The sequence below is a fragment of the Mycoplasma sp. 4013 genome (assembly GCF_054353875.1).
In genome coordinates this window covers 1-42,655 of record NZ_JBTHHK010000008.1, presented here as the reverse complement: position 1 = coordinate 42,655, position 42,655 = coordinate 1, and the positions used below count along the sequence as shown (strand labels likewise).

Annotated in this window: 36 protein-coding genes; 20 read left to right on the top strand and 16 right to left on the bottom strand. The window is 27.3% G+C overall.

The window, feature by feature from the left end; all coding sequences use genetic code 4:
- A partial coding sequence (locus tag ACXYRO_RS03105; RefSeq protein WP_458614287.1) for a restriction endonuclease subunit S occupies nt 1-706 on the bottom strand: 706 nt, incomplete at its 3' end.
- Between the two features lie 215 nt (nt 707-921).
- On the opposite strand from ACXYRO_RS03105, the gene ACXYRO_RS03100 reads away from it, so the two are divergent.
- The 3 genes from ACXYRO_RS03100 (at nt 922) to rpmE (ending at nt 2,530) form a co-directional block, all read left to right on the top strand.
- Nucleotides 922-1,515, top strand: coding sequence for an FMN-dependent NADH-azoreductase (locus ACXYRO_RS03100; RefSeq protein WP_458614286.1), 594 nt, complete (start codon nt 922-924; stop codon nt 1,513-1,515).
- A gap of 190 nt (nt 1,516-1,705) precedes the next feature.
- On the top strand, nt 1,706-2,305 hold the full coding sequence (rpsD, locus tag ACXYRO_RS03095; protein WP_458614285.1) for a 30S ribosomal protein S4: 600 nt from the start codon (nt 1,706-1,708) through the stop codon (nt 2,303-2,305).
- A gap of 12 nt (nt 2,306-2,317) precedes the next feature.
- Nucleotides 2,318-2,530 (top strand): 50S ribosomal protein L31, encoded by a 213-nt coding sequence (gene rpmE / locus ACXYRO_RS03090; RefSeq protein WP_435130593.1) that lies wholly within the window; start codon nt 2,318-2,320, stop codon nt 2,528-2,530.
- A gap of 59 nt (nt 2,531-2,589) precedes the next feature.
- Here the strand turns inward: rpmE and ACXYRO_RS03085 are convergent, their stop codons facing one another.
- From ACXYRO_RS03085 to ACXYRO_RS03060, 6 genes are all read right to left on the bottom strand, one after another.
- Nucleotides 2,590-3,726: a YhjD/YihY/BrkB family envelope integrity protein gene (locus tag ACXYRO_RS03085; protein WP_458614283.1), complete on the bottom strand. Its 1,137-nt coding sequence runs from the start codon at nt 3,724-3,726 to the stop codon at nt 2,590-2,592.
- Nucleotides 3,707-5,131, bottom strand: a complete 1,425-nt coding sequence (gene gatB / locus ACXYRO_RS03080) for an Asp-tRNA(Asn)/Glu-tRNA(Gln) amidotransferase subunit GatB (protein WP_458614282.1) — start codon at nt 5,129-5,131, stop codon at nt 3,707-3,709. Before gatB ends, ACXYRO_RS03085 begins: the two co-directional genes overlap by 20 nt.
- The gene (locus ACXYRO_RS03075) at nt 5,124-6,449 is read right to left on the bottom strand and encodes an amidase family protein (RefSeq protein WP_458607495.1); all 1,326 of its coding nucleotides are present in this window, start codon (nt 6,447-6,449) and stop codon (nt 5,124-5,126) included. The genes gatB and ACXYRO_RS03075 overlap by 8 nt, the downstream gene beginning before the upstream one ends.
- Nucleotides 6,449-6,751, bottom strand: coding sequence for an Asp-tRNA(Asn)/Glu-tRNA(Gln) amidotransferase subunit GatC (locus ACXYRO_RS03070; RefSeq protein WP_458614281.1), 303 nt, complete (start codon nt 6,749-6,751; stop codon nt 6,449-6,451). The genes ACXYRO_RS03075 and ACXYRO_RS03070 overlap by 1 nt, the downstream gene beginning before the upstream one ends.
- 7 nt (nt 6,752-6,758) lie before the next feature.
- Nucleotides 6,759-7,592: a pseudouridine synthase gene (locus ACXYRO_RS03065; RefSeq protein WP_458614280.1), complete on the bottom strand. Its 834-nt coding sequence runs from the start codon at nt 7,590-7,592 to the stop codon at nt 6,759-6,761.
- 125 nt (nt 7,593-7,717) lie between these two features.
- Nucleotides 7,718-8,953: an MFS transporter gene (locus ACXYRO_RS03060; protein WP_458614279.1), complete on the bottom strand. Its 1,236-nt coding sequence runs from the start codon at nt 8,951-8,953 to the stop codon at nt 7,718-7,720.
- Nucleotides 8,954-9,035: 82 nt separating this feature from the next.
- Between ACXYRO_RS03060 and ACXYRO_RS03055 the strand changes: the two genes are divergently transcribed.
- On the top strand, nt 9,036-9,707 hold the full coding sequence (locus tag ACXYRO_RS03055; RefSeq protein ID WP_458614278.1) for a hypothetical protein: 672 nt from the start codon (nt 9,036-9,038) through the stop codon (nt 9,705-9,707).
- Here ACXYRO_RS03055 and ACXYRO_RS03050 read toward each other — a convergent pair.
- From ACXYRO_RS03050 to ACXYRO_RS03040, 3 genes are all read right to left on the bottom strand, one after another.
- Nucleotides 9,697-10,725 carry an Eco57I restriction-modification methylase domain-containing protein gene (locus ACXYRO_RS03050; RefSeq protein ID WP_458597388.1) on the bottom strand — a complete coding sequence of 343 codons (1,029 nt, stop codon included), beginning with the start codon at nt 10,723-10,725 and terminating at the stop codon, nt 9,697-9,699. The genes ACXYRO_RS03055 and ACXYRO_RS03050 overlap by 11 nt on opposite strands.
- 99 nt (nt 10,726-10,824) lie before the next feature.
- Complete coding sequence (locus tag ACXYRO_RS03045; protein ID WP_435130575.1) at nt 10,825-10,962, bottom strand: hypothetical protein; 138 nt, start codon at nt 10,960-10,962, stop codon at nt 10,825-10,827.
- A 9-nt stretch (nt 10,963-10,971) separates the two neighbouring features.
- Nucleotides 10,972-13,965 carry a hypothetical protein gene (locus tag ACXYRO_RS03040; protein WP_458614277.1) on the bottom strand — a complete coding sequence of 998 codons (2,994 nt, stop codon included), beginning with the start codon at nt 13,963-13,965 and terminating at the stop codon, nt 10,972-10,974.
- Nucleotides 13,966-14,189: 224 nt separating this feature from the next.
- Between ACXYRO_RS03040 and ACXYRO_RS03035 the strand changes: the two genes are divergently transcribed.
- The 4 genes from ACXYRO_RS03035 to pfkA all read left to right on the top strand — a co-directional run bounded on the left by ACXYRO_RS03035 (nt 14,190) and on the right by pfkA (nt 20,144).
- Nucleotides 14,190-15,680 (top strand): APC family permease, encoded by a 1,491-nt coding sequence (locus ACXYRO_RS03035; RefSeq protein ID WP_458614276.1) that lies wholly within the window; start codon nt 14,190-14,192, stop codon nt 15,678-15,680.
- A gap of 174 nt (nt 15,681-15,854) precedes the next feature.
- Entirely contained in the window at nt 15,855-18,344 is a 2,490-nt protein-coding gene (locus ACXYRO_RS03030; protein ID WP_458614275.1) for a valine--tRNA ligase, read from the top strand.
- A complete protein-coding gene (locus ACXYRO_RS03025; protein WP_458614274.1) occupies nt 18,332-19,162 on the top strand; it encodes a bifunctional 5,10-methylenetetrahydrofolate dehydrogenase/5,10-methenyltetrahydrofolate cyclohydrolase in 831 nt (276 codons plus the stop codon). Before ACXYRO_RS03030 ends, ACXYRO_RS03025 begins: the two co-directional genes overlap by 13 nt.
- A 7-nt stretch (nt 19,163-19,169) precedes the next feature.
- Nucleotides 19,170-20,144 (top strand): 6-phosphofructokinase, encoded by a 975-nt coding sequence (gene pfkA / locus ACXYRO_RS03020; protein WP_458597383.1) that lies wholly within the window; start codon nt 19,170-19,172, stop codon nt 20,142-20,144.
- A gap of 21 nt (nt 20,145-20,165) precedes the next feature.
- On the opposite strand, the gene ACXYRO_RS03015 is transcribed toward pfkA, so the two are convergent.
- Nucleotides 20,166-21,866: a hypothetical protein gene (locus ACXYRO_RS03015; protein ID WP_458614273.1), complete on the bottom strand. Its 1,701-nt coding sequence runs from the start codon at nt 21,864-21,866 to the stop codon at nt 20,166-20,168.
- Nucleotides 21,867-22,017: 151 nt separating this feature from the next.
- Between ACXYRO_RS03015 and secG the strand changes: the two genes are divergently transcribed.
- The 12 genes from secG to ACXYRO_RS02955 all read left to right on the top strand — a co-directional run bounded on the left by secG (nt 22,018) and on the right by ACXYRO_RS02955 (nt 37,522).
- Entirely contained in the window at nt 22,018-22,251 is a 234-nt protein-coding gene (gene secG / locus ACXYRO_RS03010; protein ID WP_458614272.1) for a preprotein translocase subunit SecG, read from the top strand.
- 3 nt (nt 22,252-22,254) lie between these two features.
- Nucleotides 22,255-24,435, top strand: a complete 2,181-nt coding sequence (rnr, locus tag ACXYRO_RS03005) for a ribonuclease R (protein ID WP_458614271.1) — start codon at nt 22,255-22,257, stop codon at nt 24,433-24,435.
- Nucleotides 24,416-25,216 carry a tRNA1(Val) (adenine(37)-N6)-methyltransferase gene (locus ACXYRO_RS03000; protein WP_458614270.1) on the top strand — a complete coding sequence of 267 codons (801 nt, stop codon included), beginning with the start codon at nt 24,416-24,418 and terminating at the stop codon, nt 25,214-25,216. Before rnr ends, ACXYRO_RS03000 begins: the two co-directional genes overlap by 20 nt.
- A gap of 1 nt (nt 25,217) precedes the next feature.
- On the top strand, nt 25,218-26,768 hold the full coding sequence (gene metG, locus ACXYRO_RS02995) for a methionine--tRNA ligase (protein ID WP_458614269.1): 1,551 nt from the start codon (nt 25,218-25,220) through the stop codon (nt 26,766-26,768).
- Nucleotides 26,769-27,053, top strand: a complete 285-nt coding sequence (locus ACXYRO_RS02990; protein ID WP_458597377.1) for an antibiotic biosynthesis monooxygenase — start codon at nt 26,769-26,771, stop codon at nt 27,051-27,053.
- A 192-nt stretch (nt 27,054-27,245) separates the two neighbouring features.
- Nucleotides 27,246-29,792, top strand: coding sequence for a P68 family surface lipoprotein (locus ACXYRO_RS02985; RefSeq protein ID WP_458614268.1), 2,547 nt, complete (start codon nt 27,246-27,248; stop codon nt 29,790-29,792).
- Nucleotides 29,793-29,843: 51 nt separating this feature from the next.
- Nucleotides 29,844-31,217 (top strand): thermonuclease family protein, encoded by a 1,374-nt coding sequence (locus tag ACXYRO_RS02980; protein ID WP_458614267.1) that lies wholly within the window; start codon nt 29,844-29,846, stop codon nt 31,215-31,217.
- Nucleotides 31,218-31,229: 12 nt separating this feature from the next.
- Nucleotides 31,230-33,314: an ATP-binding cassette domain-containing protein gene (locus ACXYRO_RS02975; protein WP_458614266.1), complete on the top strand. Its 2,085-nt coding sequence runs from the start codon at nt 31,230-31,232 to the stop codon at nt 33,312-33,314.
- Entirely contained in the window at nt 33,295-34,332 is a 1,038-nt protein-coding gene (locus ACXYRO_RS02970) for a carbohydrate ABC transporter permease (RefSeq protein WP_435130539.1), read from the top strand. Before ACXYRO_RS02975 ends, ACXYRO_RS02970 begins: the two co-directional genes overlap by 20 nt.
- On the top strand, nt 34,289-35,317 hold the full coding sequence (locus ACXYRO_RS02965) for a carbohydrate ABC transporter permease (protein ID WP_458614265.1): 1,029 nt from the start codon (nt 34,289-34,291) through the stop codon (nt 35,315-35,317). Before ACXYRO_RS02970 ends, ACXYRO_RS02965 begins: the two co-directional genes overlap by 44 nt.
- A gap of 2 nt (nt 35,318-35,319) precedes the next feature.
- Nucleotides 35,320-35,595: a hypothetical protein gene (locus ACXYRO_RS02960; RefSeq protein WP_458614264.1), complete on the top strand. Its 276-nt coding sequence runs from the start codon at nt 35,320-35,322 to the stop codon at nt 35,593-35,595.
- 1 nt (nt 35,596) lies between these two features.
- On the top strand, nt 35,597-37,522 hold the full coding sequence (locus ACXYRO_RS02955) for a hypothetical protein (RefSeq protein WP_458614263.1): 1,926 nt from the start codon (nt 35,597-35,599) through the stop codon (nt 37,520-37,522).
- A 135-nt stretch (nt 37,523-37,657) separates the two neighbouring features.
- Here ACXYRO_RS02955 and ACXYRO_RS02950 read toward each other — a convergent pair whose 3' ends face one another.
- From ACXYRO_RS02950 to ACXYRO_RS02930, 5 genes are all read right to left on the bottom strand, one after another.
- Nucleotides 37,658-39,199 (bottom strand): Mbov_0400 family ICE element protein, encoded by a 1,542-nt coding sequence (locus ACXYRO_RS02950; protein WP_458614262.1) that lies wholly within the window; start codon nt 39,197-39,199, stop codon nt 37,658-37,660.
- Nucleotides 39,200-39,211: 12 nt separating this feature from the next.
- Nucleotides 39,212-39,667 (bottom strand): hypothetical protein, encoded by a 456-nt coding sequence (locus tag ACXYRO_RS02945; protein WP_458614261.1) that lies wholly within the window; start codon nt 39,665-39,667, stop codon nt 39,212-39,214.
- A gap of 303 nt (nt 39,668-39,970) precedes the next feature.
- Nucleotides 39,971-40,468 carry a hypothetical protein gene (locus ACXYRO_RS02940; protein WP_458614260.1) on the bottom strand — a complete coding sequence of 166 codons (498 nt, stop codon included), beginning with the start codon at nt 40,466-40,468 and terminating at the stop codon, nt 39,971-39,973.
- Entirely contained in the window at nt 40,469-41,812 is a 1,344-nt protein-coding gene (locus ACXYRO_RS02935; protein ID WP_458614259.1) for an Eco57I restriction-modification methylase domain-containing protein, read from the bottom strand.
- The gene (locus ACXYRO_RS02930; RefSeq protein WP_458614288.1) at nt 41,793-42,587 is read right to left on the bottom strand and encodes a DNA cytosine methyltransferase; all 795 of its coding nucleotides are present in this window, start codon (nt 42,585-42,587) and stop codon (nt 41,793-41,795) included. The genes ACXYRO_RS02935 and ACXYRO_RS02930 overlap by 20 nt, the downstream gene beginning before the upstream one ends.
- Nucleotides 42,588-42,655: the final 68 nt, after the last annotated feature.

The following is a 42,655-nucleotide window of genomic DNA, read 5'->3' as shown; positions in this document are numbered from 1 at the left end:
TGTAAGGACTTAAAATTTCTCCCAAAAGATCCTGTTCTCAAGCGTGAGTAAATTCCGAAAAACTAATATTAGGAAATTTTGAATTTTGATCAGGGAACATTTTAGATAGCAATGTAGACTTAATATTCATTAAAAAGTCATATTTTTGCTGATGAAGTGTAAGGTAAGAATCTAAGGAAGTTAAAAGTTGGGAGATTTTTTGTTGTTCAGTTGTGTTTTTAGGTTTTTTAAAAGTAATATTACTAAAATTTCCTAGTGTAATTGTTGGTATTGTACCAACAGTAACATTTTTAAGCGTTTGAGAATGAACATTTCATGTTTTTAGTAAATAATATACAAATTCCAGGTTAAATTTATTTCTTATTTCTATCCCTAAAATACCTTGTTTTGTGCAAAGGGGTATTTTATTGATAGAAACATTTCCAATAGTAGCTCCATTTGTAAAAATTATGCTATCTTTTTTAATCATTCATGCAGAAGAATTTTTTAAACCTTCTTCAGTAATAAAATTATTTGTTTGATAAACATATTTGCTTGATGTATCTTCTATTTTTAAAAAAGGAATTTTTCCATTTTTATAATAATTCTCTATGTTTGTATTTGGGGTTCCGCCCTCAGAAGCATAATCGTAAATGTTTCCCAAGAGATCCTCTTCTCAATCACCAGTAAATTCCTTAAATCTTATTTCAGGTATTTTTTTGTTCATCTCTACCACCTTTGAATATATATTATAAATTATTTTATATAACTTGTTTGTTATTTATAAAATTCGATACAAAATATAAATATATCTAGTAATTAAAACTCCACTCTTAATCAACTACAAAACAAAAAACAAAAAATAACCTATAAAAATGCAAGTTTTTTTATACTTTTTAGAAAAATAGTATAATAATATCCTAAATAAATAAAGGAGAATTAATGCAAAAAATATTACTTTTAGACGGTAATTTAATTAACAAGGATCATTCATCATATACCGGTGATACTATGGATTATCTTGAAACAAAATTTAAAAGTGAAGGTAAAGATGTTAAAAGATTTGATCTAAATGAAACTCATGGAGACATCTTTTTAACCAAAAAAACATATCCTGATTATTGAAAACAAATTGATTCGGATAAGTGAATTAATTTATTAAAAGAAACTGATTTAGTAGTTATTTCTACATCAATGATTAACTTTGCTGCTTCAGTTGTAGTTAAAAACTTTATTGACAGTGTTTCGTTAGCTGATAAAACTTTTTCATATAAATATTCTAAAAAAGGTGAAGCAATTGGATTATTAGATCACCTTAATGTTTTAATTATTGCTTCACAAGGAGCGCCACAAGATTGGTATCAATGAGGTTCACATGTTTCATGACTTGAAGGAACATGAAAATTCCTAGGTGCTAAAAATGTACAAATCTACCGAATTAACGGAACTAAGGTAAAACCTATTTCTGATGAAAAAGCTACAGTTTATGTAGATAACCACAAACATGAACTTGATCATATTCTTGCAAAATTCTAATCATTTAATTTTTATAAAAACAAAATTGTGATAGAATTAAGAAGCATAAATTAGCAGCAGTTTGTTATTGTTTTATATAAATTTAACGCACATAACTTGTTAGTAGATAAAGCTGAATTTTGAAAGCATTAAGTTAAAGTTATTAAACAAGAAATAAACCCTCTTCTATATGCAGAAAAGAGGATAATAAATGTCAAGATATACTGGACCAGTATTTAAAAAATCACGTCGTCTTGGTTTTTCAATTTTAGAAACTGGAAAAGAGTTTTCTAAAGGTAGAAAAAGAACATATGCACCAGGACAACATGGAAATAAAAAAGTTAAACTATCTGATTACGGATTACACTTATATGAAAAGCAAAAAGTAAAACACCTATTTGGACTTAACGAAAAACAACTTCGTAGAACTTTTGAAAGAGCAACCAAATTAAAAGGTGTTACAGGTACCAACTTCCTACAATTATTAGAATTACGTTTAGATAACCTTGTTTATCGTGCCGGATTCGCTTCAACACGTAGACAAGCTCGTCAATTAGTTAACCATAATCATTTCACCTTAAATGGTAAAAAAGCTAATATTCCTTCAATAACTGTATCAGTAGGAGATGTTATTGAATTAAAAGAAAAATTAAGAGCAAATGTACAAATTACTGAAAGTTTAGCAAATAAAGTAGCATCTGCTTGATTAACCAGAAAAGACTTTAGTGTGAAATTGGATCGCTTACCTGAAAGAACAGAAATTCACCCAGAAATTAAAGATTCATTAGTAGTTGAGTTCTACTCAAAATAATAAGGAATAAATATGAAAAAAGATTTACACCCAGATTACCATCAAGTTAAAGTAACTTGCTCAACATGTCAAAGTGAATTTCAATTCAATTCAACTAAAAAACATTTTACAGTTGATGTTTGTTCAGGATGTCATGCTGTATATACTGGAAACAGAACACAAGCAAAAGCAACTGGAAGAATTGATAGATTTAACAAACGTCTTGAAAAGAAGGCATCTAAATAATATTATAGATACCAATATTTGTGATTAATAAAAAACTTATCCATATCGATAAGTTTTTTTTAAAACCATCATGCCAAGGTTTTTTTTGGTATCGTCCTTGTATTAATATAACTTTTATAATATGCATTATTAAATGTAATTCCTAAAAACATAAAATACACAAACCAGTTCACAAAGAATCCGATACTAAAAAAGAATCCTACTGCTGCTCCATAGTTATTATTAGTAAATAATCTACTTAAATATGTATAAGCGATAACTAAAATAACCGATGGAAGAGCAGAAATAATAACACCTTTGTAAATGCCTTTAAAATTTATTTTAAAGGAAGGAACAAATTTAAATAAATATAAAAATATTATGATAAAAAATATTATAGTAAAAATAATATATAACAAGTCGTTAACACCACTTCCATCAAGTCTGTGTGCATTGAATAAACGAGCTTGAATAAAGATATTAAGAGTAGACATAGCTCATAAAATAATAGCAACACCAAGTACGATAAACAAACCTTTTGCTTTATTACCTCAATATGTTCCTACTTTTTCATGCGAATAAATTACATTATAAGAAGTGATAAGTTTTCCATATCCACCTGCTGCTATATATAAAGCAGGTAAGGCTACAAAGGAACCAGGAATCAAAGTGTATAACTTTTGTAGCAAACTATTAACTTGCATTTTACCAGGTGATGGGTTAAAGTATAAATCTCCACCTGGAATAAATTTATTAAAGATGGTAACATTAAAAAGTGCTTGAAAAGTACTGGTGTTACCATCTTTGTTTTCAACTGTTTCTTTATAAAAACTATCTACATAGTTTGTAAAAGAACCAATGTTATCATTTATGGTAATGTTTAAAAAATAAACAATATAAATAACTGAAACAAAGGAAATTAGCATATAAAAAGCAGTAGAGAGTCAAATAAAGTTATATTCAGATGAAGAGAATTTATCATAAACATAATTTACTACCTTACGCCGCTTAACTTTTTGATTTTGATTATAACTGCGAATTAAAACAAAAGCAAAAATACTAATAATTCCTTTGATAAAAAACTCATAAATCCAATAAAAGAAATCAAAGGTAGCAAAATAAACAATATTAAGATAAAATCTTTTATATATCTTTTTTGGTATTCGCATTTTAATTAGTTTTTTGTAACTAAGTGGTTTATTTTTTGAAGCGAGCATCGAGAACCTTAACTGCAATTTCGTTTGAAATTATCGGATTTACTTGTCCATTTGTCTGTTTCATTAAATTACCTAACACAAACTTCAATACTTTTTCAGGCCGATTTAAGTATTCAGAAACTAATGCTGAATTATTTTCTATTATTGCTTGTAAATAATTTGTAATAAGTTTTGGATCTGAAATTTGTTTAAGTTGATGTTGCTCTAAAAGATCATTAATATCTGAATTAAAGTTTACAAGCAAAGGAATCAATTTCTTTAATGACTTACCTGAAATAACTCCTTGGTCTAAAAGTTGCATTGCTTTAGCGATATCCTCAACTTTTATCCCTAAATCATAGGCTAAAACACCTTTTAAGTTAGCAAGTGAAACTATTTCAGCAAAAAATACTTTTGATAAAGCTTCTTTATTTTCATAAGGAATCAAATCAAAATACTGTGCTAATTTAATATCATCTAATAAGCTATTGATATAAATATTTTGAATTTTTAGACTTTGATATCTAACTCTTCGCTCAAGTGGTAGTTCTTTTAATACTACTGAATTAATAAATGCATCAGAAAGTTTGATATAAGGAATATTAGGTTCAGGGAAGTAGCGATAATCAACTGCTGCTGTTTTAGTTCGCATTACAACATTAGCATTGCTTTGATCGTCAAATCTCTTGGTTTGTTGTAAAATTTCTTGTCCTAAAAGTAACTTACTTCTTTGTAATTTAATTTCATATTCAATTGCTTTTTTAATATTAGAAAGCGAATTCATATTTTTAATTTCAACTTTTGTACCAAATTTTTCTACACCATAAGGACGTAAAGAAATATTAATATCAGCACGTAATGTTCCTTGCTCTAGTTTTCCATCTGATATATCAAGTGACTGCACAGTCTTTTTAATCATATCGACATATGCTGCAGCTTCATCAGCATTTTTTATCACAGGATATGTTACAATTTCAATCAGTGGAACTCCGGCACGATTGTAATCTAATAAAGTCCCTTGCTCACTATGATGTTGGCGTGCTGTATCTTCTTCTAAATGGATTCTTTCAATTGCTATACTTTGTATTTTATCATTTACTATGATATCAATTTTACCGTTTTTACCTATCGGACGGTAAAATTGAGTGATTTGATATCCTTTTGGTAAATCAGGATAAAAATAATTTTTACGGTCAAAGTGTAATTGTGTATCAATTTGCATATTTAATGCTTTAGCAAGTGCAATAGCATACTTTACAGCCTGCTTATTAACTTGTGGTAAGGTCCCTGGATATCCTAAATCAATTTGATTTGCTGTGGTATTTACCGGTGCATTATAATCATTTAACATTGCAGAAAACATTTTAGTTTTAGTTTTTAATTCAACATGGATTTCAATTCCAATAATTGTTTCAAAATTATTCATGTTTTTCTCCGATTAGTTCTTCAAATCATTCTGCATATGCTAATAACTTTTTATCATCATAAATCTTGGTTTCTAATGCTATCGAAAATGGTAAATTATGATGCTTTGCTAATGGTAATGTAATCGATGGATTCCCTGCTAAATTGGCAGTAGTTAAGATATAACTCATCACATCGTAGTCTTTAGGAGCATCAAAAGTAGGAGCAACTGCAGCAAAGGCTGGGAAAATAACTAAATCACCTTGATCTTGCAAGGATTTTCAATACTCAACTATTACCCTACGAGCTTTTTGAGCCTTAAATAACATTTCTTCAACATTTTCAGCATATAAAAAGTAACTACCTAGCGACAAGCGTTCTTGAACCATTTTTCCAAAGTGTTTTGAACGAGTGCTACGAATAATTTCTTCTCATGAACTTGCATCAACACGATTTGCAAAACCAATACCTGTTAAATTAGCTAAATTTGAACTTGCTTCTGAATAAGAAATTATTTCATAAGCAGGTTTTACACATCTTAAAATATCTATATTTGGTTTAATTTTTTCAACTTTTATCCCTGTAGCAGATAACTTTTGCAACAATTGTTGATATGCATCATTGATATAATCTTCACAAAATTGTGAAAAATCAAGTGCAATTACACTCTTAGGTTTACTTTTAATAACATCTTTAATTTCAACATCCACAGATGTCATATCTTTGTTATCTTTACCATATAACACCTGTGACATTGCAATAATATCGTTAACATTATGAGCAAAATAAGCAACTGTGTCAAGCGAAGATGCATAAGCATATAATCCGTAGCGACTGATTGCTCCATATGATGGTTTAAATCCTGGGATTCCATTATAACTACCTGGTAATCTTACACTATCACCAGTATCAGAACCTAATGCAATCGAAATGTTTTCATTAAATGTAGCAACAGAACCTGATGAAGAACCACCTGCATAACGATTTTTATCTAACGGATTTGTTATTAACCCGTATCCACTGTATGTTCCGGTTCCTCCGAGTGCTAATTCATCAAGATGTACTTTGGCAACAAAGTGTGCTCCATTAGCATATAGTTTTTTAACTGCAGTAGCTGAATAACCAGGTTCAAAATTTTCTAAAATTTTTGATGATCCTGATGTTGGAGCACATTTAGTTGCATAGTTATCTTTAATTGTTAAAACTGCTTTTGATAAACTCATATCTTTGGTATAAAAATCTGTATTATAAGGAAATAAGTACGCAACAGCATTGTTTTTATCATTTTTTAAATCATTGTATGCAGCATCATAATTTCCAAGATGTTTGATTCTACGCACTATTTTACCACCTTTGTTAACTTAAGGTAATCACCATCTGATTCAGGTGCATTAGATAATATTCTTGCTTTTGTAATGCGATCTTCTTCATTATATTCATCTTCTCTAAGAAAATCAATTTGATAACTTTCATTAATATGACTCATTGGTTTAACATTTATTAAATCTAATTTATCAAAATATTTAATTTGTTTTTGCAGTTTATTTCAATTTTCAAGGATGTCATTAACTACTTGCTTGGTAGGTTCAAACATCAAAGTTTTAACAATTTCATTCAGTTTTTCTTTAGTAATTTTAATCATATTTCTCCTATCACTTTGCTGGTGCATAAAATTCAAAGTTATTTAAATAAGCTAAATTACCAGTCAATCCTGTAAATTTTAAATAATATGAATGTAGCATTAATCTAGGTGTTTTTTTACCACCATATTTTATATCACCATAAATTGGTTTACCTAGGAATTTTAACGATAATCGGATTTGATGTTTGCGTCCTGTTAGCAATTGTGCTATTTGTTTATTGTTTTCTATTGAAAAGATAGTTTTAGCATATTTATAACCATCTTTAGCTTTAACTGATGTTTTAATTTTATTATTTTGCTTACCAAAATATAATTCAACTTCTTTATATGCTTCATTAAAGTCACTTTTAAATAAATATTTTTTAATAAAATTAATACTAGAAGCATTTAAAGCGACTAATGAAGCATAATTTTTAGCATATAAAATAATTCCACTGGTTTCTTTGTCTAAACGACCTACATGACTAGGTTTAAAACTATCAATTTGCTTATAATTAAGGTAAGAAAGAACTTGTTGATCTAAACTATGTTCATCACCATGAACCACTACTCCTGCTTGTTTATTAATTAAAAGAATATTATCATCTTCATATAAAATATTTAAATCAAATGATACTTTTTTAAAGGTATTTTTAAATATATCATTTATCCCATATACAACAATTTCGTCATTTTCATTGATTATTAAATCTTTGCTTACTTTTCTACTATTATTAACTTTTATATCTTTTTTTCGAAAAAGCTTCTCTATCCGTGAAACTGGGACATTATTCAAATATTTAATTAAAAGCTTAAATAATGTTCGTCCTGAATCGTTATTTGTTGCACTAATTTCAAACATTTTACTCCTATATAAATTAAATTATACATTATTTTATCTTTTTGATTATTTGATGCTTTTATATAAGTTATAAATATATCAAAATTACTTTTAATACTACAAACAAGCATTAAAAGTAATTTTGATTAATGATGTATTTTTTTATGTATCCGATAACGAGAAATAACCATTGCAATAAGGATGATAAAAAATAAAATTGCATAAAGGATGAACATATATTCAAATCCATATGAATCATCTAATCAAGTAAATATAACTAAGATTAAACAATAAAAAATGATTCGTATAATTAATGTCACAGCATTTTGTTTATTGAACTCATTTTTATCAAAAATTAAGTACAAATAATTATTTCCGATAGGAAATAGCAATGATTGTGATAGTTGCATAAATGAGTTTAAAATTATATATGTGATAAGCAGTGCTAATTTGTCTTCCTTTACAGCAAATAAAATCGGGATTCAAATAAGATTTAAAAGAGAAGCAACAATTGTAAGTCCCATAAACAACCGATTTCGCGATACTTTCTTTTTTGCTGTTATATAACCTAAAATTGCCCCGGTTCCTAATAAAGCTGAACCACCTATAATCATCGAAAATAAAAATGACCATTTTTTATAATCATATTTTATATAATTAAAAAACTGCAAAATCCCTGTTTGTTTAGGAAATAAGAATATCGAGAAAAATAAACCTAAACTAAGAGCAAAAATTCATTTTTCATATTTAATTTTTGCAATTTTATCTTGTGTATGTTCTTCAACTAACTTTAATGAATGCTGATTAGGCTTTAATAAAATAAAGAAAAATAAAGATATTGCAAATGTGATAATGTTAAAAATAACAACTGCAAAAAAAGGTCATGTAAATAAAAATAAAGTGAATAAAGGAGAGATGAATGTCGAAATCGCAATAGCTAATGCGTTTGTGATATTAAACATCGGAAGTTCTTTGCTTTGGTTTGCTAAATAATAGACAATATTTTTAAATGCTAAAATTCTGAATGAGTTGACTATACTAAATAAACCACTAGCAACTATTAAAGAATATGAAAGTGCTTTATCATGTGTTTTAAATGCAATGATTAAAACTATTAATAATATAAATATACTTGCTGAATCAGAAAAAATTAAAATATTTTTGGATTTGAATAACTTTATAATTTTTGGTCCGAAAATAAAAACAAATATCATCGGAACTTGAATTAAAATATAATAAAGAGTGATATATCACAAGTTATTTAAACTTTGAAAAATATATACTGATGCTCCGATTTGAAAACCTTGACTACCAAAAAATAATACAAAAACTGCAATAAATCAATAAATTTTATTAGTGATTTGTCTATTAATGCTCACCATAAAATCTCCTTGTATTTATTATTTTACAACTTTATTTTTATTTTATTATTGTTAATGTAAAATTTAAACATTTAAGGAATATATGTATTATGTAAGCGATTATTATAAAGTTTTAAATGAAGTTATTGTAAAACTAAAAGAACTTGATATAAATTTCTCTAAAAGTTACAATGATGGACGAATTAATTCAATTTTTAATGAAGAAAAAATAGTAAAAATTCTTTTAAATAGCCAAAAAGAAATAAATATTTTAAAAGAATATGATGTCAAAATTTATGAACAACCAAAACCAAGATTTTGATATGATATAGTAATCAAAAATACTGATAATTCGTTTTTTCTCCCGTTGAATATTAAAATAACTAATCCAAATCTTAAATCAGCAAGTAATATAAGTTCGAAAACAGGTTTATATTTTGCATTAACAGGTGATATATATCCAAATTTTTCAAATACATGAGGAAATTATTTTTATAAGTTAGCAAAGAATTTAAAAGCAACACAAACAGATTATTATTTGCTAGTATTCAACAAAAATAATCCTAATGATATTTTCTTTACATCTTTAAAAAGAATGCAATCTTTAATTCCGAATGGTAATAATTTACCTTTTCAATTTAATCCTAATTTAAACCGTAAATTAGTTAATCGAACATATGCACAATCCAAAGAGTTTTTATTAAATATACTTTTTCAATCTGTTAAGAAGAGAGCAAAAATTTTAGATGATTTTAATGAAAATTTTAAAAATTAAATATTGCTTGTAAGATACTTTGTGTAAAATGATACCTTCCGTCTCTTTTTATTCCCATTAATTCTCAGTCAATGTTGTTTAAAATATCAACAATTTTCTTAGTATTTTGATAATCTAAATTTACATATATTGACAAAACTGATGCATCATAATGGATAAATTCGCCTTTTTCTTGAAAATCTAAAACATAAAAAGGTCTTTTATTTCTTGTTTTACAGTTAACAAAAATTTGATATGTAAATTTTCTTGGTGGGATGGGGACAGGTCGAATTCATTTATTTGGTTGATACAAAATATTATTCAGTTGTTTTGTTCTCTCTGTATGTGAAACAACAAAAGATATATTCCCTTTTTGCAATTTTGAATTGAAGCCACTTGCTCCACCTACTTTTACAATAATATCTGTAGGTAATTTTGGTTTTTTACCAAATAAAATTTTTCAATTAGATCAAAAATATTTAATTTTATCTTTATGATTTTTAACTTTAACTATCTTTATAATAGCAGTAGGAACAGAAGCGTTTTCTCAAATGTTTTCAGGGATTAATTCAAAGTATGTAATTGAAAAATTATCATAAATAATTTTTAACAAATACTTTGCAGAAGTTGTTGTAAAAATTGCAGCAGGAATTATTCAAATAAGTTCGCCATTTTGCTTTAAATCTGATAATGCTTTTTCTAAAAAATATAAATATAGGTTAGGTTTGTGGATTAAAAATTTACTTTTGGGTGCATCTATAATATTTTTATAATCTACATAAGGTGGATTTCCTATAATAACATCTGGTTGATAATTAGTATTAAAATATGATGTGACTTTTGCTCCTTTATGTGCTATATTTTCATCTATTTCTAATGCTATAAGATTATTATATTTTTTGATTAATTCAAAATAAAAATTACCTGTTCCAGATGAAGTTTCCAATATAAAAGCATTGTTATCAAAAGAAATTAAAGATATCATTTTTAAAACGATATCTTTTGGCGTAAATACTTGTCCATAATTAATTTTATTCATATTTTACTTTATCACCTTTAATTTTTGTTTAATTATTATATAACAATTTATGTATAAAATGTTAAAATTTGAAAATAGAGCCTTATTAGGCTGCTAATGTTATGTCATTAAATATTTTTCATATATTGTAAAATCGAAAATATCAGAACATTCAATGTTTTTGCTTTTTTCAATATACTCAAAAAATAATTCATTTATTTGGTTATTTGATAATTCTTGTTTATTCGGTGTATTCATTTATCTCCTTTATTCTTCATTTTCATAATATGGTTTAGCATTTTCTAGAAATTTTCTGGCGTGGTATTCATATGTGGCACCATAATCTATTTTTTCATACATTTCGCTTCCTGTATAAGGATATCCAGAAGATGAAGGCCCTTCTCTGTATCTATACTTTGATTTTTTTGAAATACCATCATAGATATCTCTTAGTTCTTTTACCAACTTGATTAATTCATTATAATTAATTAGTTTTTTGTTCAGAACCGCAATAGTTACATCTTTTTCTCTGTTTAGCTCACCAGCTACACCTCATTTTCTTCTGTATTCATAATTTTCTAATTTTAAATCTTCATATTGTTTTTTTGTGAATTCATATTTATTAATCATACTCTGATAATCAGATAATAATTTAGTTTTATTGTCCTTTAAATCGTTGTTTCTCTTATTTAGTAACTGAATTTCATTTAAATTATTATTATTTTGGTTTTGTAAATTGTTGAAATTAGTAGTCAGTGTATTAAGTGATGCCTGAAGTCGATTCTTTTCTTGATCTGTATCTGCATATTTTTGGTTTATATCATTTAACTGTTCTTTGAGTTTGTTTATTTCTAAATACATTGCTACAATGTTTTCACCATAATTTTTGGTATTATTTGCTATTTCATCTCTTGCTTGATATGCACTTCTTAATGTTTGCAATAAGTGCTTTATTTCTTTGTCTTTTCCTTCAATAATTTTTGTATTTTCTGCTATTGTTCTTTGGTGTTCTAAAATTTCTTCATCTTTTTGTTGTATTTGCTCTCTTAGTTCACTATTTTGATTTGTAAGTTGTTGTATTTCTTTTGCCTTTGCATTTATTGCATTTTGATTCTGTGTAAGCTGACCATTTAGTTGTTGGATTTGTGTATTTAAATTATCTATTATTTCAACTTTGCCATCAAGTTGACCATTTAATTGCTGTATCTTTTGTCTATTAAATTGAATTTGTTCTTGAATTTTTAAATTTTCTGTTTTTATTCTGTCTATTTCATTACGTTTTGTTTGAATTAATTTTTCATTTTCAGAATCTTTTTGTCTTAATATCTCTATTTCTTTGTTTTTTGTGTTAATAATTTTTAAGTTATCATCATTTTGCTGATTCATTTTATTTGTTATTTTTTTGGTTTCATTTAATTTTTGCTCTAGTTCTTTTTTATCATTATCTAACTGTGTTAATTTAGATTCAAGTTTTCTTTTTGAATCTGTTAAATCATTAATATTACCTTTTAATAAATCGATTAATTTCTTTTTATCATTAATATCTGTTTCTAGTAATGCTATTTGCCTACCTTGTGCTTTTATAGTACTCATATTTTCTTCATTGATAGAAAAAAATAATGAATTTGCATTAGATAATTGCAACGAACCAGTAAAATATTTATCGGTATTCTTTAATATTTCATCATATTTATTTATTTCTTGATTAATTTGATTTTGAGTTTGTTTTATTTTGTTATCAGTATCTTCAATTAATCTTTTAGTTTTATCTATATCTCTTAGAAAAATTTGCTTCTTTATATATAGTTCATCACTGTTATTTTCTTTATAAAGTTTGTCTATTTTATCTAACTCATTATTTTGTCTAATCAGTTCATTTTTTAAATCCATATTTCTATGATTTACTTTATTAAGTTGATTATATAAATTTAAAACTACAATATTCTTATCGTTTAATTTTATATCGTTATCAAATGCTTTTTTTGAAACATTATTCTCGTTATCTAAGACATTTTGACTTAGTTTATACCAATTCTTTTGTAAAAATCAAAAATCCTTACTTATAAAATTACTTATATTATTAAATTTATTTTCTGCTTTTTCTTCTTTGTTATATTTGTCTTCAAATTCTTTTTCTTGCTTGCTTATAGCATCATTCATATTGCTTGCTATTTTTTTTATATCATTGTTTTGGCTTGTTTTTAATGCGCTTTGATATAAAGTAAGTTGCTTTGTATATGCATCATTAATCACTTTCTTATAGTTATTTAGATAGTTTAAATAACTTTCTTGCTTTTGTTGCAGTGAGTTTTTAGATTCAGATAATGTCTTTTTTAACAAATTTGTTGATTCAATAAATTTGTTAACTGTTTCTTTATAAGTTTGCAAATTCTGATTTAATAAATTCATATTTTGTTGCAAACTTTTTAAAGAACTTTCATTATTCTTAATCGAATTAGCATAATTGATATTAATATTCAAATCATGCTTTATTCAAAAATTTATGTATATATCGCTTGAATCAATTAATCCAATAACATCATTAATAATCTTATTTATATGATTATAGTAACCTAAAAAATCATCGGTTTCCAATCAAACATTATTATTTATTTCATTTAATAAAGTTTGTATATTAGATTCTAATAAAGCGGTTTGTTCATAACTTTGCTTTACTCATGGAATTTCATCTGTATCAGCTGATAGTTTTTTCAAATTTTCATTATGTTTTTTTATCAATTTTAGATAAATATCTCATTTAGAGTTCAATCTATTGTTATTTTCATCTAAAAAACTTTTTAATGATTTTATTTGATCTGAATTAAGTTCCTGATTCAACTTAACAGCTTGTATTTCATTATTTTTGTCTATAATATCGCTTAAAAAAATTTTTAAATCTTCTTTAATCGGTAAGATATTTTGATTAAAAGAAAGATTTATATTTTGCGTTCGTTTTAGTTCGTCTTGGATTTTATTTTGAAAACCTTTTATTTTATTTATTCTCTCATTAATTTGGTTTTGTAATTTTACAAATGCATCTTTTTCTGCATTTAAATTATCAAAACTAGGTCTTTGCTTATTAAAATTGTCTATATTTTCAATTACCTTCTGGTATTCAAAACTTTTTTGATTTGTAAGAACAGGTGAATTAGATGAATTTTTCTGCAGTTTCGTTATTGCAAGCTTAATTGGATATGCTGCTGCTCCTGCAACAACTGCAGTTGAACCTAAAATCATAATCAGTTTTATGTTTTTTGTCATTTTACCTCCACTTTATATATATTAAGAGAACAACAAAAGAACAAATTAGAAACAAAAAAAGTAAAATATTTTGATATTTTATAATATCAAATACTATATATACTTTTATAACAGGATTTATATAACTAAAAAGTTAAATTTTTATCATTTTTTTAGGAAAAAATTAATTTTTTGCTATTATTTATTGATATATATTTAAAAATCAATATATTAGGAGTGATTAAATGAAAAAAATTAAAGGAAAGAATTTTCTTTTCTATGGTATTAATTATATCGTCGGATTTGGTCTTCTTGCCTCGATTGCTAGTGTTTTAAAAACAGGTAGTTACAGTATTTTAGTATTTGCTATTACTTCCTTTATTGCAGGTGGTGTTATGCTTGCTTTTGCACGTGGAACCCAAATGTATTCAAAAGAAGTTGGTGGATCATATGTTTTTGTTAAAAAAGCATTCCCAAAGAAAAGATGACTATGATATTTTAATGGATGAAACCAGTTCTTGCAGGCTCCCTTGTTTTCTGCAACTACACCTTTGTTCTTTATATCTATTATTAGATTATTTATCAACAATTCATCAGTCTATGAGAAATATTCATTGTTAATACAACTTTTAGCATTACTATTTTTTATTGTTTTAACAATTATTTCAGCATTAAATTTTGGTATTTCTAAAAAAGTTATTGTTTGAACAGCCTATGTAAAATGGATTGTTATTGCTATTATTTTTGCTTCTGTTATAGCTTTATTAATTCAAAATCCAGGGAATTCATTTATTAAAAACACAGAAAAAGTTACACCATTTATGATAATAAGTTCAATCTTAAGTTTCATATATGCGTATGGTGGAGTAGAAGGATTATCAGGTTTATCAACAGAAGTTGAAGCGAAAAACTTTAGAAAAATCTTGCTTTCTGTTTTTGGTATCATCTTATTCATTTATTTAGTATTTTATTTAATGTTTATTTTTATTGATTCATCAAGTGTTTCAACAAAAACTATCTCGAATTATACCGCTGCAATAATGAATAAGGTTATGGGAATTGCAGGATTGATTATATTTACTATCGGACTTTTATTTAGACAAGTTACTTCAACCGTCTTTTCAATGATATATTATGCAAAAGCAGTTGTTCCATTAGCACAAGATGGATTTTTACCAAGTCAATTATCACAAGTAGCTAAAAACGGACAACACCGTAAAGCAATCGTTTTTGCAGCATCCATTACTATAGCTTCAATGATTATCTTTACAATTCTACCAGGTTTATTGGGTGTACCAGATCAATTTGAAACTATCTTAAATGCAGGTAATTTAGTCTTCTTTGTGCAATATTTACTTGCTATTATAGCAGTATTAGTTCTTTCGAAAAAATTGCGCAATGAAGTTAAGTTTCCATTATGAGAAAAGTTAGTATACATTATTACAAGTATCTTAATTATTATAGTATTATTAATTACATTTATTCCACCTATTGTAGGTGAAGCATATGATAGTTCACAATTAATAACAATATTAAGTTATATTGTATTTATGGTAATTGGATTTATTGTTTGAGGAGTATATTTATTATTCAAATGATTTATTGACTTTAAAAAAGCAATTGTAAACCCACAAAATCAATCACAAAATCTTTCTTCAAAAGAATATACACAACTACTAAAACAAAATAGCGATCACACACATAATTGTGAAATTGAACATCCTAATACAAATTAAGAACTGCATCTTATGTAGTTTTTTTTAATATTTTTACACTAAATAAACATACTTTTAGTTTATTGTTCCACAAAGTTGCATAAGTTTATATTATTTTTAGCATTTCCCTAGAAAATTTATGAAATAGTTTATAATATATAAAGATTTATTATAACTTCTTTAAAAGGAGGATTTATGAACAAAAATTATGATCATAAATTAGTTGAAAAAGGTATAGAAGCAAAATGACGTGATAAAAAATATTTTATTACCCACGATGTTAAGAAAAAACCTTTTTCAATCTTGCTTCCGCCTCCGAATGTAACCGGGATGCTACATTTAGGGCATGCTCTTGATTCATATATTCCTGACACAATTATTCGTTATAAAAAACTTAAAGGTTATGATGTGATGTGAATTCCCGGTATGGATCATGCCGGAATTGCCACTCAATCTAAGGTTGAAGATGTTATTTTTAAAAGTGAAGGTAAAACTCGACACGATTTAGGTCGCAATGAATTTATCAAGCGAGTTTGAGAATGAAAGCATAAGTATGCTGAAATATTTAAACAACAATGATACAAGATGGGATTAGCTCTCGATTATCAAAATGCACGCTTTACCTTAGATGAAAAAGTTAGTGCTGCAGTGCAAAAAGTATTTGTTGATATGTATAACAAAGGTTTATTATACAAAGGAATGCGAGCAATCAGTTGGGATATAAAATTACAAACTGCCCTTTCAAATATTGAAGTTAATAATGTACCTACCCAACAAAAAATGTATTATATTAAATACCCAATTTATAATTCAAATGAATCATTGATTATTGCTACTGTGCGTACTGAAACACTGCTAAGCGATGTTGCTGTTGTTTATAATCCAACTGATATTCGTTATCAAAAATATCAGGGGATGTTTGTTGTGCACCCGATTACTAAGAAAATACTTCCAATTATAGCTGATTCATATGTTGACCCAAAATTTGGAAGTGGTTTAATGAAATTATCTGCACATTCTGAAGCAGACATTGAAATAATAACAAGGTTAAACTTACAAATTAATGAAACTATTGATAAAAACGGTTTTATTAATGCTCCTGGTTGTGCTTTTGATAAAATGGAACGTTTTCAAGCACGTTTAGCAATTGCTAACTACTTAAAAGAGCAAAATATGCTTGAAAAAGCAGAAGATGTAATTTCAAATGTTGCTGTTTCTGATCGTTCTAAATCAGTTGTTGAGACATTGGTGCTTCCACAATGATTTGTGAAAATGGATAAGTTAAAAAATCATATATTAAATGATTTAAAATCCAAAAATGGAGTTAAATTCTATCCGAATAGGCTTAAAGACACAATGAAGCAATGGATGGAAAATGTGCATGATTGAACCATTTCACGTCAGCTTTGGTGAGGACATCGATTACCGGTTTGATATTATCAAGATCAAATTAAAGTCCAAATAGACAGTCCTGGTCCAAATTGGATTCAAGATCCTGATGTTCTTGATACTTGATTTTCATCAGGGATAGCACCATTTACTTTCTTAAACTGACCTGATTTGAATAATCTATTATTAAAAAGATTTTACCCTACATCTTTATTAGTTACAGGTTATGATATTATCTTCTTTTGGGTTGCTAGAATGTATTTTATGAGTTTGGAATTCATGAAACAAATACCGTTTAAACAATTGCTATTTCACGGATTAATTCGTGCTGAAGATGGACGAAAAATGTCAAAATCATTTAATAACGGAGTAGATCCAATGCAATTAATTGATCAATATGGATCCGATGCTCTTCGTTGATTTTTGCTAACTAATACAGCACCCGGAATGGACATTCGTTTTTCAAGCGAAAAAGTTGAAGCCGCATGAAGAGTAAATAATAAATTATGAAATATAGCAAACTACATTAAAGAACTTCCTGATTCAAAGGATAAATCATTAAGTCCAGCTGATAAATGAATTTTTAACAAACTCGCATTCTTGTCAAGAAAAATAAGCAAGTTTGTTAATAAATATGATTTTGCTGTACTCGGCAGTGAAATATACAAATATATTTTTAATGATTTAAGTGGTTGATATGTTGAATTTTTAAAAACTAATTCTAATAAAAAGATTGCATTGCAAGTGTTACAAAAAACATTAATTATTCTACACCCATTCTTACCTTTTTTAACCGATTATTTATACAAAAATATCTATAATACAGAGCTTTTAGAAGCAAAATGGCCTATTTTGAAAATCAAAAAAGGCATTGAATATATTGATGAAGTCATCGAAATAACTACCGCTATTCGTCGCTTCCGTGATGATAATAAAATCTCTAAAAAAGATGTTATATATTACGATTATCAAAGCAATTTACCTAAAAATGCTATTGAAATGATTAATAAATTAGCTAATGCACTAGTTTCAGAAAATAATGATTTTCTTATTTCTATTCAAGGTAAAAACCTTTATATTAAAGTAGATGCAGCTTTAAAAGAAAAAAATAAAGCAGACCTGTTGAAGAAAATTAAGGATACTGAATTTGAAATACAGCGAGCTAAAAATATGCTTTCAAACCAAAAATTTGTTACTTCTGCACCTGCTGAAAAAGTTGAAGCAGAACGAATTAAGTTACAAAAATATTCACAAGACCTAGAAAAATACCAAAAGGAGCTTAAATGAAAATACTAAGTGGAAAAGAATTAGCCCAGGCAGAACTTTTAAAATTAAAAGCAGAAGTTGCACAACTTGATGATGAAGATAAACCGAATTTATCAATTGTGCAGGTTGGAGATAATCCAGCATCAAATAAATATGTAGCAGCTAAATTAAAAAAATGTGAAGAAATTGGTTTAAAAGGAACATTATATAAATTCCCTGAAACCATTACACAAAAGCTACTGCTTAAGAAACTTGATATTATAAATGAAAAATCTACCGGAGTTATCATCCAACTACCTTTGCCTGCACATATACCCCAGCAAGTGATATTAGATGCGGTCCCACACGAAAAAGATGTTGATGGACTTAGTGCAAAAAATGAATTTACACTTTATAACGATATTCCTACTAAGCATTTTGTTCCAGCTACCGCAAGGGCTGTCTTAGAATTAATGGAGTATCATAATATTGATGTTAAAGGTAAAAAAGTGTGTGTTGTAGGACGTAGTAAAGTGGTTGGTAAACCTATTGCTCATATTATCAAGCGTATGGGTGCAGATGTAGCCACCTATAACGAACGCACTGGTTTAAAGGGTGTGGAAAGTGGTGATATTATAATTGTTGCTATCGGTGTTGCTAAGTATGTTAAAGCAATGAATGTTAAAGAAGGTGCGATCGTAATCGATGTAGGAACTAATTTAGATAGTCAACTTAGCGATACTTTAGCAGGTGATGTAGACTTTGAATCTGTAAAGGATAAAGTTTCAGCCATTACCCCTGTTCCGGGTGGAGTAGGACCTGTTACTGTAGTTTGTTTATTAAAAAACTTACTTGATATTGTAAGATAGGAGAATAATGAAGAAAATTGCTATATTAACTTCTGGTGGTGACGCACCTGGAATGAATAATGCATTAAGAGCAATTGTAAAAACTGCAAAAGCAAACGGAATCCAAAGTTATTTAGTATTTGAAGGATATAAAGGTTTATGCAATAATGAAATAATTCCATCAGAAAAAGTTAATTTAGACAACTATATCAATCAAGGTGGAACATGCATTTTTTCAGCCCGTTATCCAGAGTTTAAAGATGAAAAAACTCGTTTAGTTGCTGTAAAAAACCTAAAAGAACTTGGTATCGAAGCATTAGTTGTTATCGGTGGAGATGGAAGTTATAAAGGTGCTCAGTTATTACACGAATTAGGTGTAAAAACTATAGGTTTACCAGGTACAATTGATAATGATATCGCTTCAAGCGATGTAACCATCGGTTATGATACCGCATTAAACACCGTGGTAGAAGCTATTGATCGCATTCGTGATACAGCACAAAGTCATAAACGCATTATGTTAGTTGAAGTAATGGGAAATGGTTGTGGTGATTTAACTTTATATTCTGGTTTAGCTACTGGTGCTGAAATCATTGCAACCGCTGAATTAAATCTTTCTAACGAAGAAATTGTTGAAAAAGCACTAGAGTTATCAAAACAATCATGACGTCGCAGCATTATGATTGTAATTTCAGAGAAAAAATATGATTTAAATTTACTGCGTTCATTAATTCAGCAAGCAACCAAATGGGAAACTCGCATTAATCCACTGAATCACATCCAACGCGGGGGTAAACCGACTGCTGCTGAACGTGTTTTATCATCTGTGATGGGAATTAAAGCAGTGGAATTATTACTTGAAGGTAAATCAGGTTTAGCAATTGGATTAATTAACGGTATAGTTACTGGAATCCCTATTTTACAAGCTTTATCAATGGATAATCCAGCTAAAGATAAAGCAGTTGAACTTGCTAAGAAATTTAATAAACTAAATCAATCATAAAAGTCCCTAATTTAGGGACTTTTATTGATATTGAATTTCAATTTTGAATATATTTTCTTTTAATTCCGATTCATTTGGTTGCTTATTTGCATTCTGCTTTTTATTTAAAGCATCTAGATAATTATATAAATCATCTGAAATTTGGAAGAATAAATCAACATTAGAATCTTCTATAAAACTATCTTTATTGAAAAATAATGCAAAATTTGAGAATAATCCTGGGATGCTGCCTTCAAAACTGTCAGCATTATAATTATAATTACCGTTATCAAATTCATTTAATAAACCTAGTTTTAATACATTGTCTGCTTTATCATAATTTACTGAATTTACTGTAAATAAATTGATTAAAGCTAGTTTATATGGTTGTAATGCTTGCTCATCTTCTGGATTAAGAAACATTTCTCTTACATTAAAGTATGAAGCATATAAGTTAACAAAATCATTATGGGATAGGGTAAGTTTAGCAAAATGTTTTACATCATCAGGAATAAGTGTAGATAAATTTGTAGTATTATCATCCAAATCAAAGTCATTTAACCTAAATTTACCAGTATTATCCTTTGAATATACAGTTAAAAATAAATTAGCTGGATATTGATTATCGCGATACTTAAAAGTAGCATTTACAGGTAAAAAGAATTGATAATCAACATCATTTCTGACATCTGTTTCTGGTGTATTACCTTCTTTTAAAAGTTTTTCTTGAAGGTTTTTAAGCTGCTGAATTCTTGTTTCGTTTGCATTCTTCTCTTTTTCATCCTTGTCTTTATTCTTGCTTAATTTATCAATATAACTAGATAAAGGTTCATAATTATCTATGATTTGATTTTCTATCTCCAATTTAGTATCTTTATATTTACCGATAGCAAAACTTCATATTTGCTTTTTATGTTCTAATTGTAAATAAGTTTTTCAAAACTCATTAAGTTTTAAAAATGTATCATTTAGTTTTTTTGTTAAATCTTCGACTTTTGTAATTATTTCTTTATTTTCTAAATAGTTAGTTTCCTGGATTTGTTTTAAAATATCATCAATTTGACTGTGAAAATTGATAGATTCTTTTTGGATATCAGTTATTTTATTTTGATCGATTTGTTTAACGTTAGACAAAACATTTAAAACACTTTCCGATCAATATAAACGAGCTGTAAAATTCAAAAGTGCATATATTTCGCTATATTTTTTTACATAATCAGTTATTTTCTCTGCATCTTCATGGTTGGTTTGAAGTATTTGTGAAATTATATATATACGATTTTGAAAAATTATACGACCTATATTAGTAATTTTCGCTGTGAAATTATAGTATGGCTTATGTTGATAAAAGTTTGCTTCTAAAAGTTTCTTATTAATATCATTAAAACCATTAAGCAAGTCATCGTATTTAGTTAATTGTGTAATTTGGTTTTTTAATTCAGGATTCTCTGTGAATTGCTTCTGTTTATCTTTGTTATTTAATAAATCATTAGCACTTTTTGTTACCTGTGTAATAATCTGTGGGATGACTAAATTAAAAGCATAGTTATGTACTTTTTGCAAAGTTTCTATTCGTTGATTTTGGATTTTTATCTCGTTTTCTTTGTTCTCTGCTTCTTTATCTACAACATTTTCAGAGCTGCTGACTTGTTGCTTAGGTGAACAAGCTGCTGCTATTAATGTTGTGGTAGTAGCAATGGTTGATAACAATGATAAAAATTTATATTTTCATTTTTTTTGCATAATTTTAATTATATTATATCTTTATAAAAATGAAAATACATAGCATATGATGAGTTGTAAAACAAAATTAATAAATTATGATATTTATAATCAAAATATTAAGAAAAAAATAGAATAATATATAATAATAAAACTTATAAGTAAGGAAATTATGATAGCATTAACAGTAATTTTAATTATTATATCTTTTGTAATCTTAATTGTCTCCTTTTTAATGTCACCTGATTCAAATGGTTTTTCAGGTGCATTAGTTGGTTCTGGAGACCTTGATTTATTTAAAATTTCAAAAGAAAGGGGAGTTAAAAAAACCTTAAAATATACTATGATTGTATTAGGAATTTTATTATTTGTAATTGCAATTTTATTAAGGGTTTTTGTTCGTTAAATTATGAATAAAGAAGAAGTTTTAAAATACATCCAGTCTGTTAAATCAAGAAGTTTTTTAGATATAGCAAGACGTTTTCGGATTCTGCCTAAAAACAATCGTGAACTAACAAGTTTATTATCTTTATTACAACGAGAATATAAGTTATTTAAAAATGTTAACGATGAATATTATGCACCAGTTTTAGTTGATAAAATTGAAGGTATTTTAAATGTCAATGCTAAAGGTCAATTTGGTTTTGTTGACTATAACATTGATGAAATAAATAAAACTAAGGATCGTGTTTTTATTAAAAACTTTAATTTCAATGGAGCAATGAATAACGACAAGGTTTTTGTGTATGTTTATTCAAACCCGTATGAAGATAAAAACCAATTGAACTCTGGTGTAGTTGTAAAAGTTTTAGAACGTGGTAACAAAGAAGTCATTGGTTTTATAAAACATAAAAATTATTCAACTTATTTTATCCCTGTTGAAACTCGGATGAAAAATGTAACTTGAAATATTATCGAATCAAATGTTGAAACAAAATTTAATGATTTAGTAGTTGCAAAAATTATTAAATATGATGGAAAAACCGTTTCAATTAAAATTATTAAAGTAATTAGCAATGAAGCTGACCCGATGGTGTATGTTAAATCATACCTCGAGCATATTAAAGCCCCTTCAAATTTCCCAGATGCAATGACTTCAGAAGTTGCAAACATCCCACAAATAATAGACAATGAAGATTTAAAAAATCGTGTTGATTTAACTGATAAAATGATTGTTACCATCGATGGTGATGATACCAAAGACTTCGATGATTCAATTTATGTTAAAAAATTAGATAATGGAAATTACTTTTTAGGTGTATATATTGCAGATGTTTCCTATTATGTTAAATCTGGTAGCGCAATTGATCATGAAGCACTAAAACGTGGGACTAGTATTTATCTACCGGATCGTGTTATACCGATGCTTCCTATTGAATTATCAAACGGAATTTGTTCTCTTAATCCAAATGTTCGACGTTTTGTTATGGGTTGTGAAATGGAAATTGATAAGGATGGGAATAACGTTTCAACAAAAATTATTCAAGGAATCATAGAAAGCAAGTTTCGCTTAACCTATAAACAAGTTGATAAGTATTACCAAAGTGGTTTAATTAATGAAGAATGCGATCCAAAGCAAGTATCACAACTAAAACAGATGTTAAATGATGCAAAGGAACTGAGTTTAATTTTACATGAATATAAAATTAAACAAGGTTATGTTGACTTTGAACTTCCCGAACCGAAAATTAAACTTAACGATGATGGAACTGTTAAAGAAGTTTTAATCAATGATCGTGGTTTTTCTGAGGTGCTAATTGAAGACTTTATGGTTAGAGCCAACGAAACAGTTGCTAAATTCTTATTTGATCATAAATTACCTGTTTTATACCGTGTTCATGAGGCTCCCGATGCTGAAAAATTAACATTATTATCAAACTCATTGAACGCAATTAATATAAGCAGTGAAGCAATCAATTCAAATACTAGTATTAAACCAAATAAATTTGCTGATTTTGTAAATCATGTAAAGCAAATGCGCAATGATGATTTTATTAAATTACTATTTTTACGTACAATGCAAAAGGCAGTTTATTCACCAGACAACATCGGACATTTCGGACTAGCATCAAAGTTCTATTGTCATTTCACCAGTCCAATTCGTCGTTACCCAGATTTAGTAATCCATCGCATCATTCGTGACTTTATTATCAATAAAAATAAAAAGAATCTTGCTGAATATAAACATCAAATCAGTATATTCGGCGATCTAAATACTCGTTCTGAACAAAAGGCAGTTCAAATCGAACGCAGTGTTAATGATTTAAAATTTGCAGAATTTTTAAAAAACAAAGTTGGACAAACTTTTAAAGTCCAAATTGTTAGTGTTCTTAATTTTGGTTTCTTTGTGGAATTTGACTTTATGGCATCTGGTTTAGTTCACAAAACTACATTAATCGATGATATTTATGAACCTAACGAAAACCTTACTAAATTAATTTCAAAAAAACGCACCTTTGCTATTGGTGATTATGTCGATATTGTTGTTTTAGATGTCGATTTAGTTGAAGGTAAAATAGATTGCTGCCTTGCTGATTTATATACTGAATATGTTAAGAAAAAATTCCATCATGAACGAATTAGAAAATAAATTACCAAAACAAAACTGAATCAAAAACTCTTTAGGTTTTGATAGTGATTTATATGTTTATCAAGACAAAACGATGTTTAATTACTCAGTTGATACAATTTTACTGGGTAATTTTGTGTTTTTATCAAATCATTTTACAAATGCTCTAGAAATTGGAACTAATAATGCTGCCTTATCAATTTTTATCGCAGCACGCAGTGAAAAACTATATATTGATGCAATTGAAATACAGCAACAAGCAATACAGCTAGCAAAATTTAATGTAACTTTGAACAAACTTGATAAACAAATAAATGTGATTAATGCTGATTTTAATTTATACTGAAAGCAATTTAATCAACAAAATCAAAAAAAATATCAAATAATTTTTTGCAACCCACCTTTTTATCGTTTTGATGCATCCAAAATTAGGCAAGATATATCAAAAGCAAAATTGATTGCAACCCACGAAATTACACTTAATTTAGATGAATTAATCTTAGGTTGCTCAAAAATAATAGAACAAAAAGGATTTTTATCACTAGTTTTACCAGTAGAACGTTGCATCGATGCATTTGAATTATTGCGTAAATACAATTTCGAACCTAAACGCATTCAATTTGTGCATCCGAGGTTGCAAGATAAAGCAAAATTTGTTTTAATTGAAGCGCGATATCAAGCCGGCTGAGGTTCACACTTTTTACCTAATTTATATCTTCACGATGCAAAAGATTTAAATAATCATGATTATCTACCACAAATAAAACAACTGTATAAACCTATAAAATTAAATAAGGAATAAGATGAAAAAAACTTTTTATATTACTACTCCTATTTATTATGCAAGCGGAAACTTACACATTGGACATTTATTTACTACCACACTTGCTTGAGCGATTACAAATTATAAAAAAAGTCAAGGTTATGATGTCAAAATGCTCACTGGTTCTGATGAACACGGACAAAAAATACAACAAATTGCACAGCAACATAATTTAGCACCCCAGCAATTTGTGGATCAAGTTGTAAGTAAATTTAAAAATATGTGAGAAGTTTTTGATATTAATTATGATTATTTTTCAAGAACCACATCTACAAAACATAAACAAATAGTTAAAGATATTTTTAGTTATTTTTTAAAGCAAGGATATATTTATAAAGGTAAATATCAAGGATGATATTCAATTTCAGATGAAGAGTTTTTAACCGAAGCACAAGCAATTAAAAAAGATGGAAAACTTTATCATCCAGCTTCAGGACATGTACTTACAAAAGTAAGTGAAGATAGTTACTTTTTTAAAATGAAACTATTTGAAAATTGACTCAAAGAATATATTAATAATAATCCAGACCTTTTATTCCCTAAAAAAACAGAACATGAGATGTTAGTTAACTTTATTAACAAAGGTTTAGAAGATTTATCAGTAACAAGAACTAATATTAACTGAGGGATTAAAATCAACGAAGATACTAATCATACTTTATATGTATGATTAGATGCTTTATGTAATTACATTAGTGCATTAGATTTTGATATAAATGATATTGATAAACCAGGTGATTTTAATAAATATTGAAACAACGAAAACTCTGAAGTTGTACATATTTTAGGTAAAGAAATTTCGCGTTTTCATATGATTTATTGACCTATCTTTTTGAAAGCATTAAACATCAAACAACCAAATCGCATCCAGGCACACGGTTGAATTGTTACATCACAAGGAAAGATGTCTAAATCAAAAGGCAATGTAATAGATCCCTTTGATTTAGTCTCTAAATACCATCCTGAAATGATTAAATATTTCTTTATTTCACAATTTGCCTTAGGTGAAGATTTAATCTTTGATGAAGATCGTTTTATTGATGTTATTAATTCACAATTAATAAATAATTATGGTAATTTAGTATCACGCACCTTAAAGATGATTTCAAATAGTTTTAACAGACCTTTAAAAACAAATGAATATTTAAACGAAGACTTACAAATGCTTGAACAAATTAAAGAATCAAAAGAAAGTTTTTGTTATGAATTTGATCGCTATCAAATCCATAAAGCATTTGCAATTGCAACAAATTTATCAGATAATTTAAACAAATATATTGATGTAACTAAACCTTGAACACTGACAAATGATTTAATCAGATTGGAAGATATTTTATTAGTATTATTAAATGGAATTTATGCTGTTTCAACATATTTATCTATTTTACTACCTAAAAAAGTTGCAGAAGTTGCAGAAGCTTTATGCATATCTGGTTTTGATTTTCAACAAATAATTAATTTTCATAAATTTGATAACATCATCCCTAAATCACATTTTATTTTATTTAATCGCATCAAAAAAGGAAACTAAATGATTTACACAAAAGCTACACAATATATAATTAATCCTGAAAAAATGAAGGGTTTTATTGATTATTTATATGTTTTTACACAAAAAACACGTATGCAAGAAACTAATTTATCTTTTGAATACGGAATACAAGCAGATGATAAAATTTTAGTAATTGAACGTTGAAGCAATTTTAACGAATTTGATAAATTCATTAAAAATCCTGAGTTTGCTAAAGAACTACAAACTTTATCAAAGATGTCCAAGGCTGTTAATGTTATTTATCAATTGTCAATAAATCGTTAGAACCATATTGGTTCTTTTTGTTACTTATGAAAAAAATATGAAATGAATTTTCACTTCTTAGCAAAAGATTATTAAATAACCTTATAAAATAAGCATATTAAAACTTACTATAGAAAATAATATATAATTTATACAGAAATAAAATTTCTGCTCTATATAACATAAATAAATAATTTAGGAGATATACATAATATGTCAAAGAAGTTAAAAAAATATTTACTAACCTTATCAGGTTTAGTGGGTAGCACCACAGTAGCACTTGCTGCTGCATGTGGAGGTGGTAAATCTTCAAGTGGTGAAGGAAATAATACTGGTGGAGGTAGTGCGACTACACCAGGAAATCCAGGTAACCCAGGTTCATTAGTTATCAAAAGCGACTTAGAAACTGCGACACAAGAAGATCGGATTCAAAATGCTCAAAATGATAAAAACAATAGAAGTCATGGTCAAAAAGAAAAGAAAGATTCCAACGGGAATAGATATATTAAATTAGGAATTACCTTTTCTCAAAGTGGTGTTCAAGGTAATACAATTAGAGCTATTGTTGATGTATATAATGATTTAGTTAGCAAATATCAAAAATTCGTAAATGATAATAAAAACGCAACCGACGAACAAAAAGAAGCAAAACTAAATGAATTAGGAATCTCTGCTGCTGCTGAAATAGTTAAGGTAGATAACTATGGAAACAGTTATCCAGACGGGGTGCAAAATGTTGGAAAACAAATTGCAGCTATACACGGATTAAAAAAAGAAGAACAACAAGATTATTATAATTTATTAATCGGTTATCCTGTAATTGCTTCAGTTTTAAACAGCAATGGAGAAAATTTATTATTAAATTTCAATTCACAAGATAAATCTTTAAATACTGATTTAGATGATTTTGCTAAAAGTTTCGTTAATGCAAACTATACAACTGAAAATATTACCAAACCAGGAACATACATTCTTCCATTATTCAAAAGTTCAAATGTTTTATCAATTAATGCACCTGTTTTAGGATACTTTTTAGATGAAATGAAAGCTAAGGGTGTAAAAATTAGTGATGAATTCAATGACATTATTGATAAATCATATGCTGATCGCAATAGCGTTACAGCAATTTGAGGAGCTCCTGTTGCCAATGTACAAGATATCCTGAAAAATGCAGGATATTTAGATCCAAATAAAACTATAACTAAGGATTATTTATTCGGAACATACACAGGAATTATTAATTTCTCAAAAACTATGCAAAGTTTATTTACAAACTCAGCAAAGACAAATGATACATCATTACATGTTTTCGGAATCGATGATATGGTTGGAGTTTATGATTCAGCATTATTTTCTAGCTTAGGTGCTGATTACTCAAAAATGATTTCAACAGCGATTCGTCAAAATGATAAAACCGTAATTCAATATAACGCTTTAAAAAGCAAAGGTAGTGATGCATATACTGTATCACAACAAATTTGAGATAAATTTACTGAGGGATTTAAAACCAAAGCAATTTATGGTTTTCCGGGCGGACAATATTCATCAACTGATCAAATTAAACATAAAATTGCCTTTTCAATCGGTTCAACTGCAGGATATTCAAAAAATTATAAAGATATTAAAAATGATGGTGCAACTGAAATTGATGATAAAAGTGGTAACTTCTCATTTGAACCATCAAAATCTAACACCTTTACTTTTATCCAAAATCCTACATTCAAGAAAAATAGAGATGGAAGTACATCTGCAATTGAAGAATTATATAATAAATACAAATCAAATATTCTAGCTGTTTATGGTGGTTTTAAAAATTTTGTATGATCTTCTATACCAAAAGATGATAAAGGTAATGATATTTCAATCGGAAAATATGATTTACTTCCTGCTGATGATGCAAATAAAACTAAAATTGAAAATCTTAAAACAAGTGGTAAAAACTTAGGTTATATTGTTTCATTAAAAGATAATCCAAAAAATACTAATTTTATCCAAAAAGCTAAAGATATGTTAAAAGATAAAACAGATTCTAAAGTTGAAATTATTGATATGAAGAATTCATCAGGTGATTCATTTGCGTTCGTAATATTAAAAGATGTTCTAAAAATGGATACAAAAGAATATGAAGATTATGAAAAAAATATTGATGATACAGACAATAAATTTACTAATGCTTTAAATGAAGTTGGATTGCACAAACGTAAATTAAATGCTACTGATGTTCTTTCCGAAGATGAATTATTTGCTCTACCAACACCTAAAAAATGATCTGCAAAGTCAACCGATAAAAATGTTTTATACCTTCAAGGACCTTCATTGATGGGTGTTAAATCAAATGATATTGATGAAGATGCAACTCGTGCTTTTGTAAAATGATTGATTACTACTACAAAAACCTTTGACTTTAAAGTTGATAAAAATACTATTACAAACACACCTTTAAGAACCTTAGAACAAGGAATGTCTTATATTTCAGGAACAAATGACTTAGTTAATTTAGATCCTGATAAATTTGCTAAAACTAAGAGTGGTACAAATAAATATCTTCAAGTTGTGTTAGCGGAAGCAAAAGAAGCAATTAATAAACCAGATGAAATCCATACATTTGAAGAACCTGCCGGAACATTCTCTGATACATTTAGAGAACAAATCAAAAATGCATGAAAACAAACCATTGATCAATACAATTTCAATAATCCAAATCAAGAAAAATTCAATTTCACCAAATTTATTGATGCTATCACAATCGGAGTAAGTTAATATTATAAATATAATTTGCTTAGGCAAATTATATTTTAATGAAAGGAAAATATGTCTAAGTTTACTAAATTAATAAAAGTGATTGCTTTACCAACTTTATCAGCAAGTAGTTTAGTTGCTGCAGTAGCTTGTTCTAAATATGATCCAGCTAATGACGAAAAACTCCCTATACTTGAATATAAAGTTGATGCTTCTGTTTCAAAATATCCACTTATTTTTACAGAAGATAAAAAAGACTATCATTATAACATCACAACCACACCAGAAGTTCTAAACAATACATTAAAAAGAACTTCATTTTATAATGATATTGATAAGATAAAAGAAAAAATTGCATCATCAATACAAAATCAATTTAAACAACAAATCCATTTGACTTTTTTACAACCACAAAAAGCTGTATTAAGAATCGATGATGCTAAGAGTAGTTATCCAAAACTAGTTCGTATGAAGTTTTTTGATAAATATGTTGTATTTAAGTTTTTATATGCTAGTGTATCACTTAATTTAGATGACAAACTGAAAGAACCTGGACAAAATAATCCTCTATCGCAATGAGATTCTAAAAGCATAAAAGACAAAATAACCTTAGGATATCAAATGTTTTATCAAAATCATCCTGTTGATTGAGTATCTGTAGTTAATATTGAAAAACCATTTAGTTTTGATGTCCCTATTAAGGATATGAAAGTTGATACAGATGAAAAAAACTTTGTCCCATTAGGAATAAATTTTAATCAAGAACGCTTTAAAAATAAAATATTACGTGCTAAACTTGTTTCCGATTCAGATGGTGATACATTTACCATTGAGCCACTAGAAACTAAAACAATAGGTAATGCTGAATTTAAAATAGGCGAGCAATATAAAATAAGATTACGTGGAATTGATACTCCTGAAAAAGGAATAGGTGGTGGAAGAAATTATAAAACTGCAAGTCCTTTTGAATCACATTTTGCTTATAAGTCAACTGAATTTGCTGAGAAAATTTTCAATAAATATAAAGATGATGTTTTAGTTGCTTTTCCAAGCGGAAAAGATACATATGGCAGAAATGTAGCAGATATTATCTTTGGTAGCGATGATTCAAATCAATCTACAAATGATTACAGTAAATATAAATATAGTTATGGTGTTGAAATCATTCGTGCCGGTTTAACCCTTCCACTTTCAGAAGCGGCTTGAAATGTTGATTTTAAACAAGCAAAAACGGATGACTTTATATATAACATTTATCCTAAGATGGCACAAGCAGCTGACCAAGCTGTAACAGAACAAAATGGATTCTTTAAATATTTTGACACCCCTGATCAAGTTTCATTATATGTATATTTAAGCAAACGACCTAATTCATATGCTCCATTTTATTCAAGTGAACCTGGTGATGCATCTAATAAAGTTAAAACATATACTAATCAAAAATAACGAAAGGAATTTATGTTATTACTGAAGAAGTTAATTCACAAATTTAAAACTCAGTCTATTAATATCACCGATTCAGATTTAATCAAAATTCAGAAATACCGAGATGAATTTCAAGAAAAAAACCTCGATTCAGTTCCTGCAATTGAATTGAAAAACTTAAATATCGACTTTGGTGAAACCTTAGCTGTTGATAATGTTAGTTTTAAAATCCCAGATGGTAAATTAGTGACTTTATTAGGTCCATCTGGTTCTGGGAAAACTACTACATTAAACGCTATTGCTGGTTTATTAACAGTAACATCAGGAAAAATTTTATTTAAAGGAAAAGATGTTACCGATTTTACTCCACAACGTCGCAAAATCGGATTTGTCTTTCAAAACTATGCTTTATATCCACATTTAAGTGTTTATGCTAACATTGCTTTTCCATTAAAAAATGATTATGATTGACAGTTTCGTACAATGTTAAAAAAGCAACAAGCACAAAATGAAATTAGAATTTTATATCTAAATGCGCTTGGTGCAAGTAAAAATGAAACAAATTCATTAAGACAAGCTTTTGATGACTGATTACTTTTATCTTATAATTTACAGCACAAATTCAACGAAGCATATGCTCGTATGATTGAAAATCTTGAAAAAGCTCATACTGATTATAAACTTGCTGTTTCACATGAGACATCTGAAATTTCACTTTTAACTAAGAATGTCTTGAAAACTAATAAACATGTTGATCTTGATACTAAAACCAAAAAACAAGAAATTAAAGACAAATACCTATCTCAAAAAAGTAACAACTTATTAGAAGACCTTAAAAAAGCAGAAATTTTATCTAATATGGATCTTAAACTGCTACATTTTATACCACTAAAACCCGACGACATCCCTGCTCATTTAGAATTACTACAGCAAGCAGTTGCAAATTTAGTTTCTGAAAACCTTGACCATCTAGAATTAAATGAGCGATTAAAAATTGTTTCAGTAGAAAAAAAATTGTTGCATTTAATCACTCGCTATAAATATATTTTAAAACGTAAAGAAATATATGCTAAATATGCCGAAGAAAAAGCAAGAACCAAAGAAATTTATTTAGCTGCAAAAAGAGAATATAAGTTAGCAAAATCCGAAGATCTTAGTTTTAAACAACTTAAAGATGATAGTGAGAGATTACCATATGTTGCTCAAAAACACTTCATTAACCAAGTTAAAGAGTTAAGTAAAAGATATGATTTAGACAATAAAATAAAACAAGAACATAAGAAAATTATTCCCCACATTCTAAACGAAAGCGATCGTCAAAAAGTAAAAGAATGAACAAAATATGTAATCCCACTACGTAAAGCAATTCATAATGAAGTTATGGAAGTAGCAAAACGTGTTGAAATAGTTCCTATTTTACAAAAAAAGCCGACTCGTTTATCTGGTGGTCAACAACAACGGGTTTCAATTGCCCGTGCAATTGTTAAAAAACCTGAAATATTATTAATGGATGAACCTCTTTCTAACCTTGATGCAAAACTGCGGATTTCAACCCGTCAGTGAATTCGGGAAATTCAACAATCGCTCGGAATTACTACTGTATTTGTTACCCATGATCAAGAAGAAGCAATGTCAATTTCGGATATTATCGTTTGTATGTCAACTGCAAGAGTGCAACAATTTGGAACACCAATGCAGTTATATAATAAACCTAAAAACCAATTTGTTGCTCGTTTTTTAGGGATGCCGGAAATGGGATTATTCCCTTCAGAATATAAGGATGATAAAGTATATGTTGCTGGTAAGTTACTTGAAAATGTACTTATAAAAAATGCATCAAATCCGAGCTTAAACATCGGGGTTCGTTCAGAAGACTTTATTATTAAAAACAACGAAGAAGCGATGTTTAAAGGTAAAGTTATCGTGCAAGAGAACTTCGGAAAAGAAAGTAAATTAATAGTTGAAGTTAATAACATCGGAAGAATTAACTTTTTATTAGATAATGATTTAGAATATCGAATCGGGGATAATATTTATTTTGATTTACCTATTTCAAAATTGCATATCTTTGATGCAGTTTCCGAAGAAAGATTAGAATATGAAATATCTAATTCGTAAGTTGCACTCTTTTATCTCGATTCATATGGGGTTTTTACTTAATTGGTCACTAAAAAAACAATCACAAAAGAAAGTTGTTTTATCACATTCAATTTTAGAACGTCGTACCCCTTTATATATCCCATTACTTTTACTACTCCCTGGATTTTTACTCATTTTAATGTTTACATTAGTTCCGATGGGAATTAATATTTATCAATCTTTTACAACCGAAAGCGGTGAAGGAACATGAAAGAATTATGAATATGTGTTTAAAGATGCGCGTTTTGCTACTGGGGTAAGAAACTCATTTATATATGGTTTAGTCGTGCTACCATTTGTGATGTCCTTTTCACTAATTATTTCTTCAATCATTGCAAAACTACATCGTAAATATGCACGTGGAATATGACAAACTGTATTCTTTATGCCATATATCACTAATGCTGTTGCAGTATCATTGGTATTTATCCAATTCTTTGCTCCAGCAGGGATATTAAATAAAATTACCGGTTCCACTCGTGCATGATTAAACACATCCGATCCATATACATTCAATGCATTGATTGCAATGTTTATTAACGGGATTTGAGGTGGATTAGCATTTAACATCCTTATTTTCACAACTGCTATGCTTGGAGTAGATAAAAATCTTTATAAATCAGCTTCTATCGATGGATGTGGTGGGATCAAACAATTCTTTAGCATTACTTTACCATCAATTAAAGGGACTATTAACTTTATAATCACCTTAGGTATCATCGGAGGTTTAAAAGTCTTTCCGCTTGCTTTATTCAATAATAACCCAACCGATGCCTTTTCATACGGTGGTGGAACCTTAATGTTATATGTATATTTAATGACTAAAAGTGCACAATTTCATAATGCAGGTGCTGCAGCTATCTTGTTATTTATCATTGGTGTAAGTTTTTCATCTATTATTCGTGGAGGATTTTTTATGGTGCAATTATCATTAAATAATTTAGGAGAAAGAAATGTTTGAGTTAAAGTTAAAAATTCAACAACTTCTAATACATAGAAAAATCCGTCGCAACCAAGAAAGAGTTACCACCCAAGTAATCGACAGCAATCCTGCATCAGCTATTCTTTCATCGGTTTTAAAGTTATTAGTGTTATGTTTTTTTGGTGTTCTAATATTATTCCCATTTTTCTTTATGATTTCAATTTCATTAATGACCGATGATGAAGTAGCAAACCTAAGTACTAATTTTCGATTTGTTTCTGATTTTGCCGAAGGAAATACATATTATCAAGGGACCAAAGGTATAGGTGATACTGTTGCTTGGTCAAAAGTTGTTGCAAATACCTACCATCGTGCATTAGCAACTGGTTATTGAAATTCATTAGGTTTTACTGCATTAAATGTTATTATATCGGTTGTTTTAAAAGTATTTATTACCTTTTTAATGGGTTATGCTTTTGCTCTTAAAAAGTGACGTGGAAAAGGTTTGGTTTGATTCTTAGCACTTGCTTTATTAGTGCTACCTGAAGTTGCCTTATTATCTGGACAATATATCGTGGTATTTCGTACTAATATGCGTGCTAATCATACTGGTTTATTATTTGCCATTGCTCTTCCGTTTGTATCTAGCATCTTTAATACTGTTATGTATAAAAACTCATTTGAAGCAATTCCGGGACGCATTAAAGAAGTATCATTAATTGATGGAGCAGGTGGGATAAAATATATGTTTAAAATTGCCTTTCCGATGGTAATGCCTACTACTTTAACTATTGTTATCTTAACCGCTCTTGCTTCTTGAAATGCTTACTTGTGACCATCAATTTTAGTTTCAGATCGTAATTCATTGCAACTGCTATCAGTTTGATTATTTAATGCTGGTATGGACTTTAGCGATGATAACAGTGCTGGTGTTCCGCTCCAAAATATTAAAATGGCAGCTGCTATCTTTGTAATCTTGCCAATGTTTATTATTTATTTATTACTTAGAAAAAGAATTATGAATGCAATCAGCAGACAAGGTTCAACTATTAAAGGATAAAAATGAGAACATATAAACGCAGAATTATTATTTGAACAATTATTACTGCATTGGCCTTGATAGCAATCATCGGATTATCAATTTTTATCCACCAATTAGGTTATACCATTGAATTAAACAAAAAAGTCGAACTAGATCGGAGCATCATAGATGCATTTCAGTTTTCTAAAGCATATTCTATAGGAGGTTTAGCATTTTCTTGTGTGGTATTTATCATCGGTGTAATTATTTCATATGCTGGTTTTAAATCTTGAAAATACTCAGAAATGTTTAGTTAATATGAACAAAAAAATTAAATATCTCCTTTTTACAACCTTATCTTCGAGTGTCGTTCCTTTAACAGCCGTGTCCTGTTTATACCAAGGTGATAAAACAATTCAGTATGCTAAGGATTGAGTCCAACAAAACGGATTTAATATCAAACAAAGAGTTGCTGACAAAAAAATTCCTGCATTAGTAAAATTTGAAAATAATTTATATACAGCAAACTGACTAGCATATACATATTCAGATGTAGACATCAGATATCAAAATTTAAATGTCTCTATTAATAACTCGTTTTTAAAAACAAGCCTACCAACAATTATTACAACAGCAGGTAAAGGTGTTGCATTTAACCAAGATAATATCAACTTTTTAGCAAATAGTATTCTTTTGATGCAATACAACTTTGATCAATATAATAAAAAACATAAATACCAGCGACAAGGACAAGACTTAATTAATTCAAATATCATTTTGTTAAATGATATTCACACAAAACAAAAACAAATCTTAGAGAAACTAGATGCATATCATAAAATCAACGGAAAACGTTCTGTTGCACAAATATTAGTCCACAAATATGGAACAAATGAAGCAGGGGATGATATCGATTTAGAAAAACAAATTTTAACTTTATATCAATCATTAAGCAAAATTGAATATTATCAAATTGATGATTTTAATAAAGTTATTACCGAAGATAAAGTTAAAAGCATTGTATATAACTTCATCAAAGATACTCCATTAGCAGTTGGGATAAATTATGTCGATTATGCTAACAAGGAACAACTAGAAGCATTTAAACCAGTGAATAAACTTTTAACTTATAATAGTGCTGACATTTCATTTAAAATTGATTTTGCAAATAACATCCGAGGAAACACCATTGATACTAATTTAGTTAATTTAACTCTACAAAAAAATAAGATTCTTGATTCAAAAATTGATTATACTAAAATAGATGCAAAAAATACTTTAAAAAACATTTGAAATGTGTTTTATAAATTATATCCTAATTATCGCATTGAAACTGATGAATCACTTCCTGCAAACTTGGAAGATGAAATTCACGGAATTACTCGTGGATTTGGTCCTACTTACTTAATTTTTGGAATTTCACCATCTGCAACATCTGATACAAAAGAAAATAAAAACGATGAATATAAAGTCTTTACTGAAAAACTCAGTGAAGCAGAACAAAGTGAATTTTTATCAAAACCAAAAGAATTTATCCAAAATCACATTGATATGCTTTATTATAAAACTTATCATTCATACATTAATACCTTACCCGAAACTCTTGAAACAATTAAAAAAACGCAAGAGAATATTGAAAAACTACAACAAGAAATCAAACAACTTCAAAATGATAATGACACAAAGAAGTTGGATGAAAAAATTTCTGCATTAAAAGCAGCAGAATCGTTTGTGAAAAATACCAATAAAAATGTTGATGTTTATAAAATCGTTATAGATTATTTTGAAAAAACTCTGCCGACTGTTAAAAAAGCATCTGAAGCATTGCGAAATCCTGATCTTAATGCTACTACAAAGGCACAAGCGACAAAAACTATTAATGACTTTTTAAACTTTGAAGTTGTTAAATTTGATTTGGATAATATTTACAAACTAATCGATAAAAGTTTTGCAGAATCTAAAACATCACAATATTCATTAGCTGATTTATTCGCTAAACTCTTATTTTTAAATAAAATATATAAAACTCAATCTGTTTTAGGATATAAAATAAATACAGATTCTAAGAAACTTACATACTGAGTAGAATTTTATAATCAAGAAGATAAAAAATGATATTTATTCGATGTATATGGATACTATAAAGCCATCAAAAAAGATAAAAACTCAAATATTGATACATTTATCTTTGATAAATTAGAAAATCATTTTGAAAAACTACCAAATTCTAATTCAGAGTTATAAAAGTTGTCTATACACTTTGTGTAGACAACTTTTTATACCCACAAAATAGTGCCTATAAGGTCATATAATATTCTTTATGATTAGTGACTTCATTTTATTTGACAGTATGCATTTATCTGATATAACATATCACACTTACATCGCCTTCTCTTTTGCATCTGATTTTTCATCACTATATAACTCTTTTAATTCATTAAATTGATTGAAAACATTTTTATATGTATAATAAAAGTATTGACTATATATACCGATTTCTTTTAAATCTAAATTCATTTGATATACATTTTCTTCTAGTAAATGATATCTTATCTCTTGCATCTGATTGACTGATAATTTTGGGTCCAAATATGAATATACATTGATATCTACTTGTAAACCTAGTTTGATTTGTTCTTGTTGCTGCTCATTAAATAAATGTAACTGTGAATTTATTTCATCTACTTTAGCGACCTTATGTTTGATGTTTACAATTTCTCTGTGACTACTGCTCTCAGATGTAATGTGTTTTCGTTTGTGAACTTCATCCAAAATCGCATCAAAATATGGTATATTCAACTCGTTCATATATTCACTATCTAGTCCTTTTTCTTTTACATCATCGCTAATAACTTTCTTTTTATCTTCGAGTAATGTATTTCTAATTTGTTGCATTTGATAATATGATAATTTTGAATCTAGGTATAATTTCACATCCAACGATAACTCTAGTCTTTTTCTTATCTCTTGCATTTGTTTTCAATCGTATTTTGGATCTATATATAAATATACCTTATCTAATATATAATCTTTTTGTAAACCAAGTCTTATCTGTTGCATTTGAAAACCATTAAAAATATTTTTTGTATATTTTTTAACGTCTAAATTTGCTTTTAAACCTAAATATATTTGTTCAAGTTGGCTTGAATAATATTTATTAAAATCAAATTTATTATCTGTAATAAAACTTGAAAATTCACTTGAAATCTTATTTTTATATTCATTAAAAAAATTAATTTCATTATGAATATCAGTTAATTCTAAATCACAACCTTTTGATAGTTCCTTAAGTTCAAACAGAATATCATAATTGTTGTTACGATAATTTATAATTTCATTATATAACTCTTGTTTTTGTATAATTTGTTCAACTGAAATATTACTTTTTGATTTATATACATTTAATTCCATATCAAGAAAATTTTGATGGCTATAAAGTGTTCTTGATTTAACTTCTTCATCATAAAAATATATCTGACTTATCAAAACAAACGGAGGATTATTTTTTAAATTACGATATAACTGTGAATAAATTTCATCAATATCATCTATATTAAAATATTCAGTATCTAAAAATAAGACAGAATCCTTTTCAAAAACCTTGTATAAATCTTCCTTTGCAATATTTAATTTATAAATTTGTGTTGTATCTATATAACTGTCATTATATAGCAATCCATTGCCTGACTTTTTAATTAAAACTTCATATTCATACGGTTTTCTTTGGATTTGTTTTTTATTATATGCACTTCTAGATTTAAGATAGTAAAATGAACCTGTTAGATCGCTGTAAAAGAAAATAACAGGATGTATTCCATAATCTTCTTCAAACCTATCAAATGTAATAGGTTTTTTCGGTAGTATTGGTTTCATATTATATCCGTTTGTTAATTTGTATTCAAAATTTTGTTTTTGTGTCATATTTTCCTTAATTTAATTAAATATCCTTTGTTTATTTATCCTAATTTCTTCCTTATATTGATTATCATTTCCAAATTGTGAATATATTAAATCAATTTTTTCTATAATTATGAAAAAATCTTTGTTTTCTATATCATCGAACTCTTCTGTATTTAACCCGCATCTCAATACATTAATAAATTTACTAAATGAATAGTTTTCATTTCCAGATTCGATATCACTTTTAATTGTAAATGTCTTAGCGACTAATGCTAAATATTGAAAATTTACATCAATATAATGTGTGCTATTATTCGGATGTGCCGTTAAGAAATGTTGATTTGGTGTTAGTGCAATTAAATTTTCTAAATAATCTGCTATTTGTGGAAATTTAGACTGTGGAAAGATATGATGCACTTGTGTTGCATCGTTATTATCCGTTAATCCTATAATTTCACTTTTATTGTTATTATATTTTTGATTCAACATTTTTATTGCTTTTTTTGCTTTATCGATTAAGTATTTTCGATATGTTGTCTCATTAATTTTTCTTATTTATAACTTGTACATAGTCATTTCTAGACATATTTTTAGGTTTTAGATCTCTAAAATTTGTTTTATTGTATGTTAAATCATCTAATGTAATAATATTTTTAGACAAATAACCTTTTTTAGTTCCTAAGGATTTATTTACAAATGAAAGTGGATTTATAATTTTAGTAAAAATTCTATAAATTTCTAATGTCCCCTTAATTTTTGTATTTTGTTTATAAAAATTTGTTAAATGTTCATTTAATATTTAAAGGTATAAGCATTGGTGTTGTTTAAAAAATTCACAAAATAATGATATATATCAGTATCTTTTAAAACCTTTTTGATATACTCACATAAAAAGTTTAGAGCATTCATTGGTCTTAATGCAATATATTCTAAAATTTCTTTATTAGTTACCTTAAAGTGTCTTACATTATTTACTTTGTTTTGTTTTAAAACTCCTGCATATACAAGTAAATTAATAGGTTGTCCAAAATATTTATCGTATTCTCTTGATGATTTATTCGATGGATTTGGTTTGGTAAATAGATTTGAAACATTTATAACTGTATATTCATTAAATCAAATGTCTTTTACTTTAAATGTATCCATTTTATTATTGATATATTCTAAAATACAATCAGAAACTATTGACAAAACATCATATGTACACTTTTGATCAATTCATCTAGAATTTTTTGAAATTCTTAAATCATAATTCTTATCATCGAAGAAATCGCTTAATAATTTATACATCTAATTCAACTCCTTGTTCTTCCCGAATCAAAAAACACTTGAAGAATCAATGTTTATTGAACGAGTTTGATAATTTCGTGCAATATGATAGAACTTTCTAAACTCATCAGTCGAAATATATTCTTTTTGTTTGTCATTTAACTTTAAATTATTCTTAGGTATTAATATTGCTACTGATCCGTTTGTTAGATAACCTTTTGGTTTTGATATTAGCCTAGGTTTATAAGTCATATTAGGTGTTAAATAAGCATTTTCATAATCAAGATATTTATAGACATCTAATTTTTTTGTAACAACATCCAGGATGTAAGAATCATAATTTTCTATTTCGCTGATACTTTTTCCACTATCATCGATGTTTTTAGACTTCAAGACTCTTATTGTATTTTGTTTGTTATTAATGAGTATTGAATTAGTAATTTGACGGTCTCTAAATACCTTAAAAATATCAAATTCCATTTTTTTATACACAAAATCAAAAAATTCATCACGATAAATAACTCAGTATGGCAATTCCTTAGAGAAAATATAGTCCCTGAATTGATAATTTTCTTGTTTTTTGGGTAATGATTTAATATAAATTCTATCTATAATACATTTTGAAATTGTTATATTAATAGTTTCGATTAAAATATCATCAAATCCTTTTTCGCCAAAATCTATAATTGATGAAATATTAAAATTAACTAATAAGTTACGTGTTTCTTGATATTCTGGTGTATTTAATAAATTTTTTGGCATTATCAGTGAAATGTTCTCGGCTTCTAATAAAGATTTTTCTAAAAATAATCCTGCTAAATTTTTTAAATTTTCTGAATATTGATGTAAATTTTGATATTCAACTTTTTTAATTTTATTTATTTTGGTAAACGGTGGATTTCCAATAAATAAATCAAATTTTTTATTTAATTTTAACATTAAATAATCATCATTTACATATTTAATCTTAAAATTTTCAGGTATATTGTTTTCATAAAGAATCTTTAAAAGTTCTAATGATTCATTATTTATATCAATAATTGTTAAATTCACAATATTATTTTGATATTTTCTAAATAAAATAGGTAAAAAATTACCTGAACCCACTGCAGGTTCTAAAATATTAATTTCTTTCTTTGTAAATTCGGGTAATTGTGAATATATTTGCCCTAAAATTATTTGTGGTGTATAAAATGCTGCATAATGATTACGCTTACTATTAGATAATTCAATTATTCTAGATAAACTATTGAAATCATATTTTTGTTTGTTATCTTTAATAAATTTAATTAAATTCTGATGGTTTATTAACTCGTTTTCTTCTATAATTTGTTTTATTTGTTGTTTATTTAAACTTTTCTTCATCAAAAAACTCTTTCTTAATATTCTTAGCAATTTGTTCAAAGATTACAGTAGGAACTGATTCACCGATACAATGTCTTATATTCATTTCATTCTTTTTTGAAAAAGCAACTTTTTCATCATAAGATAACTTATTCAACTGTGACAGAGGGATATTAGTTCATTTAAAATCATTTGGTATTGTCATCATTTTCATTAACTCTCTAATAGAAAATACTCTATTTTGATTCGGATGAATTGTATTTTGACTTGCTAGTTGATCGTTTCTAGTATGAATACATGGAGCAACCTTATCAAAACTTTGTCTTTTATACTTATCACCATTTTTATTTTTATTTATTATTATTTTACCATTAATAATTTTATGTGGCTTATTTATATCTTCTAAATTATCAAATGCTGATTGTCCTGATTTGATATTTTGTATCCATGATTGCATATGGTGTTTATAAGTTCGGAAGCTATGAAAAAAATCATCGTCATCATATTCGCCTCATTTTAAGGTTTTCATATCACCAATAACTTGATAAAGTGTTTTTTCGTCCTGATATTTAGGAAAAAGTTTCTCGACATCAATTTTATCAGCTAATTTCTTGTGAACACCAATGACTAAGGTTCTTGTTCTCGATGAGTTGCTACCATAATTTTTGAAATTTATAATTTTATGTTGATATTCATAATCTTTACCTAAACTTTCTTTAATAACTTCTGATATTGTAACGATATTTTTGTTATATAAACAACCTGTCTTTCAAAAGGAAGCAACGTTTTCAAAAATAAAAAAATTTGTTTAAAGTAGGACAAAAAGATTAACAATTAATTCTGTTAATCTTTTTGTTTTATTAA